Raw genomic sequence first — 57,032 nt, forward strand, 5'->3', positions numbered from 1 at the left:
GCGAGATCGATGGGCACGAGCTTGTGTTCCCTCCCGAACTTCCGCCATCGGCCGCGAAGTTGATCGAAAACGTGGAGAATTTCGGGCCCGTGCTGGGACACTAAAGTGAATCAACTCAGGTTCATCGTCTTGGCGAACCGCTTACCCGTCGACCGCTGCGAAGACCGTGGTCGACGTCGCATGGAGGGGTGATCATCGCCAGACATTCTTCCAAGAGGGCGCAGTCCTTCCTCCACCCGAGGATCGCGCCGACGTGTTCGCGCGCTATGGCAACGGCGACATCGCCGCAGCACGCTACGACCACGGCGACGGTATGGCAGGTCTGGTCGGCCCGCACCCCGAGGCCGACCAGACCTGGCTGGACAAGGCGGGAATTGCCGATCCGGACGGAGACGATTGGAATTACGCCGTCCCCTTCGTCGCAGCACTATTGGATTGACTTCGATACGAGAGCGAAAATCGAGTGTGCGGCGCGTGATCTCTGAATCGGACGGTCGGCGGTCGACGTCAGCGCCGCCATCGCCTCACCAGCCCGCGCCGAGGTGGCACACACCCGACCGCCCGTGTAAGACTACGTAGGCGATTGCTCATTCAATGATCGCTCGATCAGCGAATGAGCACACCGACTACGACAGCCTCCCCCTACAGGAGCGCGGAGGAACCGAAGGAGCTGCCCCCATGACAGAAAATCCTGGGATCATAGGTCATTGGGACATCGATCCCTCACATTCTCGACTGGGATTCTCCACACGCCACGCCATGGTCTCGCGTGTGCGCGGAGCGTTCAATGATGTGTCCGGATCGGCCGACATCGCCGACGATCTTGCCGACTCGACCGCCGAGGTCATCATCCAGACCGCGAGCATCGACACCCGCAGCGAGGGTCGCGACGAGCACCTGCGTTCGGCAGACTTCTTCGATGTGGAGACCTACCCGGAGATCCGTTTCGTGTCCTCCGCCATCGATGAGGTCGACGAAGACTCCTACATCGTCACTGGTGAACTGACGATCCGCGACATGACGAAGACCGTCTCCGTTCCGCTCGAGCTCATCGGCATCGAGACCGACCCCTTCGGCAACCTGCGCGCCGGCCTCGAGGGCTCGCGTCGCATCGACCGCAAGGATTGGGGCGTGACCTGGAATACGAAGCTCGATTCCGGTGGCGTGCTCGTCAGCGACAAGATCACGCTCGAGTTCGAGCTCTCCCTGATCAAGAACCTCGCCGAGGCGGCCCCCGCCGATTCGTCCGAGACCACCACAGAGGCACCGAAGCCCGTTACCGAGGCGACCCCGGTTCCCCGGGCCGACACGTCGGCCCCGCAGGCTACCGCACCGGCTCCCGAGGCTCCGGAATCGGTGACCCCGACACCGGCAGTCGAAGAAACGGCCCCTCCCACGCCGAAGGCCCCGGAGGGGGCAGCATCTGTGGCCCCGAACGCCGAACCTGCCGCCGAAGAGTTCTCTCCCCCGCGACCGGTCAAGCCCGCCGAAATTCCCACTGACAAGCCGGCAGAGAAGGCGCCAGAGGCTAAGCAGTCGGATGCTCAGTCGTCCGGCGGTGGCCTCGGCAAGCTCTTCGGCCTCCGCTGACCGCCGGCGAAGATGCGGTTAGCAGTGAACACCACTCGCTCTGACCGCTTCGGACGAGGCCTCCCAACGTTTCGCCGGAGACTACGTGGACCCGGGGCACACCGTCGTGAGATGGCCGCTCCGGGCCTCGCCATGTCGGACTGTGGTCAGCATGGCGAGGGTTTCACCGCGCGGATAGAGTCTCCTCATGACATTCCGCAGAAACCCTTCGGTTATTGATGCCATCGCCGATGCCTACTTCGACGAACTGTGCGTCCGCTCCCCGTCGATCTCTCTGTTCCTAGGAACCGAGAACCCTCACGGCTTCGACGACTACTCCCCCGAGGGACTGAAAGCCGCCAACGACTTACGCTCTCGCACCCTGGCCAAGGTCGATGCTGCGGAGGCCGACGGACTTTCGACGAACAGCCTGGATGTCACCGACCTTGTCACCATCGATGCGATGCGCGAACGTCTGGGCACCGCCACGGACCTCTTCGACGCCGGCCTGCAGCACACTGTCCTCAACGTCATCGAATCGCCCGTGCAGCAGATGCGGGACATCTTCGACCTGCTGCCCACCGACTCCGCGGCAGGATGGGAAACGATCTCAAAGACCATGGCCGCGCTGCCGCGCTCGATCGACGGCTACCGGGAATCACTTCGATATGCACGGGACCAGCTCGACCGGGTGCCCGCACGCCTCCAGATTGAGCGAGTTGCCGACCAGGCAGATGCGCTCGGTCAGGCAGACAGCCGCTTCACCACGATTGCCAACGAGGCCAGCAGCTCCACCGGCGAGACCCTCGCCCGCGAACTGACCTCTCACGCCCAATCCGCCAGAGCGGCCTTCAGCAGCCTCGCCCATTTCCTCCGCACCGAACTGGCCGGCTCCGCTCCGGAGAACGAAGCCTGCGGCCGCGACGACTATGCCCTGTTCTCACGTGAGTTCCTCGGCGCCGAGGTCGATCTGGAAGAGACGTACGATTGGGCCCTCGAAGAACTGGCCGCCATCGATGCCGAACAGAAGCAGACCGCGGCCCGCATCGACCCGAACGTCGAACTCTTCGAGCTCATGGCCCGACTCGACAGCGATCCGCAGCGCGCTCTCCACGGCACGCAGGCTCTGCAGGAGTGGATGCAGACGGTCGCCGACGAAGCGATCACAGAACTCGGCAAGACCCACTTCGACATTCCGGAAACGCTGCGGACAATCGAGTGCATGATTGCTCCCTCGGCCACCGGAGCGGTCTACTATTCTCAGCCCAGCGAGGACTTCACCCGTCCGGGCCGGATGTGGTGGTCGGTGCCCGACGGCGTCACCGAATTTGCCACGTGGCAGGAGAAGACCACGGTTTACCACGAAGGCGTTCCGGGCCATCATCTGCAGATGGGGCAGGCGTCCTATCTCGCCGATTCGCTGAACAAGTGGCGGCGGCACGTCTGCTGGGTCTCCGGCCACGGTGAGGGCTGGGCCCTCTACGCCGAACGGCTCATGGCCGAACTCGGATTCCTCGACGAACCCGGCGACTATCTGGGCATGCTCGACTCCCAGCGGCTGCGCACCTCACGGGTGGTCGTCGACATCGGCTTCCACCTCGGCCTCAAAGCCCCGGCCCACCTCGGCGGTGGTGTCTGGGACCGCGCAAAGGCGTGGGAATTCCTCACACAGAACGTTGCCATGGACCGGACCTTCCTTGCCTTCGAGCTCGACCGATACCTCGGTTGGCCCGGGCAGGCTCCGAGTTACAAGATCGGCCAGCGATTGTGGGAGGACATCAGAGACGAATCCCGCGCTGCTGCGGGCACGGGGTTCGACCTCAGAGATTTCCACAGTCGCGCACTGAACCTCGGGTCGATCGGACTCGATCCGCTGCGCAGGGCGCTGCTGCGCTGAGTCCGGTTCACTTCCGGGAGGGGGTGTGTCTCACCAGCGCCCCCTCCCGGCAGGCCTTGCGACCTTATTTGGTCTCCCACTCCCAGAAGTTCCAGAACATCGACGGGTCAAGCGTCGTCGTCGATACATTCGAGACTTTGTCCCCATGGATCGTCAGAGACGGGTGCTGGAAGAGCGGCAGCCCGAAGGCATCATCGACGAGCTGCTGCTCGACGTCCCCGGCCAAAGAAGCCTGCTTATCCGGGTCGATGGTCACCAGCATCTCATCGAGCGTCTTCGTCAGATCCTTGTTGTCGTACCCGCTGTAGTTGTTCAGCGCGCCCTTGCGGTAGTACGAGTCCGACTCCGTCACCGCCGTCGTGGAAAGTGCCCACCCGAACAGCGAGGCATCGTAGGTTCCATCGCCGAGGCGGGTCCCCCAGTTGACGTCACCGGCGTCTTCGACCTTGAAACCGGCCTTCTCTGCTGATTCCTTGATCAGCGCGAACAGTTGGGAACGTCTGGCATTCGTGTTGTCGTAGAGGAAGCGCACGCTCGGCCCCTGGGCACCGGCTTCGTCCAGCAGCTTCTTCGCTCCATCGATGTCGACCTCGTCGTAGTCCGAGATTCCGGACTCGGCGACGATGTCGTCGTACAGCGGCGAATCAGGAGCCTGGTTGAACGAATCCCGTACCTCGGCCTCTTCGTTGAGAGGCTTGATGAGGCGGTCGATGATCTCCTGGCGTGGCAGTGTTTTGAGGAATGCCTGACGAACCTTGAGCGCGGCGTCTTCGTCGCCACCATAGCTGGCCGGGTCGAAGGGACCGTTGTTGTCGAATGTGAGGTCGACGTGCTCGAACGTGGCGTCCTCGCCCGGCAGGATCGACACATCTTCGAGTTTCTCCGCGGCGGAGAGGACATCGGCCGTCGACTGCGGCTGGGTCAGGTCGACCTCGCCATTTTCGATCGCCTGAACCATGGCCATCGGGTCACCGTTGTAGCGGATCGTCACAGTATCGACCTTGGGTTCGACCGATCCGGTGTAGTCCTCGTCGCGGGACAACGTCAGGTACTGCCCCTCTTCGAAGTCGGTGATCTCATAGGGTCCGTTGTGGACGAGAAGGTCTTTGTTCTCCGGCATCGAGGTGAAGTCGAAGCCGGTGTTCCAGAAGTTCGAGATCTTCGACAGAGCGTTCTTGTCGTTGGATTCGATCGCATCGAGGATCGCTGCCTTGCCCTCTTGTGGGTCGGTGGTGCCCAACGCATTCTTGGCCACGATATGTGCGGGCACACCCGAACCGTAGGCTCCGAGTCCGAATTCGGTCTCCCAGTCGGCAAAGGGTTTCGAGTATGTGAACGTCAGGGATTTGCCGTCTTCGCTGATTTCAGGGAAGTCGTCGATCAGTGGAGCACCCACTGCCGAGGAGTCGAAGAAGACTGTGCCGTCGGGATTGTCCTTAAGGGTGCCGTCATCGTCACGGTTATCGTCGACTGTATTGAAGTGCTGAGATCGTGCCGCCCAGGTCAGAGCGAGGTCTGCTGCGTCGACCGGAGTCCCGTCCGACCAGTTTGCGTCCTCGCCGAATGTGTACCTGACCTTCAGCGGGTCGTCAGAGACCTTTTCCACTTCACCGAGGGCACCATCGTGCAGTTCGAGGTCATCGTCGTAGTACTTGAAATTGTCATTGCTCATATAGGCGACGATGGTGTTGGCCACGGCGTTGCCGTCCATCGTCATGTCGTTCATCGACCGGAACGCTTCGTTCCATCCGATGTTGAGCACCGCCCCCTTGCCGCCAGATGAGTCGCCGCCGCCAGGCGGCGTACATCCGGTCATGACGATCGCCGTAGCAGCGGCGAGACTTCCAGCGATGAAATGCTTCTTCACATTGTCCTCTGTTTCCTAGTGATCTTCTGTGGGTGGAGCAGATCTGCTGTGCCGCAGTCTTCGCGGCTGTCCTCACACGGCGGCGTTCGCACTCTGAAGCTGTCTCACTCCGGCCGGAGCGCTGACGCGCAGAAGGAGCGCGAATGCCTGGTCGACGAGGATCGCGAGCACGGCGACCCAGATGGCGCCGGCGATGACTCCCTCCATCCCGTAGGCGACCTGGTTGAGGATGACATCGCCTAGGCCTCCGCTGCCGGCGATCGTAGCGATGGTCGCCGAGCTCACCGTCAACACTGCGGATGTACGGATGCCCGCGATGATCATCGGCAGCCCCAAGGGCAGTTCGACCTTGAGGAGCACCTGTCCGGGTGACATGCCCATGCCGCGAGCGGCGCGAGTGAGGTCGCGGTCGATCGAGTCGACGGCCTGGAAGGCGTAGCTGAGGATCGGCGGAAAAGCGAGCAAGAATAGAGCGATCATCGCGTTGAGCATGCCGATGCCCACGAACCCGATGAGGATCGCGATGAGCGCGAGGCTGGGCAGCGCACGACCGATGTTTGTCACACTCACAGCGAGGAACTCGCCGCGGTGGGCATGGCCGAGCCAGACGCCAATGGGCACGCCGAGGACGATGGCCGCAAGCAGCGGGATGAGACTGATGACCAGATGGTCACCGGTCTTGGCCAGCAGCAACCCTACGTTGTCGATCATGAAGGGGAATGCCCCGAAGACGACGTCCATCAGCTCCTCGCTTTCGTCCATGGGGTGAGCCCTCTGCCCAGCAGCACGAGCAGACCATCGAGCGCGAATGCCAGCAGCACGGCAAGGGCTCCGGCTCCGACGAACTGCGTATTGAATGGTGACGACACTGCTTTGATGATCGGAGATCCCAGACCGTCATCGACGACGAAGGCAGCGATCGTGGCGATGCTCACCGTGAGTACGGTGGCGATGCGCACCCCGGAGATGATCGATGGCAATGCCAGGGGCAGCTCAACCTTGAGCAGCAGTTGATTGCGGTCGAGCCCCATGCCCGTCGCGGCCCGGCGCACGTCATCGGGGACTCCGGAGAGTCCGACGAGGACTGCCTGGAAGATGATGACGAGGGTGAAGCATACGAGCGCGATCTCGACTGTCAACAGGCTCAACCCGGTGAAGGGCACGAGCAGTTGGAACAGAGCCAGTGGCGGCAGGGTGTAGAGGAAAGTCGCGGTCATGCCGATCGGTCCGGCCAACCATTTCTTTCGGTAGGCCAACAGTCCGGCGAAGAATGCGATGACGAAACCGATCGATACGGCGATGGCAACCATGACGATATGACTGAGCAGCGGGGGCCAGAAGACGGTCGACCATTGGCTGATGAACCAGTCGGTGCAGAATGCTCCGTTGTTGATCACACAGTCAGAGGCCTGCCCGTAGTCGGGGATGACGGGGTCGCCGGCGGGGGCGAAGCCGCTCATGTTCTCACGCCTTCCCGGCCCTCTCCGGCAGCGGGCGGTGCGATGAGATCGTGCAGGCTCACCTCGCCGAGGCGGCTGCCGGCGGAATGGACGATGGCTCCGTCCGCTCGAGCGGCGGAGACGACGGACAGCGCTTCGCGCAGGGTCATCGTGGCCTCGACGTCGGGCCACTGCGTTGTCTCGGCCCCACTACCTGCTCGGTCGCCGCTGCCGAAAACGATCTCGCCGACGGTCGTCAGCGCCAGGCGTTTGAGTCCGCGTTCGGCTCCGAGGAACTCGGCGACGAAGTCATCGGCCGGGCTCGACAGCACTTCGGCGGGCGCGCCGAACTGAGCGAGCTTGCCGCCGGGTTTGAGGATTGCGATCCGGTCGGCCATTTTGATCGCCTCATCGATGTCATGGGTGACGAACAGCGTCGTCTTGCCCACCGCACGGTGGATGGCGAGGAATTCGTCTTGGACGGCGACTCTGGTGATCGGGTCAAGCGCACCGAAGGGTTCGTCCATGAGCATCACCGGCGGGTCGGCGGCGAGCGCCCGGGCGATACCCACACGTTGCTGCTGCCCGCCGGAAAGTTGAGCCGGGTAGCGCGGCAGCCATGTCTCGACTGGGCTGAGCCCGACTAGTTCCAGCAGTTCGGCCGTACGGGCGCGGATCCGTTTCTTCTCCCAACCCAGAATTGCAGGGACGGTGGCGATGTTGTCAGCGACCGTGTAATGGGGGAAGAGACCCGACTGCTGGATCGCGTAGCCGATGGTCCGCCGCAGTTCGATGGCCGACTGGTCGGTGATCGAGTGATCGCCGATGCGGATGTCGCCGCTGGTGAGGTCGACGAGCCGGTTGACCAGCTGCAGGGCTGTGGTCTTTCCTCCGCCGGAAGGCCCGACGAGGCAGACGAGTTCGCCGGCCTCGACCTCGAGGTCGAAGGCGTCGAGGGCGGGCGCAGCCGCACCTGGGTAGGTCTTCGTGGCTCGATCGAAGGTGATCGAAGTGCCTGTGGAGTGCTGGGTCATTTCACATTAATCCGTTCTCGTCGAGGAACATCGTCGCCACCTGTGCCGGATCGAGACGGTTAATGGCGGAGGCCTCGTTCATCGCTTGGATCGCTTCTAGGGTGAGCAGTGACTGCAGTTCGTCGAGGAACCCAGAGGCATCGTCATCGAGCTCGGCGAAAGTATCGTCCCGGACGAGAGGGACTACGTTCTGAAATCCGAAGATCTTCTTATCGTCATCGAGGACGACCAGATCGCTGCGCAGAAGCTGCGGGTCGGTCGTGAATACGTCCGCGGCGTCGATCTCCCCTCGCTCGATGGCTTGGTAGTTGAGCCCGATGCTCAGCGTTTTGAGCTTCATGTTCTCCAGATCGTAGGTGTCTACGATGCCTTCGTAACCTTGGCCACCAGTGACATTGTCGGGGTAGGTCGAGTAGGTGAAGTCCCCTATCCCTTTGAGATCGGATACCGTCTTCAGATCGTGCTGATCGGCGAAGTCTCGGCGCACAGCGACCGTGTTCTTGTTCTCGAACGGTGTCGCTTGGAGCATCGTCACCTGGTTGTCGTCTGCCCACGTCTGTGCGAGATCGTACGTCTGTTCGGCGGAGTCCATGAGCTTTTCCTCCCCCATGAAGCTGACGACCATGACTCCGGTGTACTCGGGGTAGAGGTCGATCTGGCCTGAGAGCAGGGCGGTACTGATGATGTCGCTGGAGCCGACGTTCGTCTTGAGATCCACGGTGTATCCGAGGTTCCTCAGCCCCTGAGCGTAGAGCTCACCCATGATCCAGCTCTCGGCGAATCCCTTCGACCCGACGGTGATCGACCTCGTGCTCTTCTTCGCCTCCGGCTGGTCATTGAGCTGGCTGCTGGTGCATGCGCTCAGTGACGCGCCAGTCGCCCCGAGCGCGCCCAGCCCCAATAGCCCCCTGCCGAGCCCGGAGAGCGCCTGTCGTCTGTTGAGATGTACTTGTTGTCCGAATATGTCCATCCCGCCTCAGTTCAGATGGCGAGGAATGCTCGCCGAAGTGGCTCGAGAGTGGAACGGTTTTCCGTCAAGATAGGCGACGAGCTCGTTGGTGACGAGGAAGTTCTCGTCGTCACCGCGCATCGTCGATCGAGTTCGCAGTTCGACGTCCCAACCCGAGTCGGCAGAAGCGGTCGCGGCGGCCCGCGCGTGATTCGCTCCGACTTCCAGAGCCGGGCGTCGGTAGATGATCGTCCTATCACACGTCGCCACCGGAGACAGTGGGTCGTTCTCACTGCGTGAGTAGGAGTCGCGTTCATTGGTGTAGTAGAAGAGTCCGTCGCTGAGGTCGGTCTGCCAATCCTCGGTCACAGTCGTCACCGTGGCGCTGCGCTCAACGAGGTCGCAGCTGAGCTCACGTGTCATCGGTGCGCCGTCGGACTCGATAACCGACACCGGAGGAGTCGGCGCAGTGCCCAGCTGTGCGGTCACCTCGGCGGAGACGCGGGCGTCGCCTTCCTCAGAGGCCACAGTCCGGATAGGCAGTGTCAGCTCGGGGGTCGAGTCCACTGTAATGAATGTGGTCTCCGGCGAGGGCCATAGGTTGGGCCAGAAGCTCGCGGAGATGCTCAAGCGCAACCGATGCCCGGGAGCGAACCGGTGCGCCGTGGCCAGCAGCGGGAATTCGACGTCGACGGGAGTGCCCGGCGTAAGTGCCTCGGGGTGTTCATGGCTCGAATGATGGGTGAGGTTGAACAGTCCGATCGTGACGAGCCGGGAGCTGCCGTCAGGTGCGACATCGGATAGTCGTGCTGCGATGGCTCCACGGTCGCGGTCGGAGGTGAGCGTTGCCCCCACGGTGGGCGTGCCGACGATCTCCAGCCCGTTCTCGAGCTCCCAGTCGCAGGTGTAGGACCGGGCATCGTCGGCGGCCTGGTCTCCCGCCATCCCGGCGGCTTCGCCGAACTGCAGCCAGCTTCCTCCCTGGAAGCCCAGCAGCGCAGTGGAGTCGAGCGGGGCCCGGTCGGAGATGTGCGCCTCATCGGCGGGCATCACCGTATCCGTGATCTGCGGGGTCGGCCAGGTCGCCTCGGCGATCCATCGACCCGGACGGTGTTCACGGTCCGAGTAGATGGGGGTGCTCTCGGGAACGTAGGCGCGCAACTGCGGCTGTTCGTCAACACCATTGTCGATCCCGCTCATCCACTTGTCCCACCACCGGACTGCTTCAGATATGAAGTCGATGCCGGGGCCGGGAGCAGCCTGGTGGGGATAGTTGTGAGCCCAGGGGCCGAGCAGCGCATGGACCGTCGGGGAATCGGGGTCGGTGCTCCTGCGCCGATTCGCGTTGTCCATGAGGCGGAAGAGGGTGGTCCGGTATTCGTCGAGCAATCCGCCGACTGCCAGCACCGGAACCTCGATGGTGTCCGGTGTCTCGCACACCGAAGCGTGTTTCCAGTAGTCATCACGCCGCTGGTGTCCGAGCCAATCCTCGATGTTCACCGGGGCTTCGTCGATGCGTCTCTTCCAATCGTCTTTCCACCCTTCGCCCATGATCGCGGGGTCCTGCGGACGGGCGTTATAGGCCCACATCGTCGAGGCCCAGGAAAGCATCTGGTCACCGACGATGGTTCCGCCGTTGTAGTGGACGTCGTCGGCATAGCGGTCATCGGTGGAGCAGATGGTGATGACGGCGGCGAGTTCCGGTGGCTGAAGTGCGGCAAGCTGCAGACCGTTGAATCCGCCCCACGACTTGCCGATGACACCGACTTTGCCGTTGCACCAGTCCTGCGCCGCGATCCACTTAAGTACCTGCAGTCCGTCGTCGAGTTCTGTCGCCGAGTACTCATCGGTCATGACACCGGTCGAATCACCACAGCCGCGCAGATCGACACGGACGCTGGCGTAACCGGCGCGGGCGAACTCGGGGTGGATCGTGTCATCGCGACCGGCGGTCATGTCGTTCTTGCGGTAGGGAATGTACTCAAGAACAGCGGGAACAGCTTCGTCACCGAGGTCTTCCGGCAACCAGACTCGAGCCGCGAGTTCGACCCCATCACTCAGCGCGATGCGTGTGTGTTTGATGATTCGAACCGGTCGAGGATCTTCGCGGTAACGATCGGCCGGGGCGAGCGATTCGGTGTGGGTGTCGTCGGGGAGTGCAGAGTTCTCAGTATTCGATGACATGGCATGGCAGTCTACGGACACTCCTGCACAGCCGTTCAGTTCGCTCAAAGGCTGAGATATGGCTGACAATATTTTCCCTGGCCAGCACCCTGAGGCGACACCTTCTTCGAACTGGCCCACAGCTCCTGGTGGGCGACGTCATCTTGCCCGCCGTCCGTAAGCACGGCGGCCGAGCGCTGAGCGGGAGTCCCTGCTCAGCGCCCAGCCCCTGTTGTGCCTGGAATCTTGCCGCCGCTGCGACACCCGTCCTCCGTGAACCGAGGGTGCTGCTCTGATCAGATTCGGGCCCGATCGGCGATTGCTCCATCGACGAACACCGTATATTCCAATGGCTTGTCGATGAGGTGACCGTCGGCGATGCCCTGCTGCCAGCGCGCATAGGATTCAGCGTTGATCCGAGCCGTCTCCCACATCCCCCAGCCGCGCAGCTCATCGACGTGCGCAACGAGATCGGCCGGATTCGCTTTCGAGAACGTCCTTTCGAGGAAATCAGAGATCTCGGAGGCCTCGTGCGCCTTGAGCCATTGGGTGGCCCGATCGAGTGCACGCACAAAACCAACCTTGGCGTCGGTCGAGGGGCCGTTCGTCGGGTCACTGTAGTAGACGCTCCACGGCACCGGGCCACCGGACTCCGCGAGACAAGTGACGATATGACCGACACCCTGCCTCCTCAGTCGAGTCGCCGTGACCGGATCAATGAGAAGATAGTCCCCCATTCCTCCGCTGAACAGCTCTGCAAGCATCGCGCCCGAGAGGTCCTGGACGAAATTCACCGCATCGACATCGACGCCGGCTTCAGTCATGACGAGTTTGAGGAAGATCCCCGGGCTGGAACCGTTGCTGCCAGGCATCAGGACGGTCGCCCCTTCAGTCTTCGAATAATCGAATTCCCCGTCGGGCGTATGCGCCATGAGCACGAGCGGACAACGGGCCGACACCTGAGCGAAGGGTTCGTAGACGTGTCCGCGGTCACGGTACATCGACGGCACCCAGATACCGCCCAACGCCGCCTGCGAATCACCGTTGTTGATTTCGTCGAGGACGAGCGTCCAGGGATTCGGGACGATCGCGTCGACGTTCAGACCTTCCTCTTCAAAGTATCCGAGTTCGACCCCGAGGTACTCGGGCAGGTAGTTGACGCTGTGGCCGGTGGCGGCAATGCGAAATTTCTCCATGGGTGTTGTTCCTTATCTATTCTTTGTGATGTGGTGGACGTTAGTTGTCATCGACGGCCGATCTCCGCCTCCTCGTTGAGTTCTTCCAGACTCAGCCCCGCCGTCTCCGGTCCGAACCGTGAGGCCAGCAGGGCGAGGAGATAGAGCGAACCGACGGTGGCGAAAATCGCTGAGAGTCCCCAAGCGTCGAAGATGAACCCCGCGATCGGTGTCATGATGACGGCTCCGAGTCCGCCGATAGATTTGACTACACCGGTGCCGAACCCTCGAATCCGAGTGGGGAACAGTTCGGGGAGCCAGGCCCAGACTGTGGTGTTGAGCATGAGGATGAAGAACTGGAACAGCGCTCCCAGGCCCAGCACCGTTGGGGTTGTCGTGGCGAAGAGGCCGAAAGCAATAGCTGAGCAGGCGGCACCGATTGTGCTCACTGCGATCACGGATCGCCGCTTGAACCTTGAACCGATGACTGCGGCAAAGAGCGCCCCGAGGAGGCTGCCGGCCTGCATCACTGCCGTGTATCCCACACCGGCGACGATGCTGAAACCTTGCGAGACGAGGATCGTCGGCATGAGTGTGAGGATCGAAATCTGGCCAGCCGTGAGCATGAAATAGGTGGTGGACACCGCGATCGAGCGGCGACGTAGCCGAGCGGAGAAGATCTCCGAGATTCGGACCTTCTCCGGGGTCAATCCAATGGCGCCCGACGTCTCGATGAAGCGCTTCACCGGGATGGTTCTGGTGCGCGGGACGAGTCGTCCGTTTTCCAGAATCGTGAGGGTCCGGTTGCACTCGTCGATGCGGCCCTTCGCAAGCAGGTACCTCGGAGTTTCGGGCAGATAGCGCCGGAATACGACGATGAGCACGACGGGCAGGACGAGAAATCCGAATAGCCATCTCCAGGTGTTCTCCGAGGATCCGAGCAGAGGGGCCAGACTTCCGAAGATGAGCATCCCGTAGAGCGGGGCGAGGAAGTTGCCGATTCCGCCTCCGGCGACATTGAGGGTGGAGACTGCAGCGGCGCGGAACCGAGTCGGGCTGAACTCGGCAAGCATCGTGATTGCCGTGGACAGCTCCCCGCCGAGCCCGAGTCCGACGATCGTGCGGAAAATGAGCAGGAGACCGAAATTCGGTGCAAGGGCGCAGAGCAGAGCTCCGCAGGCATAGACGAGCAGGTTGATGGCGAGGACGTTTCTGCGTCCGAACCGGTCGGCCAGGGCCCCGGAGACGATTCCGCCGATCGTCATTGCGAAGAAGGTCGCTGAGTTGAGGAGTCCGATCTGTCCGGCTCCGATGCCCCAACTCTCCTGCAGCGCAGGGCCGACGAGCCCGACCGCGTTCTGTTCGATGACGTCGAAGAAGACGCCGAACACGATGAGGAGAAGGATGAGTCTGTGTGAGCGAGTGAACCCCATGGTGTCGATGGTGGCTGCGAGCTTGCGGCTGGCGCGAAGCCCCTCGGGGTCGGCCTGTTCCGGCTGTGAGGAGGTGAACGTCATTGTTGCTCTCCGATCTGCAGTTAGTGAAGGAGGAGTTTGAGCTTCCCGGGTGTGCTGGTGCGGAGTTTTGTGGTGTCCGCACGGCGGGCTGGGCTCGACGGGCGAGCTTCAGCCGGTGATACGGAAGGTCTTGAGTTGCGTGTGACAGCTGAGGTTCTCGAATCCGTCATCGGTGACGAGATAGCAGTCGCCGATGTTCGCACCGGACCTGAGCGGAACTGGGGCTGGCGGATTGACGCACCTGAGACGGTGTCGCTGGCGCTCGAAGCCGACGGCCTCGAGTCAATAAAAGAGGGGTTCGGCAGGCGGCGATATCGTCCATTAATCCCCAGTTGCAGGGCATCACCGCCCCAGTGAGATGCGTGTAGCAACCCGCAAGGTAAGTGGCGAAAGCCGCTTGGCGGAATTCGGTCGCCTGCACGCCGGCGCGATGGGCGCGGCACGTGCTCCCCCAGGCGGGATCGGCCCAAAGCAACTTGGTGAAGTCCCTAGTTGGTTGGTTTTGGCGAGCCCCTCGAGTTGAGCATCACTCAGACGCTCGAAGTCGCCAGCCCATCAAGGCGCGGCGGATCTCTGCTCTTGCAAATCAGACTGCGGACAAGCATCTTCGGTCATCCTCTGTTAGTGTTCCAGCGCCCTCAGATTACCAATTATTATTGGTATTGCCAAGTTTAATTGGCTCCAGAATGGAGAGATGACCGACAAGCCCGCGAGCAGCCCAGAATGGGCAGAGTTCGCGCGGCAGCTCGGAATCAATCTGCGCAGAGCAAGGGCCGCGAGAGAACTCACTCAAGATGAGACCGCTGCGATTGCTGGCATTTCGCTTTACGCGTATCAGCAATACGAGCGGGGCCGCACGATGAGCGGCCAGGGGTCCGCAACCAATCCTCGACTCGCGACCATTCTGGCCATCAGCCAGTCGCTCGGGACGAACCTGCAGGAGCTGCTCCCAGAGCCTCCGGATCTCACCGTTCGCTAAACCCGTAGACAGCACTCCGGCCGCATTCGCCGTACCGCCACAGTCGGATCAGGCAACCTGGCGAACTTGAGGCTACATAACCGATCGGCGAGGGCGAACCATGGTGGTTGAAGGATTCAACATTTGCTAAGAACAGGCCAGAAGAGCCACGGATAGTAAACACCGAAGGAGTCTCTTCAAGGCAACCGGTACACGAGCCGATCTCACTCGCGGCTACTATTGGTCCCATTGCCGTGTGACCAGACAGAGGAAGTAGGACTGCCATGGCCAAGCTGACGAAGATGGTATCGGCCATCGGTTCCCTCAAGGACCTCAACTCCGCCCGCGCCGAGTTCGATGACACCTCGAAGACCATTCCCGCCGAGGCGGCTTTCCCACCCGCGGACGTCCGTCCAGCTGCAGACGAGTCCCGCACCCTCATGCTTCGGGTGACGAACCCCGGGAACCTCGCCGAGGCAGCCCCACAGTCACCGAGCCAAGGTGACACGTTCGCGGTCATCCACGTTCCCGCCGCCGGCGAATTCGCTGCCGTGCTCGTGTTCAATCCGTCAACGCAGGTCGAGTCGGGTCAGACGTTCGGCACCATCACTGACGAGGGTGGTTGGCCGGTCGTCGTGGCCATGGCCGAGGAGTTCCTCGGCATCCGCATTGATCACATCGCACAGCTGGAATCAGACGCGCTGGGTCGAGTCATCGACGAACTCGGCGGTCTGCAGGTTTACAGCCGCGTTGCATTCGGTGCGGACGGCACCGACTTCGTCGAGGGGACGAACAATCTCGACGGCGCGACATCGTCGATCTTCACTGCGGCGGATCCGGTCGATGACGCCGGTCAGACGCGTACCCGCAATCAGCGTGCGGTCGTGCGTGCGCTCGTCCAGGGGCTGAAGTCAGGCGGACTGGTCAAAGACCCGAACAAGGGCGCGGCCGTGCTCGGACATTTCGCCTCAGGGATTCAGCACAACGCCGAGCTGACCACGAGTGAGCTCGTCAAGATCGCCAACGGCCTCCGCACCCTGCAGACAGACGACATCGCGGTGGTCACTGTGCCCACGAAGTCGCGTCGCGAGGAAGACGGCACAGTCATCATCGACTTCGACCCCGAGGCGGTGCCTGCTCTCAAGCACACATTGACTAGCAACGACCTCGCAGACTTCTTCCGCTACCTCGTCTCTTTGGGGTACTAGAAGGTCGCGTCGATCTATCCGCGCAGCGACTCCCCTGGAATAGCCGCCGCACTGGTCGTCGCGTAACCCAGGTCGAGAGCTCCTCGCCGCTCCCAGTATTCCGTTGCAGATTCCAGGATTGTAATGAAGCGGCGAGAGGCTCTGGACCATGACTCGGTGGTTACCGTACGCAGAAACCGGATTCCCAGAATTACGCGGCCGCCTCGCCGAAGGCCCTTCGTCTATACTCAGTTCGTGCCCCACCGTATAACTATCACCGATTCACTTCTGTCCAGGTTCTACGAGAACAACATATTGTTCCGGTGGAACTCGCCGCCGCCAAAGGACGGATCGTATGGGTGGCTCAAGGCCGAAGCCACTATCAGCCTTCCGGGCGAGATCGTTCTCGAAGAAGGAGTCGGTCTCTACCGCGGACCATACAAAGGTCTGGTTGGCGGCGTTCGCTCCTCGGGATTCGTATCCATTGGGTCCTTTTCATATTCATATTCCGCGCTCCCCGATGGCGTTCGGCTTGGTAGGTATTGTTCGATCTCTTCAGGCCTTCGATTCTTGGATTCAACACATCCTCTAGAGACTGTCACGACCTCGGCGCTGCTTTTTCGTCCGCGCAATAATCTGTTCCAGAAGCATCAAACTGAAGCAATCCATGAGTTTGCAAGTAAATTCAAGCATCAGCCACAGACCATGCCTGTGATAGGACACGACGTTTGGATCGGGGCCGATGTCACACTGTCGCCAAATGTGGAAATAGGAACCGGCGCCGTTGTCGCCGCGGGTTCCGTTGTCACCAAGAATGTTGAACCCTACATGATCGTTGGCGGTAATCCGGCGAAACCGATCAAGCGGCGCTTTGGTGATGCCCTGGCTCATAGTTTGCTACGTTCCGAATGGTGGGAATTCGACCCCTTTGATGTCTTCCGCCACGACCCGACAGGAGTCGAAGACCTCGTGCGGCGCATCTCGAACAATGAACTGGCGAAGTACATCCCGCGCGTCGTGAAACTCAATGCCGAGTTGGAAGCAGACGGATAGTCATCCTCGCGGCGCTGAGGCAGACCAAGTCGATGACTTGACCCGAGCACCGCAGTCGCGTCGACATTCGGGTTTGCTCGAGTCAGAGCCCCCCCGAGGATTCCTCCGGCCACGCCCGTCAACGGCGACGCTCCTGATAAACTCCGTACGGACCAGGGCTTTGGCAACTACCCTGTCATTCCGCGCTTGAGCAGGTTATGACATGAGCGTCGAGAATGGCCGAGCAGACGCACACCTCTTGACCACTCGGGGTCGAGGCAGAGGCGAGGCCACAGAGAGAAAGGTGAATGGGTGCAGATCGATGCGACACCTTTAGGCACTCAGAACGATGGGCTCAGGCATCGACGTTGGGTCAGCCCGACCACCGGCGTTACAGTGCACTACGAAGCTCGACCACCGAAGCACGACTGCGACTCCATCATCGTGATATTCAGCTCGATTCGTGGGAAGAACTCGTGGCTGGATTTTGACGGCATCGACGGTCACGCTTTGAAGACCAACCGAGCTCGGCTGCTCTTCATTTATGACGATTTCTCGGATGAGTATACTTACTACGCCATGAAATCCGGCACGGAGAGCGTCCAGGTGGCAACTGAGGAATTCTTACGCGAGTATCTGGAGATTCATAACTATAATACTGAACGCGCAATATTCGCTGGTCTCTCCAAAGGCGCAACCGCTGCACTGCTTATCGGAACTCGCTTCCCCGGATCTCCGATCGTCGCTCTTGCACCCCAGATAGCGCTTGGACAATATCTCAATGGACGTACCGATCTGATCTTCGAAAACATGATCGGCCCTCGAACCCAGACCAACATGGACGAACTTGACCGACTCGTCCCGAACGCCATCAGTCAGGACGTAGACCGAAGCCGGCCACTATACATATTGACCTCACCAAATGATTCAAATTGCTATGAACGAGCTAACTCGATCTTATCCAATTACAAAAATGCCAATCTAATTGTGACCCCGTCAAAGCGCGCAGTCGAGCATGCGACGACTCTTCATTACCTCCTGCCAACATTCCTCCCTCTACTTGGCCTTCTGTCGAGCGGCCTCTACCCCAATATTGGTCCATCGATTGACGAACTGCGCCAGGAACAAGAAAGGAAGACACCGGCATGACCGTTATTTCGTTGACTTTCGTGCGCGGAGGAAGCGACGTACTCGAGTCTTCGGTTCGCAACAACCTCGAGTACGTCGACGGGGCGTACTATGTCCTCGGCCAGGGCGCGAATGAAGCGGACCGAGTGCTTCGCCAGATCGCGCTCGAAGGCCTCCCGGTTTCCCTCGTGGATCACTCCGAGGAAAGTAACCTTCGCACCTCATTCGACACTGCAGTCAGATCGATCGAAGAGCGATGGGGTGGGACTGCGACCGTCATCATTCTCGAGACAGACGACTTCCTGACGGCTCCCTTGCCTGCGCTCAACACGGAGCCGCCCGAGGAGGGTGTGTTCTCGTTGCCCCGACATATCGCCTATGCCCCCACATCGGCGTCCGATGACTGGGCCCCGGCCACGACTACATCGATTCGCAAGGAGGCCGCGCCTTCGTCGTTTGCTCTTGGATTCCACTTGCACAGGCCCCCGGGGCGGATTCCGCTCGTCGATGACAGATTTACCGGACGGCCCACGTTCTGCGGCACAGCAAGATCAAGTATCGATGGCTGCGCAATCATTCGAATTCCGGTACGCAACGCAGAGCAGTTCCTTGTAGACATCACGGTAGCTTGGCTTGGCGTGGAAGCACGGTCCGGGGTCAAATCGGCCGTCCCCTCGACTGCAGGGACTTGGCTCTCGAACGCAAGAGAACTTGTGATCGCCAACGGTGCGGGGCTTACCGACGAGCGGCTGTGGTCTTGGCAAGAAGAGCAGCTGGCTCCAACCGTCATTGAGGCGCTGAGAACACCGACGACATCCGCGTCCTCGCACCGCAACGCAATCCTCGCGGCCGCGCCCCGATTGCTAACCGATGCAGTGACTGCGCTCGACGACGCGCGGACAGCCCGGGATGACACCCGGTGGGCACTGCACCGGGAACGGTTAATGAGACTGCACGATACGCTCTGCACTCTACTTGAGGACCAAACCTGGCATAAGACCTGGGTGTGGAAGGATCAGGCCGCGGTCTTGGAGCTCTTTTGGGGCGAGTTACCGGTAGCATTCGACGTTTTCATCACGAGCGATGAGATAAGTATTCAGCTCGTCAGTCGGAAGAAGTCTCCTATACCCGATATAGCAAAGTATTTGAGCAACTTCGGATTCAACGAAGTTAAGCTGCCAGGAAAGCCTGGCCGTTATGTTCTCAGTGCCATCCCGATACACAGTTCGACCGTCACCCTGCAACACGTAAGGCAGGTCGCAGACATTATTCGCCCGCTTGCGTCCGGAATGAGTAAATGACGACTCCAATTGGTTGCCTCGACGACAATCACTCTCCTGGGATTGTCGCAACAATGCTGCCCTCTTTGGGTTTCGTCGGTGGTACATGGGCTGATTCATTGACGATTCCACTCTCGCATGGCCTACGCGCGGCCCGGGTGACCAACATTCGTCCAGAACCGGACTATGTGAATTTCCGACTACTGGTTCCCATGCTTGACGGCCAACCACTGACCATCGACCCGAAGATGGTGTCTCCGCGTGAGAGTTGCCATCGCGCAGACCACCGCACCCCTCCGTATTTTCTTCAGCCTTCCGGACCGGGTGTGCACACAGGCAAGGATACCGGTGCATGGTGGGAGGCATCTCTCTCTGAACCAGTGTTTCCTGACTCACTGCGCTATCTCAATCGACGGGACAAGTGGGGAGTTCGATCGCAACAGATTCGGGTCGATGTGCAAGAGGCCGACGGCGATTGGACAGAAGTATACAACTCAGCCTCCGTAGCTTACCGCCAACAAACTGTAGAACGCCTTGCTGCGATAGGAGGTCCGGACTTCCCGGTCTGGACCCCGCAGCATGATGAAGACGCTGTTCGCTGGCACGACGACGCGGTCCATGCCATTCGGGCGGCGCTCGACTACGAGCCCAATCAGATGTCGCCGGCAGATTGGCTGTCTGTAGCGGCCCTAATACCCACCCGCGCTCATAGTGGCAGAACAGAATCGCCTCTCGGCGGAAATGAGTGGAGGGTGCTGGCACACGGACTGCTCAATCAGGTGCGTCGCGATCCTCGTGCGAGATCCGGAATCGCATCGTTTGGTGGAGTGCTCAACACCCGGAGTTCATTGAGGAGGCTCAGCGAAGAGATCAAAACCATCAGCGAACGAAATGACAGCAAGATCCATACTATCTCACGCCATGGCGTGACTCCCCTGGGTGTCCTTCATTCGCAAAGGAGCGAATTCCTGGCCGCGGTCAAAGACATGCTCGGAGACCTGAACGCTGCAGGATCGCGGGGGATGCTCGCCTACGGCACCCTCCTTGGTGCCGTCCGTGAGGGCCGGTTCATCGAGCACGACGACGACGTGGACCTCTTCTACACGGTCGTCGTATCCGAGTCTGAGTCCAAAGACGACGCGATCAACAGGATCCTGAATACACTCGAACTTCGAGGGTGGCGTATTTCGAAGATCCCCAAGTACATGAACGTACACGTCTCCCGGCCCGGTTCCCCAATTTCCCTCGACCTGTTTCCACTCGACCTCAGTGGGTCCACCGTGCAAGTCCATATGGAATCGATGCATATTCGCCAACTACCCAGCGCCTGGTTCGACCAGAGCACCGAGCGCACGATCCACGGACTCGCGCTTCCTGTACCCGCGCACAGTGAAGAGTTCTTGGAGGAGCGCTACGGCTCTTCATGGCGGATACCCGACCCGTTTCACGACTGGGGCTGGACGCTCGTGAACTGACCCACCGACGGTCTCCAGCTAGGACTAGGGCGTGTCTCCTTAATGTAGGCAGCGACCGTTGAAACACTGGCCGCATGTCGACTCGCAGAATGATCACAGACGACCTGTGGGAGACGATCGCCCACCTCTTCCCGCCACGAGCCGGACGCCGCGGCCGCCAATGGGCCGACCACAGACTCATCCGCGAAGACATCTGCTGGCGCTATCGCACCGGCAGCCCCTGGAGTGACCTACCTGAAGAGTTCTGACCCTGGCAGACCGTGTGGAAACGACACTTCCGCTACGCCACCGACGGCACCTACGACGCGATCCTGCGAGCGGTTGCCCAGGCCGGACTGATCCCCGAAGGCGCTGCGGAATCGATCGAGGAGTTCCTCGCCGCCGACTCCACGATCGTGCGTGCCCACCAACATGCCGCCGGTGCCCGCACGGACTCAACTGGCGCCCAAGCCACGGGCCACACAGGGGGGGGGGAAGGTTTGACCTACAAAGTTCCACCGATCGAGCCCGCTGATCACACCCTTGGACGGGAATCTCGACGCAGATCCATGCTCTGACAAACGTTCGGATGAACATCTTCGATCTCGTCCTCACCCCAGGAGAGGCCGGTGATAATCCGGTCATCATCCCGCTTCTGGATCAGTATCGTGCCGATCATCCCAGCCGACAAAGCGTACTCGCATCCGTCGACCCGCAGTCAACTGCGGGCCAGACGGATACGCCATACGATTCCCAAACACGACGATCAAGTTGCGCGGAGACAGACGAAAGAATCTTCCGGTGGCAGGCCACCGAAGTTCGATGCCCAGAAATACAAAGACCGCAATGTCGTCGAGCGTGGATTCTCACGATTGAAGCAGTAGCGAGGCATTGCCACACGCTTCGACAAGCATGCTCGATCATTCGCTGGAGGCGTTCAGGTGGCAGCAACGAACTTGACGCTCAGAACCATTTAAGAGACACGCCCTAGGCACCCAGAGCAATCTCAACGAACTTCTCGATCGCGTTGCTACGGAATCCCGATGCGTCGAAACTGCCGCTAGCTGTACACGGATCACCGAGGATCCGAGAAATATCGCGCGCGAGGCCCTCCGGACGATGGTCGATGATGAGGCCGTAGCCACTTTCGAGCAGTTCTGCTGTGCCCGGAGTGAACGCCGCAGCGATGGGGACTCCTAGAGTCATCGCCTCGAGAACGACGATGGGCTGGCCTTCATGCACAGACGGTAGCACGAAGAGATCGGCTCGCTTCAGCGCCGGATACGGGTTTGACCGCTGTCCGGCGAAGTATATCGAATCCGCAATCTCGAGCTCATCAACGTGAGCCAGAAGATCGGCCTCCAGCAGACCCGTTCCAATGATTGTCAGCCGAGCATTGGGCCAGTTCTCGACGATCTTGGGCCACGCGTCAACCAATGCCCTGAAGTTCTTCTCGGGCGACAATCGCCCGATCGACACAACATGGACGTGGCCCTCGTCCAACCATTCACCAAGATCGGAATCAATGTCGTGTTCTGCCAAACTCTCGATCCTCTCGGCATCAAGGACATTCGGCACGGGCTCGTACGCAGTCTCGGAACCGAAACCGGCCGATAGTAGCTTCTCTCGATTCTCCTCCGATAGCGCCTGCGAAACGGGCACTATCGTGTCGAAGCCATCATACCGACTGAACAGTTCCGCAAGCTCCGGATACTTGGTACGCCACTCGTTGACAAGCTGATTGTGCTGCCAGATCAGGTGTCTAGTCCGTTCATCGCCCACATTCGCAACGAAGTCAGCCCAAAGAGTCGCGTATCCATCGAACTCGATAGCGGTCGCAGGTTCGGCGAAGCCGAGAACTCGATAAGACTCACGCCTCCATGCGCGAGTCCTCAATTCCTTCAACGCATCGCTGTCGCCCAAGTCATGGGAGCTGAGTCGGTTGACCGCCCACTGTTCCTCTGGCGTGGCGGTGATGTTTCCGATACGAAAAGCCAAATTTACATACTCCGGAAGCCTCTCCAAGATGTGTTGCCGGCCTTCCTCGCGCCTCATGACATGTCCCTCGACGACCAGGACAATATCCACCTCCGAACCTTCCAAGGCATAGAAGAGCGCGAGCAGCGCGCTTGCAATTCCATTCGGGATGAGACTGGCATGAAACACCAGGAGCGGCCGTTCCTTTCGCTCGCACGCGATTGGCTGAAGCATGAAATCGATCGTTCGACGTGCCGCCGATCCGTCCTCCATCGGCACGAACCTTGCCAATGCCTCTACATCCTCCGGAGTCCTCTCACCACCATCAATGGCGATCAGCGACATCAATTCTTCACGACTCGTGCAGACCCGGCCTGGAAATTCCTCGAGCGACAAATACAAACCTCGGCGGTCGGCATACTCTTCATAATCGGGCGCATAAAAGATAATTGGACGCCCCGTCGTAAGAAAGTCGAACGCAATGGAAGAGTAATCGGTCACGAGCATATCCACGGCAGCCAACAGGTCATTCGTGTCAATGTCACCCGGCACCACCTCGACCGGCAGTTCCACTTCCGTGAGAAGTTTCTCCGTCAGCCTGTGCGCCCGGAAGAGTATCCGATAACCGGGCACGGAGGCCATAGCTGCGAGATCACCGACCAAACGCTCAATATCGAACTCGTGACTATCCACACCGCCACGCCAGGTCGGCGCATACAAGACGACCTTCTCCTCGTCGGGAAGCCCCATGCGCCCGCGGATTTCCAGTCGTACCGTGTCACCGGACGAGACCAGCCTGTCCAGCCGGGGCGACCCTGTGATCCGCCGTGCAGCGGTGGCATAACGGTCAATGCGGTGATCGCTGAAAAGCGCCCAGTCCGTCAGTTCATTCGGCGACGAGACATGGGTCGCCTGCACAAAGTTTCTGGCAAGATTCTCGTATTCAAGAAGCCCTTGTTTCATTGACTTCCCAAGGGCCTTCAAAGGGGTTCCATGCCATGTGTTGAGATATACCTGATCTGCCCTGCGAACGAAATATGGGGCAAAAGAAACATTGTTGATAAGATATTTCGATGTCGCAAGATACTTTAAGTACAGATCGGAATGCATTTCGACGAGAATAACATCATCCCTGCCGGACACCTCGTCGGGTATTCTAGCTTCGGATGAGTGAGCCCAGACATATGTGGAGCCCGCAAATCTTCGGTCGCAAGCCATCTCCCGGAAGAGAGCTAAGGGATGGCATCCGATCGAAGCCCCATGATTACTTTCGAGAAATATGTAGCTGTCCTCGAGCGCTAGAGTCTCCTGGAACTCGGCGAACATGCTCCGACGCCTTGTCTCGGCCCCCTTGAGATACTTCTTGAGGTCAAGTCCGTCTGGAAACCGGACATCGCGCGTGGCCTCCAACGCGTCGAGTGCGGTCTCGACTGACCCCTGGTCGACAAGCAAGTCGACATACTCGGCGACCTGGGCGCGGGACATGTGCTGCCGTCGCCGATCCAGTTCCCGAAGAGCGACGAGCGTCGCTGACGACTCGCCATACGACTTCGCTCTTGTATAAGACTCCTGCCACGTCCCTATGTTCGTCGGCCGGCTCGACCGCCGGTCACTATCAAGCTGCGCGGCATACTCTGAATCCAAGCCACGGAGAAACTCCTTCGCGCTATCCTCCGCAGTGGACGGCTCCCCGGCGATTCCTTGTTCGACCACATCGGATTCCAGCCGGACGCCGAGCGAGAATTTGAGGGCTCGCAAAGCTTCATCCGTCCTGCCCGCCTTACGCGCGGTGACGCCCAGACGGTAATACCAGTGGGTTCTGTCGGGAGAAAGTTGGATCGCGCTGGCATAGGGGCCAATCGCACGATCGTTCTCACCAAGACGTTCGAGCACCACACCAAGACGATAATGACAGTAGGCATTACTTCCATCGGCGACCAGTGACCTCAAGAACCAATCTCTGGCTTCGGACCATAGGTATTGGCGATCGTAGGCGTGCCCGATCTCAAAGGCCAGCCGAGCCTGCTGGAGCCCATCGTGGCAATCCTTGAGCTTCCACTCGTACAGCGCTATGGCCTCGGACCAATATCCACGGTCCCGGAAGAACGCACCCGGACCAAGAACTTTAGCCGCCCCTCCATCCGAAGCGGCCAGATCTTGCAGCAGTCCGGCTGCCCTGGACGTCCGACCGATGGCTTGATAACAACGCGCCATATCGATCTTGTGATCGCGACCGAGTGGGGACAAGGAGTCGGAGGCGAGGAAATGTTCAATCGCCTCGGTGTGCTTGCCCATGCGCGCGGCAAGCACCGCGCGATCGCAAAGCCATTTCGGGTTGTCCAAGTGGTACCGACTGCCCGAACGAAGCGTGTCAAGACGCTTCCATAAAGGTGCGGTGGCTTCAGCCGAATACACGGCGGAATAAGCGTCCGCAACGCGATGTCCACCCCGGATGGCGACATGGTATTGCGCCACGGCGTCCTCGAAGTCGCCCAACTCATTAAGACATCGTCCACGACGAAAGGCAATATTTCCGGCGTCTGGCGCCAAATGTTGGGCAGCCTGGTAGGTGGCATCGGCAGCAACCCAATCTTTGGCGCGTTCAAGGGCGAATCCAAGTTTGTAAAGCGCCGAGGAATTTGTTGGATCTGAGCCCACGCCCCGCGTATAAGCTTCGATGGCACGATCGACCTCACCCCTGCGCAGTGCCAAATCACCATAACGAAGAGCTGTTTCGACATCGGTCTCGGTCGAGGTCGAGGCCAACCACGCGCGTTCGAGATTCGAATCGGCGAACGACGCTCGTCCACCACGCACACCAACCTTGTGCAGCACCATATAGGCACGAACTCGCATAGAGTTGATGACTTCGCTGGTTGCCTTCGGTTGACGCGCTTTCATATCTTTCCTTCATCCGTTCCGGCGGCAGAGGCCATTTCTCTTTGATCTCCTGTCAGGCAGTCGATAAGGGGGCTCAGGTCGGGAGGGCAGCCTCTCGCGACTTGCTTCGCTCCCGCCGAAGCGATCGCATCGACCAATTCGGCATCTGAGTAGGTGAGCTGGGAGTATTCGTTCGCCCAGTGGTCATACATACCTCGTTCTCGCGCATATGCCCTCGCCTCGGTCATATGGTGAATGACCGGTTTCCCCGTGACAGCGAAGTCGAACGCGATAGAGGAGAAGTCTGTCACCAGCACATCCGCAAGGAGGAAAATATCTTCCACATGGGGCCAGCGGCTGACATCGACCACATGGTCCGCGGAGCACGTTTCACTGTCCGTCATATGGTGGGCGCGAACAAGAACCGTCGTGTTCGTTCGGATTGCCAAGCGCCCGGGTTCAAGACAGCCACCCCACGCGGTCCTCGACCCATTTCGGTGCATTTCTCTCCAGGTGGGTGCGTAGAGTACGACCTTTCGGCCGGCGGGAATCCCCAGCTCTTTCCTCAACGAGCGCGATCGGTCTTCGGAGCAGTCGGCAAAAAGGCGAATGTTCCTTGGGTACTGCCCAAGGGCAATTCGCCCCTGATACCCGAGACCCGACCGTAGGTTCTTGACCGCCGAGGCAGACTGGGCAAGCAACAGATCCCACTGCGGTACTTCCGTTTTCATGATACGGCGGTAGCTCAGCGAGACCTTCCGCCGAGGAATGTCCCACAGAAGTCTCTTGATCGGGGTGCCGTGCCATGTCTGCAGGTAAAACTGCCCCGGGCGTTTACGCACATAATAAGGAAAGTTGTTGTTGTTCACCCAGCTCTGCGATGTGGCTAGCGCCCTGTGCCAGACGCCTGTCCCTTCCACGACCGGAATACTGCCCGGCGGTACCTCAACCGTACGATCACGCACAGACCAATACAGGGGGGTTCTTAAATCTCGCTCCAGGACAGCATCAAAGATAGCCCTTGGGTTGTCATTACAACTCTTACCATTGAACGACTCAAACAGGATTCCTTCCCGGATTGGACCCCAATCTCTTTCTCTGAGAGCGAAGCGTCCAAACTTGGTTCTCTCCTTCGGCGACCAGGGTGGAGAAGCTGTGATAGCGACGGAGCCGGAGGCTCTCCCCTCAAGTCGTAAAGTGTTCCATTCAGTAAACACATCGACAGGACGTATCGCGAGCTTTCCTGCGACCCTTGCCCACGACTTGGAAGTGTCGGGGCTGGAGTCAAAGCGAACATGGTAACCGCCCGACAGTGCGGCAACGGTGCCACCTTCGGCCCCGGTCGTCGTCAGGTCATACACAGCGGTAAAGCTACCATCGGCGTGGAATGCAGACTCAGCAGGCTCGATCGTCTGCTCTGATGATTTGAGTACGACCTTGAGTTTTTCCGGCGGGTCTATCCGCCCGATGATCAGCAATCGGTCCCTGTCATTTGTCGCACCAGTGACAGTCACTCGCCGGAAACGCTGCGCTAGTCTCACCTTGCCAGCAGAGTTTGCGGCCAGACGCACACATGAAGTGCCTGGCAAGAGATAGTCCACTGCGGAATGGTAGACATCGACGTCATGGTCGTCTCTTGTCATCGCCGTTAGTTTCCACTGCCGTTCGCCCTTGGATCGAAATTGCTCAGGGAGCTCAGGCAAAGTGGCTGTGAAGATCGAAGGGCCTTGTGGCTTCAGTTGGATGTCATGTTTCGCAGCGCGCATGGTCAAGCTACGGACATTCGCAGAATCGTCGACAGTGACTGTCACGTCCCGCCCGCGGAAATCGACGTTCTTCACTACGACTGGATCAGTCGGCATGGCAACGGGGCGAATCGATAGTTCGCTTCGGTCATCAGCGACGACTGTCATACGTCCCGAATCGCGAATCGGGCTCGGGGCAATCATCCCCACGACTGCTGTGGACACAGCGGGCACCTGAAGATGGTTCCCCTCAATTTCGAACGAACCGATCAGGTCAATACCTCTTGGCGATACGTCTCCCAGACCGGAAACATCAATGGCAACCGTGAACCCACCGGCTTCGTACGTCCGCCAAGGATCACCGACGTCCAAGTCCACTCGATTGTCATTACGAGTCTCTACAGCACAGTCCAGAACAGTCGCCCCATCCATGACGCCCTGCATGCGGAATGTGGTCCGTCCCGGATCGACTCCAGGAATGTATGCGCACCCCTGGAGCTCGATCTGCTGTTCACTGATCCAACGTGCGTTTCGCACGATGACGACGGGTTTGAAGTCGACCGACTGTGCTTTCAGTAGCCTCTGCGGCACGTCGGTCTTCAGCCGAGATAGATACGTCGGCGCGACCATCCAGGTGCCGTCGGCCAGTTCGAGCGGCACGGCTCGGGTCTCTTCCATCCTCGTTCCGAGGACTTCTTCGATATCGTCCAGATCCCCGGACGCCACAATCCACATGTACAGACGTTCCTGTGCAGGCATTAGCTTCCAGGCGCCTTTCGGCATCGACTTTCGAAGAACCCTGGCCGCGTCGCAGAGTGTCTTTCGGAACCGTTTGTTAGCCGTATCGAGGTACTCGGCGTGCATGGCAAGGTCAGTGCCCATCCAGATCGCATATGCTTGCTCGACAACGTGACCCGATGAGTGGTGCAGGGTCTCTCTGAGCACCTCAATGACTTCGAGCTTCGACTGCAGATCACTCAGTTCGGCCTTGCGTTTAGAACGAGTGTCTCGGCCATCGGCCAGTCTCCACGCATACACGTCGTTCGTGAGCACGTCGATTGCCGCGGCGCCGACCAGCGCCCTATAGACAGGCTCTTGGTCTTCGTAGTTGGAGAACCCCCACATTTCCCCCACATGACGGTTCCAGAAGTCGTGCCTGTAAACCTTGTTCCACAGGACAGGCTCTTCCAGCAGTTCCGGCATATCGTCCAACCGCACTGCCAGCCGCTGGCGAGCATGTACTCGTGCGGTCAGCTTCGGCCTTGACCGGCCGGCCGAGCCAACACGAACATACGCTCCAGTGGCAATGTCAGAGCCGGTCCGTTCAAGCGAATCAACCAGCGTCGCATACGCGTTTGCCAGCACCTCGTCATCCGCGTCCGCGAAGGTGATGTACTTGCCACGGGCTTCATCGACTCCACGATTGCGTGCACGTGCTGGGCCTTCGTTAGGTCCAGTAAGGACCGTTACCGGCTGAGCACCGTGAGAATGTTGTTTGGCTTTTTCAACGGTTTCATCGGTCGAACCGTCGTCGACGACGATGACTTCCAAAGACACACCGCTCTGACTGAGGATGCTCTTCAAGCATCGGTCGATGAAGTCACTCGCATTGAATGCGGGAACGATCACGGTCAGCGTCGGAGTGTCCGTGCCATCTTCAATGGGTGGCCCAACGGTCGATGTTCTGGTCGAATTGAGTTCCGATTCGCGCTTACGTCGGAACTCTTTGAATCCTTCGACTCCGCCATGCCGCAGATGCCACAGTGCTTTTCGCCACTGCTGTCCGCTCACATGGCCTCACCACCGTTCTTCATCACCTGCTGCCGGATGCTGTCGACGATCGACTGATAATCGGCATGCCGGTAGTGGAACGGTTGAGGTCCCCACTTATGGTCGCGATCGATTCGGACCTCGCGGCTTTCTCTCACCACTGACGACGCTGACAGCGATCGCGCCTCTTTACGATACCGGATGTAGTCACTATTGGCTGAAAGAGCGCGGTCAGCGTACTCTTCTGCCTCAGTCGGTTTGATGTTGCGCATACTCTGCCAGGCATCGGCGAGTCCGCGGCCTCGGGACAATTCCCTACCTGCTTCGCGTGAACCTCTCTGGAGCCGACGCCACTGCCGCCCTGCCTTGGCGAATCCGTCGTTCTGCGGGTGCTGGGCTCCGTCGACAGCTCCTGCCCATTCGATATCGAGCAGGATCGTCTTCTCCCACAGTCCTGCCGTTTTGAGCCTGCGAATGAGTGTCGCGAATCCACTAATCCAGCTTGAGAAGTGCTCGTCAGTGCCGAACTCGACGAGCCGTGCACCGCTGCGGCGCGCTGCGCGAGCAGCTCCACAGGATTCGATTTCAAGTGAGTTCGTCATTGTCGTACCGTCGGGAAAACGCCAGAATCCCCTTCGTTCATCGACCAGGTCGAGAAGAACGACGTCGAGGTCCTCAGTGTTCTTGGCGATCCGTTCGAGCCCGGTGCCTTTGAGGTCGCTGGTGACCATTCGCTTCTGGAAAGCGGAGGTCAGATCGCTGAGATCGATTCCAGCTGTCCCGTGCGGAGACTCTAAGCTTGTCACCGAGTGCCTGGCCACGTAGGCGACGACTTCGGCTTCGGGCATGAATTCTGCTGTATCCCGGCTCACGCAGGAGCCGAATATTGCAATTTTCATCGGTTCGAATCCTGGTGAACAACATGAGAGTCATCTTCCTGCCGCAGGCGCTGCCGCTCCTCGTAGCGTTCATCTGCGATCTGGCGCGCGCGGGAGGCCAGTCTGCGGCCGGTGAAGTCATCTGCGGCGGCAACGGACGAGGCACGGTCATTCGGGTTCGCTGCCCGCAGAACAACGCGTTTCTTACTGGGGTTCAGTCGCAGAGGCGGGGCATCGGTGATTCGTGGGGCGCTCACCGCCTGAGAAGCCGGTTTGGGCAGAGCCGGGAACTTGGCCTTCGGCATTTCGGCGTCGAAGGACTTTGGCCAGACCTGCTCCTCGGCAGCGGCCAACATCGGAGTCGGCGTCTCTTCGACTTCGTCGACCGTGTCCTGTCGCTTCACATGACGTGCCGGAGCGGCCTTCGTCTTGGACGGGCGCGCTGCGTGCCGCGGGATGGGATTCTTGATGAGCTCGGGCTCGAGGATGTTGATCTCCTCTTTGACCGCGTTGCTCACAACATCGGCCAGGAGCTTGTCCGCGATGTCTTCCTTGCCCTTTGCAACATTCCATGCCCACCAGCGGTATTTCTCTGCGACAGCCTCGGCAGGGCCGTTCATGAGGATCTCGCCTCGGTGCATCCAGACTGCACGAGTGCACAGCTCCTGAATCACTTTTGCGGCATGGTTGACGAGCAGAACCGTTCCTGCTTCGGCAAGGAGCTCGTCCATTGCACGTTCGCTGCGCTCAGCGAACGTCGCGTCGCCGGTCGACAGGGCCTCGTCGATGAGCAGGATCTTCGGTCGCGCGGCCAAAGCGATGGCAAATCGGAGTCTGGCGCCCATACCGGAAGAGTATGTTCCCATCGGTCGGTGGATCGCCGACCCCAACGCCGAAAGCTCAACGACATAGTCGAAGGCTTCTGCCGCCTCTTCGGGAGACAGGCCCATCGCCAGACATCCGAGGCGTACGTTCTCACTTCCCGACAGTGCGGGCTGCAAGGCAGCGCTGACACCGAGCAGAAGCGGTTGATAACGGACGAGGATGCGGCCACGGTCCGGTTGCTCGACCCCGGCGACATTGCGCAGGAAGGTGGACTTTCCGGAACCGTTGGCTCCGACGATTCCCACCATCTCTCCTTCGCGGGCAACGAAATTGACCCCACGCAGCGCTCGCACGGTGGTCTGACCTTGCCGTCCGACGATCTTGTTCGTCAGGCGTCGGACACCAGTTGCCCTGCTGCCGGGATCGTTGGTGTTGACGGTGTACCGGACCTGAACGTTCTCCGCGATGATATTGGGTTCCTGGACCTCAGAGTCGGCCATAGTTCTCCTCCCCTCTCCAGAAGAACAGGAATCCGACGATGAGGAGGCCGAACGCCCAGACTGTGCCGACGATCCACATCTTCGGATCTGTATCCACTCCGTAGAGCAGTGAGTTGCGCACCAGCGTCAGGTAGGCATGCATCGGGTTGTACTGCATAGCTGCCAAGAGTGCCGGGTGATTGTCCAGTCGGTCTTCGATGGAGAAGAACACTCCCGATCCGTAGAGCCAGAATCGGCTGACAATCGACATGAAATTCGTGAGATCTGGGATCTTGTGACCGAGACGCGCAAGGAAGCAGGCGAGACCGACATTGAAGATCGTCTGCAGGATCACAACAGGGATCACCAGAACGATTCTCCACGTGATCTCTTCCAGCGGCGGGGCGATAGCGAGAACGATCACCATGACCAGCAGGGTCGGCATGAAGTCAAGGAAATTGCGGACCACGGTGGAGATCGGTAGCGCTGCACGTGGGAATTGGAAGCCCTTGATCATGGACGCACCGGAACGGATCGCTCCGGTTCCGCCGGTCATGCACTTACCTGTGTAACCGAAGAAGAAGACGCCGACGACAAGGAACCCGAGGAAGTTGTGAATACCTCGCGAGGTCCCCAGGATGTAACCGAAGATGAACCAGAATGCGAGCACCGAAAGCAGTGGATTGAGGAACAGCCACCCGTAGCCGAGTATGTTCTTCCTCGTCGAGCTCGACATCTTGGCTCGGGACTCGGCGATGATGAAGTGGCGGCGGTTCCACAGCGCGGCGAGGTAGCTGCTCAGGCTCGTCCGTCGTCCGACTGGCACGAGGCCTTCGCTCGACACGGACGGGATCGAGCTCAGCCCGAGGGGGTTCTTCGTCTCACTCATCGCACATCACTCCCCACGAGTTGAGAATAGACCTGCCCATATCGTCGTCCGATTTCCTTCCACCTGCGAGTTGCAAGAACGTGTGCTCGTCCATTGTCTCCGAATCTTGCCCGCGCAGTGTCATCGGCGGCGAGTTCGGACAGCAGTTCCGCGAGCTTCTGCGGGTTCTCCGGCGGTGTCGCCAAGCCTGCGCTGTCCGGAACCAATTCACGCAGTGCCGGCAGGTCGGAGATGACGACGGGTCGTCCAAGACCCATCGCTTCGATCGGTTTGATCGGAGTGACCAGACGACAGACTGGTTCATCTTTGCGCGGCACGACGATCACATCGAGCGCGAGTTGGTATTCAATTGCCTGGGCTTGGGAGACCCGTCCGGTGAAGACTGCGTTCTCCCCCAGAACCGCGGCGCGTTCCCGCAGTACCGGCAGGGCGACACCGTCGCCGGCGATGAGGAGACGCAGGTCCGTGCCCTGGCTCCGGGCGAGGATGACGGCATCGACGAGGTCGTCGAGTCCTTCGTATCCGACGATCGACGCTGCCGTGCCGACCCAGACCCCGTCTTCGGGCAGGCCGAGGCTCCTTCTCACCGCGGCCGGAGTGCGGGTGGCATCGGCATCGATGACTGCTTCGGAGACCGAATTCGGGATGAGGGTGATGGTTTCTGCCGGCACTCCCCCGGCGATCAGGTGCTCACGCATCGTCTCGCCCAAGGTGATGACGGCATCGGCCGCCGACGCCACTTCAATCTCCTTGGCCCGCATGAGTGCGAAGCGTTGGCTGTCTCGACGCGCGGAGCGCTCTTCCGGGCTGCTTCCTGCTGCCGCCCACGTCTCTTCCAAGACTCCGCGGACTTCGTAGACCCATGGCAGGCCCGCTGCCTTCGCGGCCGCACCAGTGGCCAAGCCGTTGACGTAGTGCGTTGTCGTGTGGAGGATCTCAGCACCACGTTCGCGGGCTTCAGCAGCGATGTGATTCGCCTGCTCGCTCAGCCGCTCGGATGGCGTGGGTCGTGGCCTCAGAGGCACGTCACGGATGTATTCGACTCCGTCGACGACTTCGACCGGTGCCTGGCTCAGTCGTCCGATGGTCACGGGATACGACGGGCGTGTGATCGCGGCCGTTTGATGGCCAGCGTCCCGCAGAGTGGTGAGGATGGCATGTGACCGGTACGCATATCCGGAGCGGGTATGCGGCAAGGAGTTCGTCAGCACATGCAGCGCCGTCGGATGCTGAGTTCGGTCAAGGTCGGCATTGCCGCGTACACGACGAGCTGTGACATGGCTCGACACCTCCGGCCACCATTGAGGCTGCAGAGACTGTCGCTCATCGAGCAGTCGTGTCCGGCGTGCGCCGTCTGGCAGGACTGCGATGGCTTCGTCGATGTGTCCCTTGGTCCACTCGATACGTGAGCTCAGTGCCTGGGCACCGGGAACGGCAGCCGCGATCGATTCGGCTTCGTCAAGGAGTCCCAAATTGAGAGCGATCTCGCCGAGCAGTCGGGAAGGCGAGGGGGATCCGGCGACCAATGACTTCGCTGTCGTCTCTTCTCCGAGCAGCCACGCGGATGCCGCCCGAGTGGCGTCGCCTGGCATACGTCCGAGTGCTTGTCCGACGAAGCGCGAGGCAGGGCCCGGCAGTCGACGTGCCAACTGCATACCGAAGAACACCCGGTCGTCGTTGATATGACCAGCCGTGGTCAGAACAACGTTCGTCAGCTGTCGTGCGAGGAAGCGCAAGTTCACGAAACCACCCGCTCAAGGAGCCGTTCGTATGTGCGGCCCATTGCGGCCGCCGAAGCATTCCGAACCACCCAGTCGCGTGGGTTCAGACCTGAGGGCGGATTCGATCCGAATTCCTCACCGGATTCGACTCGTTCTCGCATCCTCTTCATTGCCGCGGCTACGGAAGCGACCTCACCGGGAACCGCAACTTCTCCTGCCGCGGTATGGGTGATGATGTCCGCGGCCTCACCGGCAACGACTCCGAGGACAGGAATTCGACGGGCCATCAGCGAATAGAGCTTCGACGGCACAGTGCACGCATAGGAGTCGAGCGAGCTGAGGCTGACGAGCCCGGCATCTGCCCACTCCCAATGGGCCGCGAGTTCGGCACCTGCGATCTGTGGATGGAATTCCACCGGCACACCGTACGCGGAAGCGACGGTCTTGAGTTCGACAGCATCGACGCCATCGCCCACGATTCGCAGTCGCACGCCCTCGGTGCGAGCCAACGCACGAATCGAGGTGCTGAGATCCTGAGATCGCCCGACCGTGCCCACGTACAGCAAGTTGAGTCCACGGCGATCGCCTTCAGCCCTGCCGATGACTTCGCCGCCGGCAGTGCCCGTCTCATCTGCCGTGGGGACGAGGGGAATCGCTCCCGTTGCAGTCAGCCCGGACGCACCTTCCAACTCCGCCGGCGAGACTCCGCTGCGGACGACCTCGGCGGTCACCCCACGCTGTTCCAAACGACGTTTGAAACCCTCCGTGGTGACGACGACGACCGCTGCACGCCGTTGAGCACGAGTGAGCAGGTCCGGCAGCAGTCGATGTTCGAGACGCTGCGTCAGCGACCCGGGAAGAAGCTTCCCAACGGCTCCCGTCACCAGGTTCATCTCCGAAATGAGGTCGGGCCAGGCATCGCGAACTTCAGCGATGTGCGGAACCCGCAGCAGTCGCGACAGAGTGTCGCCGGCCAGCAGAAACGGCAGTGCCGGAGTCGTGGAGACGATGACATCGGGGCGCATTCTGCCCCGCAGCCGATCGATGACCGCTGACATCGCGCCTGTCGCTGACACCGTCTGGTCGAGCAGCTGACGAGCCATCGACGAGCCGCTGTGCAGGTACGGCACGCGGAGGATCCGCTCACCGTCGATTCCGGTGTCCCAGGTACCGCCGAGGCGAACGTCGACTCGACGGCGCCCCCGCCCGACATTGGAGCCAAAGAATCCGTTCCGGTCGGAATACGGGTAGTGCGGGTGTGGTGCCACCGTGATGACGTCGTGTCCGATTGCACGCAGGTGATCGACGAGGATGCGCCACCGTCGCTGCGGTGCGCCGACCTCGGGGTAGTAGTAATGACTGAGCAGCACGATTCTCATGCGGTGACCGCCTCCGTCCGGGCTCGACGGTTCAGCCACATGGGCAGAAGCGCGTAGAGGGCGAGCAACCCGACCCAGAACACATGGGCCGGGTACGTCGTCGCCGTATTTCCGCTGATGAGGGTCGGGATGGCCATAATGCAGGCAAGGACGCTCAGCGCGGCATGGAAAAGCGCAACGGAGCTATGCGGCCACCCTGCCTGCTGAATCCGCTGGTAGATGTGTTCCCGGTGAGGCAAGAGAATGTTCTCTCCGCGGAAGAGTCGCATAACCAGAGTGAGTCCGACGTCGAAGAAGACGAAGATCATCGGGGCGATGATGACGACGATCGGTACTCCCTGTACGAACAGCCATACCGCTAGAGCAAAGACGGCCGCTCCGATTCCGTAGCTGCCCGTGTCGCCGAGGAACGCCTTGGCACGACCGAGGTTGAACGGGAGGAATCCCACAGCAGCACCGGCCAGCGCCAGAGCCAGCAGAGCGATATCGTTCTCGCCCACCCAGGAGCCGACGAAGGCGAACCATCCAGCCGTGACGATGGTCCATTCGGTGACATAGCCATTGAGTCCGTCGACGAAGTTCACGGCGTTGACCGTGGTCACTCCGATGACGGCGAAGGCGATCACATGGGCGATTCCCTGAGTGGAGAACATTGCGATGATCGCGCTGAACAGCAGAGCCAGGATGACCTGTCCGATCAGTCGCCCGGCAGGGCGCAGGGAGTCGAGGTCGTCGCTCATCCCGATGGCCGAATAGCACCAGGTCAGCACCAGGAAACCGATCGGCAGGAGGACGCCGCCGAGGCCGAAGACCCCGTCTTCGCTGATGCTCCAGACCATGGCGAGAATCGTGGCCACGGTGATGCCGCAGCCGATGGCGATCCCCCCGCCGCGGACAGTCGACAGCGTATGTGAAGAGCGATGAGAGGGGACATCGACGACCCCCGCTCGACGCAGCAAGGGGAAGGCGATGAGGGCGCTGAGAGCCGTGACCACCGCGGCCACAACCAGGATCACCAGCGACTGCAGAGCCATCAGCGGCCGACTCCGGTGTCATGTGATTCCACGTCCGGTTCGGCGATTCCTGAGGCGGTCGAGACCGGGCCGATGACATCCGTCGCGTCATCGGCGACCGGTGTCGCTTCGGAATCGAGGAGCCGCGTCAGGTGGCCTTCCAGGGCCGACCGGTGGGTGAAGACCCGCGCGTCTCGAGATTCGGCGACCAGGGCACCGAGCTTCTCCAGATCGATCGGATTAATCGGGACCTGAGTGATCAGCGGGTGATTGGGTCTGCTGTCGACTTCACCCGGCGAAAGCAGCGCTTCAGTGAGCTTCTCCCCCGGGCGAAGACCGGTGTACACGATCTGCGCATCGCTGCGGCCCGACAGTGCGATCACGCGCTTGGCGAGGTCAGCGATGCGGATCGGTTCGCCCATGTCGAGGACCAAGGTCTCTCCGGGGCCGCCGATCGCCGCCGCCTGCAGAACGAGCTCACATGCCTCATCGGCAGTCATGAAGTACCGAGTGACCTCGGGGTCGGTGACAGTGACGGGATCGCCGGCCGCCACCTGAGCCACAAAGGTTTCGAGCACGGACCCTCGGGAACCGAGCACATTGCCGAATCGCACAGACATATAACGCCGCCCGGTTGCTCCTGCCACAGAGGCGATCGCCCGCTCGATGGAGAACTTCGTCCGCCCCAGCACCGAGGTCGCCCCGGCGGCCTTGTCGGTGGAGATGTGGACGAAGGAATCGACGTCGTGAGCCACCGCCGCGTTGAGCAGGTCGAGGCTGGCACCGACGTTCGTGCGCACTGCCTGCTCAGGGAAGCGCTCGAGGAAAGTCAGATGCTTGAGAGCAGCGGCATGGAAGATGATGTCCGGCTTCGCCTCGGCGACGAGGGCATCGATGAAAGCTGGATCTCGCAGGTCTCCGAGGACGAGGTCGTCACTGGTCAGAAGGGCTGAACCTTCGAGGCCGAGCTCGGTTGCGTGCAGGCCGGATTCGTCCCGGTCGGTCATGATGAGTCGGGCCGGGTCGAACCGGGCGACCTGGCGGCACAGCTGTGAGCCGATTGAGCCGCCCGCCCCGGTGACGAGGACGACCTTGCCTGTGATCGCCGAGGCGATGTCGTCGATATTCGTCGAGATCGGTTTGCGTCCGATGAGGTCTTCGAGGCTGACATCGCGGAAGCTTCGGTGACGCAGGTCGGCGACGTCATGGGCGTCCGGTTCGGGACGGGCCAGCGCGGAGTCTGAAAGCTTCGGCATGATCTTGATCTCGACCGGCCGGGACTCGAGATTCGATGCGATGCGGGAAAGATCTTCGGGAGGCAGGTCAGAGATTGCAATGATGACTGCTCCGGCGCCGGTGCGATCGACATGGGCGGCGATGTCGGCGATCGGTCCGAGCACGCGAATTCCATTGTAGCGCAGATGCCGTTTGGCAGGGTCATCGTCGAGGATGCCGACAGCGACGAATTCGTTGTGCGAGTCCTGAGCGATCATGTCGAGGGCGAGCATGCCCTGGTCCCCCGCGCCGACGACGATCGTGGGCCGAGAAGCGCCGGACGTGGTGAGGCTGCGTTGCCTCATATTGCGACGAATCCAGTTCTCGAGGCTCTTGACCACCACCATGAGCGCTCCCGCCGTGATGGGGACGCTGGTCGGGATGAGCAGTTGACTGGCGAGCGCGAATTCGGCCACCCACATGATGCCGACGCCCAAAGCAACTGTTCCCACGATGGCAGCGAACTGATCGGTTGAGCCGCGTCGGTAGCGTCCGCGGTAGATCGCCAGGGGCCCGCCGACGAGGAAGACGACCAAAGCGATTGCCGAACAGACGAACATGCCCGGTGCATTGACGAGATGAGTGTGGAAGTCGTACCGCACAAGTGTCATCGCCACGACGAGGAACGCGAAGACGAGACCATCGATGAGTGACAGCGCCATGGCTCTGCCGTGCCGCCTCATTGGGGTCCGTGAGGGAATGGGTCCTGAGCTGCTTCCCACTGTCCTCATTTCATCCTGGTTTCCCCGTCCGACTTCGCGAAGCCGCTTGCAACTTTCCGATTGTACTATTGGCGTTAACAGGTTTCACACATAAATGACGTTGTGAACTTTGAGCGTCGACAGCCGTCGCCTGACTTCGATTCACTTCCCCGTCACGCACCCTGGCTACCGCCGAGAGGATCCGATCCGTGCCACAAACTCCACTTCGCACGCTGAGAACTGCTGTGTGGCATCTGCGCAACGGCGGAATCAGCCAAGTCGCGAAGTGGCGGCGTCGCCGTTCGTTGGCCCAAGGAGCCGCAGAAGCCTCCGCCGAGGTCGCTACAGGCAGTCTGTCCGCGGAGGTCCTCGGGGAGCTGTTTCCTCCTCTGCCGGTGCAGCATCGCCTTCCGGTCTTCGAACGGTTGTCGGTTGGGGTCGTGCTCGACGAGTTCTCGACCGAGAGCTTCGGCTTTGAGTGGTCGCTCCGCCCGCTGTCGCCGACACAGTGGTTAACCGAGCTCGACGGTCTCGACTTCGTCTTCGTCGAGTCCGCCTGGAGTGGCAATGACGGTCAGTGGAAGTTCAAGCTCACGAGCCCGTCGGGTCCGAGCACAGAGATCGCCGAACTGCTCGGCGAGTGCCGCCGCCGAGGCATTCCGACCGTCTTCTGGAACAAAGAGGATCCCCCGCACTTCGAGGACTTCCTGCCCCTGGCACAGAAGTTCGACGTCGTCTTCACCAGCGATGTCAGACTGATCCCCGAGTACCGCTCCAGACTCGGTCACGACAGGGTCGCCGCCCTGCCGTTCGCCGCACAGCCGGCGGTCCACAATCCCTCACGTCCTGCGCGGAATGCCGCCGCCAGGGACATTGCCTTTGCGGGCATGTACTTCGCCCACAAGTATCCGGAGCGCAGGGAGCAGATGGACCTGCTGCTCGGTGCCGCTGACGCCGTATCGCCGAGGATGCAGTACGGGCTGGAGATCTTCTCCCGTTTCCTCGGCAACGATGAGCGGTATCAGTTCCCAGGCAACCTGGCCGGGCGTGTGGTCGGGTCGCTTCCGTACCGCAATCTGCTCACGGCATACAAACATTTCAAGGTCTTCCTCAACGTCAACTCCGTCACCGACTCTCCGAGCATGTGTGCGCGCAGGATCTTCGAGATCAGTGCCGCCGGCACCCCCGTCGTCACCACCCCGAGTGCGGCGACTCGAGAATTCTTCCCCACCACCGAGGTCCCCCAACCCGAAACCCAGGAAGAAGCAGAGTGGACTCTGCGTGCCTACGTGCGCAGTCCTGAGCTGAGAGACCGCACCGTCCATCTTGCCCAACGACGCATCTGGGCGGAGCACACCTACACTCACCGAGCGATGACGGTGATGGATTCGCTCGGCCTGGACTATGCGCAGCCATTCCCCACGTCCGTCTCGGCTGTGGTGTCGACGAATCGGCCGGACCACCTCGGCGAGGTTCTGCGGACCCATGCCGCGCAGCTGCACACGGATAAGGAGCTCGTGCTGGTGGCCCACGGCTTCGCGGCACCTGCCGATCTGCGTGCCCGCGCCGCACAAGCAGGGGTTGAGCATCTGCAGATCGTCGAGGTCGACTCTGCGCAGCCGTTGGGCGTCTGCCTCAATCGCGGAGTTCAGGCTGCCTCCGGCGACGTCATCGCGAAGATGGACGACGACGATGTCTACGGAGCGCACTACCTGGGCGATCAGCTCGCGGCACTGCGCTATTCGAATGCCGATCTCGTCGGCAAGCAGGCACACTATCTGCATATCCGGGGCCGTGACATCGTCATCTGCCGTTTCCCCGAACGCGAGCACCGGTTCACCGACCTCGTCATGGGCCCGACCCTGATGACGCATCGGTCGACGCTGCTGGACAACCCGTTCGCCGAACGCACCCTTGGTGAGGACACTGAGCTCCAGCAGAGACTCGTCGGCTCCGGAGCCCGGATCTACTCGGCAGACAGGTTCAACTTCGTCCAGGTCCGTGGCGACCATGCCCACACGTGGAGCGTCGACGACAGTCACCTGTTGGCCAACGGGAATATCCACGCCTTCGGCTACGCTCCGGGCCACTACTGCTTCTGAGGTTCCGGTCCTCGGCTCTCGCCCGAACACTCGCTCGGCCGTATTGAGCGGCCCGCGGAATTCTTCGTATGCCCCAGGTGAACTGTTGGTGAAATGGGCGGTTTCGGTCTGCTCCGGTCAGTAGCGTGGCGGTCATGCTGTGAAGATTTCGCAGTGGGACGCCACCGCTTCCGGTGGCCAGAAGTTCCATTGCGGACGTTGGACAACTGGAGCCCATTTGAAGACCACCACGACCGGAACCGAGGACCTCGACTCCGTCCGCGAGAACGTCTCTCGTGTCATTGATGAGACTTCGTCCCTCAATGCCGAACTCGCCAAGGAACTCATCAGCGCCTACGACCGGGAGTCGAAGCTGCTGGGAGGCATCAACAAGCGCGAGAAGGAGATCGAGCGGCTGAAGAACGAAGTCGCGAAACGGGATGCGAAGCTCGCCTCGGTCAATGAACGACTCGAACGACTGCTGGGCTCCAAAGCCATGCAGGTTCAGCGCGCCTACTGGCGCCTGCGCCGTCCGCAGCGCGGCACCTCCCAGCAGAAGGGTGGTCAGCAATGAAGGACGCCGATATCAAGAAGCGGCAGGCCGCTCTCGACACCCGCATCAAGGAACTGAAGGCAACCCGCACGCGCCAGAAGTCGCTCGGCGTGCACACGCAGTCGGACTATTTCATCGACGGACTGCTCGGACGGCACCCCTACATCGACCTGGCCGAATCGCGTGAGGAGTACATTGAGCGCCACCGGTCCTTCGCAGCCCCGGTCGAAAGCAAGATCTCAGCCCTCATCAAAGAGTCTCAGCAACTGCCGACAACCTCCGGCCAGCATTGGGATACTCGCCGGAAGCTGCGCATCGGGATCATCGCCGACCGGTTCCTCTTCGACTCGCTCAAGGACGCGGCTCATGTGGTGCCGATCAATCCTGAGACCTACGAGCAGGACATGGCGGATATCGACCTGCTGCTCATCACCTCGGCCTGGCGCGGGCTCGCTGACGAATGGTTCAATGTCGCCCTGTCCGGTTCCCCTGCACGTCAGATCCTCGAGTCGAAGGTCGTTCCCTTCGCCCGCGCGAACGAGATCCCGATCGCCTTCTATTCGAAGGAGGATCCACCGAACTACGAACAGTTCGCTCCCCTGGCGAAATTCGCCGACCACGTGTTCACCAGCGCCGTCGAATGCGTACCTCGCTACCGTGAGTACCTCCACCACGAAGTGCCCGTGACTGTTCTGCCCTTCGCGGTGAACTTCGTCCATCATCATCCGCTCGGCAGCATGCGCCATTCCGGTCGCGAGTTCGTCTTCGCCGGCTCCTGGTTCGAGCACAAGTATCCGGAGCGAAAATCATCCGCCCAGCGGATCTTCGACGGACTGCTGTCGGCCGGAGCGGATCTCACGATCGTCGACCGCAACCTCGAACTCGACACCGAGAAGTTCGCGAAGGCCGAACGCTATCTCTTCCCTGAACGGTATCTGCCGCATCTGCACCGGCCCATCGATCACGAGACTTTGTTCGATCTGCAGCGGCTTCTGCCCGTGGGCATCAATCTCAACTCCGTTGTGAACTCCCAGTCGATGTACGCCAACCGGATCATCGAGCTGCAGGCGATGGGAACGTTCATCGTCTCGAACTACAACGCGGGCGTGAACTCCCTCTATCCGCAGGTGTGCATGCCTGACTCCGCTCTCGACATGGAGCAGACGTACCGGGCGCTGACACAGCACAGCATCCGAGAAGCTCAAGTGGCGGGAATCCGCGCCGCTTTCACTGCCAACACCGCGTTCGACCGTATCGACACGATCGCCGAGGAGATGGGACTGGACTCCGGTTCTCCCGATCACACGGTCTACGTCACCGGACTGACGGAATCGGATTTCGACACCTTCCGCCTGGCCCAGTCGTATGCGGGTCCGGTGGAGGTTCTTCCACACGACTCCGACCGGGTCGCCGGCGCTGACGGCGACGTCGTCATCGACCTGACCGGGGATTCCGATTTCGGTCCTCACCTCGTGCAGGACGCGGTGAATGCATTCCGCTTCACCGACGTCGACGAGGTCCGGATTCTGCCGATCGATACGACCGAGCCTCTCTACGAATTTGTCGATCCGGTCGACTCCGACCAGCGCATCACCGTCACGTGGTTCCCGGCCGGAAGCCGCCTCGGTGACGGTGTCGGACCTGAGCGCAGGACGCTGGCGATCGCCTCGGATCTCGCTGTCGAGCGGGTCGAGACGATCGAGGTCACGGCAGAACCCGAAATCAGCGTGATCGTTCCCGTCTACAACAACGGTCCGCATCTGAAGTTCAAATGCTTCGAATCCCTGCGCCGGTCATCGATCTTCGACCGCTGCGAGGTCCTCCTCGTCGACGACGGTTCCACCGACATCGAAACGCCGGCGGTCCTCGACGAACTCGACCGCGCCTATCCCAATGTTCGAGTCCACCGCTTCCCTGCCGGCGGGTCGGGCAGCGCTTCGCGTCCACGCAACAAGGGGCTCGAACTCACCCGCACTCCGTACGTGACGTATCTCGATCCGGACAATGAGCAGACGAACGACGGTTTTGCGCTGCTGCTCGAGATGGTCGAAGAGCACGGATACGACTTCGCCATCGGCAATATGATGCGGTTCAAGCACAACCGGATCATGGTCAAGAACGCGGGCATTCTGCGTCCGGTCGTCGGCGAGGAGGGTGTCCTCGAGGACGATGCGCTCTCTAGAGTGAAGTTCCAGCCGATGAGCATCCAGGCACTCGTGGCCGACGCTCAGTGGCTGAAAAGCCTCGGCATCTATCAGCCGATCGGCGCCGTGGGACAGGACTCCTACTTCTTTCAGCAGATGCTCTTCCACGCCCGCCGGATCGGGCTGACGTCGACTCCGATCCACACCTACTATGCGGCGGTGACGAACTCGACGGTCAATGCCATCGGCCCGCGCTTCTACGAGAAGTATCTGCCCTTGGAGGAGGACCGGTCTGCGTGGCTGCGCGAGGTCGGTCTGCTCGAGGACTACAACGCCAAACGGCTCGAACCCTTCGTCAAAGGATGGTTCGTCCAGAAGCTCGCGTTCGCCGCCGACGAGGATATCGATGAGTGCAAGAGCCTCATCCGTCGACTCACGCGGTTCTACGGCAAGACATCGTGGAAGGACGCCGAGCTCGCCGAACTCCATGCCGTCACACATGTCTGAGGTCGCACTCAGCGAAGAGCCCCCATTCGAGCGACTGGGCACGTTGCTGCCCGGAGACCGCATCGAACGACGCCCCGGTCTCTTCCAACGCTTCGATTTCCACGCCGGAACGGTGACGGTTCCCGCGCTCCTGTGGTCGAGGGACGAGCCGACGGGCCGGCTCGTCATCGCCTTCAACGGAGCAGTCCGGAGGACTCCGGGGAAGGATCCGCAGGAGATCTTCCAACGGCGGACCTGGGTCGACGACTTCGACGCCGATGTCCTCTTCATCTCCGATCCGACGCTGCGCACGGACAATCAGATCAGCATCGGATGGGGGCAAGGAGCTCCCGGCCGCTTTGCGCTGCCCGCAATGGCCCAGACGGCCCGTTTCGTCGCAGAGTGTCTCGAGGTTCCGTCGGCTGCTCGCCTGTATTTCGGGACCAGCGCGGGAGGCTTCCAGGCTCTCCAAGCAGCCGCCCGCGACGAAGGCAGCCGTGCCCTGGTGAACAACCCGCAGATCGACTGGACGAAGTACATCCCGGTCTACGTCACCACGATCGCCCGCCAGTCCTATGAGGGTGCGACTCCGGAGGACACTTCGGAGAACTTCCCGGACAGAACATCGACCGCTCACGCCTTCGCCGAGTTCGGGCATATCCCCCGAACTCGCTGCCTGCTCAATGCCGCCAGCGAGAACGATGCCCTCGCGCAGCTGCCCGCGCTTGTCGACGCTCTGCCCGCTCAGTCCGGTGAACGATCCTGTTTTGATGTATCGCTGTATTCCGACGTCCGCGGCGGTCACAATCCACTGTCCAAAGCCGCCACCGCCGCGGCCGTCAACGCTATCGTCAGCGAGGCCGCGGATGAGTGAACGCATCGAGGTCGACACCCGTGAAACAGCACTTGAACCTGTGTTGGAGTCCGTTCCTGCTGTCGACTCGGCGAGTGAGAGCAGCCGAACCGTCCGCGTTCCCGCTGAGAATCCGATTGTCGACGGCATCGCAGCTGCCGCTCGACTGCTGTCCGAGCATTCCGATGACCTGGAGACGGCCGCGCGGAAGATCAGCTCCGTGCTCAACGGTCTGACGTCTTCGGCAACGGTCTGCCGGATTCTCTTCCACACTGCGGTGGCCGAAGGTTCATCGCTGCGATCGCGGTTCGTGGCTGACCTGTTGGCCAGCAACGGCCGTGCCCAGCTGGCACGTCTGCTGGCCGATCAAGCGGTCGCGACAGGGGCGAAGCCCTGGCAGAGGAGACGGTTGGAGTCCCTCATGCAGGATGCTCCGAACAGCAACTTCGGTGAGGGCGACCGCCGATCATTCGATCTGACCATCGCTGCTGACGGGACGACCACGCTCGAGTCAACAGGGTCGGATGTGCAGCCAGCGGCTCAACACGAGCTGCGTGCCGTCACCCGCTCTCTCGATGCGAATGCAGACTGGCTCGCCGAACTTGTGTGCGCCCTCGATGACACCCCCGTCGGCATTCAGCACGACGTCGTCTGCATCCGGATTGCGCCGACTGAGTTCGCTCGCCAAGCGCTGACACCGGTGCTGGAGACCCTCGCGATCCTGCCCGTCGTACCGATCCTCGTCGCCGAGTCTGTCGCGGCAGCACTGTCGACCTCTGACTCGGTGGGTCGGCCTCTCCTCGATCGGGCTCGCGTCATTCTGCTCACACCGAACCGATCAGGACAGCAGACGATCATCTCGATCCGCGGCTCCGAACTGCTCGACGCCGGACCGAGCTCGGACCTCGTCCTACCGACGGATGTCGATATCCAAGCGCTGGGAGCCGCCCTCGGGCTGACGACCATCGTCGAGTCACCTGTGCTGGCCAAACACGTACGCACGGTCGTCGACTCTCTTCGGATCGAATCATCCCGACTGCTGCCCCTGTCCTCTGCGACCAGAGCGTTCGCCCGGCAGCTGCGGTTCCGGGGAACGCGACGGCAGAACGCTCCGGTTCGCAATATTCTGACCGGACACCTTCTGGCCACCGGCTTCTTTGCTGAGGCCATGGCTCTCGCCGATACCGTGCCGCCCTCCGACCGCGGGAAGGTCTACCGCGCGCGACGCATCCGTGCTCTCTTCGGAACCGGACGCTTCGACGAGGTCGCCGACACTGCCGAGTCCGCGATCGCATCCGCCGCGGACCGGCCTCTCATCAGCGAGTCCGCAGCCGCCTCGGCGATGCTGCGCGAGCTCGAATCCGTGTCCGAGAACACCTCGGTGCCGTTCGAGCCCGTACCCGGGAGGATCCTCACCATCCTCCACGCGAGCGCACCGGACCAGAGCGGCGGCTACGCGGTTCGCGCACACAGCGTCCTCAAGACCATCGCTGCCAACAACTTCGAGGTCATCGCTCTCACCCGTCCGGGCTTTCCCGAGGCCGCGAACTCGTTGGGGCCGGGGGCGACCGCCGAGGTGATCCACGATGGGATCCGTTACCTGCGCTTGGGCAGCGATTCCGCCCGCTCCGACGGTGAGTTCGCGTACATGCGCGAGGCCATCGAGCATTTCGCTGAGGTGATCCGCCGTGAACGACCGTCGGCCGTCCATCTGCGTTCGACCTATGTCTCGGCTCTGCCGGGGCTCATCGCGGCCAAACGCTTCGGCCTGCCCGTCGTCTACGAGGTCTCGGGCATGTGGGAACTCGTTTACGAGGCCGCGAACACCGCCCGGATGGAGGGCCGTCGTGCACGCACCGTGGTGCTGGAGAACGCAGTGTTGGAGCATTGCGACGAAGTCCTCACCATCACCGAGGCGATGCGCGACATCATCAGCGACAGAGTGCACACTCGACGCCCGATCGGCATCATGCCCAATGCCGTCGATACGGCCGAGTTCGCGTCTGCGGAGAAGAACCCGCAGGTGCTCTCGAGATTCGGTTGGAGCGCCGACGACCCGGTCATCGGATACATCGGCACGTTCGTCGGCTACGAGGGTCTCGACATCCTCGTTCGTGCCATCGCTCTGGTCCGCAGCCGCGGAGTCCAGGTGCGCGCGCTGCTCGTCGGAGACGGCGCAGAGTCGACCCGGATTCGGTCGCTGGCAGCCGATCTCGGCCTCGACGAATCGACTATCGCCTTCACCGGGCGCGTCCCTCATGACGAGGTCGCCGACCTCTATTCGGTCATCGATGTCTGCGCCTATCCGCGCCTGCTCACCCCAGCGACCCGTGCAGTCTCGCCGCTCAAACCCTTCGAAGCGATGGCGGCGAAGAAGTCCGTCATCGTCTCCGACGTCCCGGCTCTCGCGGAGATCGCCGGATACGGCGGGCGCGGTCTCGTTGTGCCCAGCGGTGACGTCGAGGCTCTCGCCGAGGCGATCAGCGCAGTCATCGAGGATCCTTCCGCGACGCTGTCACGGGTGGAGGCCGCGGCCGCATGGACGGAATCGGAGCGCAGCTGGTCGGCGGTCGGTGCGGTCATGGGATCGGCGCTCGATAGGCTGACGTCATGACACGGACGATGCTGTTCTACGGGCATGTCGCCTCGAACTGGGGCGACCTCGCCATCAATGCCGGTGCCCTCGAACTGATGCGCCGGGCCGAGGTCGACATCGAAGGCTCGACGGCTGTCCTCCTCGCTCCTTCGGACCAGTTCCGCAGGCAGGCGGGCTTCACCCTCAAGGGCACGAAGCAGCTGATCGTTCCCTCTGACGGCCGTGCACGCGGTGGCCGTGACGAGGTCGAACTGCTCATCGACTATGTCGCTCATCCGCACCAGTTCGCCGAAGATGTCGGTATGGCCGATGTCGACCTCGTCGTCCTCAACGCCGGCGAGCATCTCTTCGAGTCGGCGACCGGAGAGAACCTCATCGACCTCGTGTGGAGGATCCTCCCGGCACTTGCCGCGCAGTCGCTGAAGAAACCAGTCGTCCTGCTGCCGTCGACCGTCGGCCCGTTCCGCACATCGTTCGGGACCGCGCTCGAGGAGTTCCTCCACCAGGGCGTCGACGCCGCAGCTTACCGTGATCTCGAGTCCCGGAGACTCGAGTCGCCCGACCTCGGTCAGGAGCTTCCGGTCCTCCTGGATCCCGGCTTCTTCGTGCCGGGTCTTCGGGCTCAAGAGGATGAGAATCGCGACGAGGATGTCCTCGGCATCGTCCTGCGGCCCGAGGACATGGGAATCCGTCCGGGGCCCCGTCGTTCGGCATTTGTGCAGAACAAACTCCGAGAATCGCAGTTCCGCAGCTCTCAGGCGTTCCAACTCTTCACCTCGGTGGCCGAAGCCCATCTGGCCGACGGAGGGCGGGTGAAGGTCATCGTTCAGACCCGAGCCGACCGGGAAATCTCCACGGCGGTCGCCGACCATCTTATCGAGATCGCCGGTTCGGACAGGGTCGAACTCATCGATCCGGCCGGATTCCGGTCGTTCGTCGACGAGCTCGGCCGCCTCGGCGCATTGGTGACATCTCGCTTCCATTCGGTCATCCTCGCCTCGTCTCAGGCGGTGCCGACCGTGGGCGTGTATTCGGAGACGCACGGGCACAAGATGCCCGGGCTGTTCGAGCTGCTCAAATTTCCTGACTGCGCCGTGCGTCTGGATGACCGCAGCATTTCGGCAGTGCGCGACGAAGTCGACGCGGCGCTGTCCACGGTCCGCGGCTCCATCGACGAGATTCACAATCGGATCCGGGCGAACAGAACCCTAGTCCGTCGCTGGTTCGCCGAGGCGATCGCCTCGCAGGAGACGACGATATTCGACACGTCTGCACTGAGGATCGAGGCGTTGGCGCTGCTCTATCGGGCAGGGCTCGAACGCGCGCAGAAGGAATCGCTGTCCCAAGTGCTGCAGGCAGTGCACGATCTGCGCGACGCCGACAGCCGCTCAGATGGCAATGCACCCGGCGCAGAGCTGCGCTGAGAACGACCCGAGGAGTTGAAGAGATGATCGAGCGCACCATCCCCGAGGAGGGACATCACCACGTCGAATCGGTGGCGGCGTTCACCGGGCCCCAGCCGGGTGCCTCGACGACGTACACGATCATGCTCGATGACGTCCCCATCGATCTGCGTTATGACGATCGCGGGTTCGACACCACCGTCGTCTTCTTCCATGCCGCGATCACGAAAGCGGTGCGTCGATATCCGGTGTTCTCCGGGGCCACGTTCTCCGAAGACGTCGCTGCGAATCGTCTGTTCATCAGCGACCCTTCTCTCTACGTCGATTCCCGAATCAAGCTCGGCTGGTACGCCGGCAGCAGTCGGCAGCCGAAGCTGCAGGACGCATTGACTGAGATCATCTCCAGATTCGACAGTCCGGATCGTCGGCTCGTACTCTTCGGTGCTTCCGGTGGAGGATTCGCCTCTCTCTATTACTCCACGCACTTTTCCGGGTCGATCGCTGTTCCGGTCAACCCGCAGACGACGATCCGCAACTATGTGCCGGTCATCGTCAACCGGTACCTCAACTATGCGTGGGACGGACTGCCCGTCGGCGAGCTGCCGGTGTGCACCGATGTCATCGAGCTCTACCGTCGTCCTGTGACCCATTCGGTGCTCTATGTGCAGAACTCCGGCGACAGCGATCACATGGAGCACCACTATGCGCCGTTCTTCGATGTGCTGCCGGAAGGTCACAAAGTGGAGTCCCACCTCGTCGATGCCGGTGAAGGCCATGTTCCGCCGAAGCGTGCACTGTTGGGCAAGATCCTCAAGGACGTCGTCGGCAGCTGAGAACCCTCAGGTGATAGTGAGGCGGAACGGAAGCGTATTGGCCGCGGTGTCTCCGGAGAACTGACGCAGTTCGACCGACCATTTCGACGCTCGGAAGTTCTGGCGAATCGACCAGCTGCCGTCCTCGGCGCATTCTGCCGATCCCATGTGCTTGAAGTCGTTTTTGCCCTTCAACCAGAGTTCGATGCGGCTTCCGGGTGTGCCGACTCCGATGAGGTCGGTGGCGCCGGCTTTCCGGGCTTTGCCGGGCAGGGGCGAACGCAGGTAGAAGAACGGTTCGCTCTGTCCGAAGATGTCGGAGTTGATGCGGATGCACTTCTGCTTGAGCTTGCGCGTCCGACGGTGCAGATCGAGCAGAGCGTACTGCTGCGGCTGGGTGCGACGCCACGTCAGACCCATCGTCTCCGGGGTTGCTTCGTGTTCGACGACGCTGGCTCGGAACGCTTCGAGGTCGATGCCGAACGGGTTGAGATCCGCTTGGGTGAGCGGGCGCATGGAGTCGCCGATTTGGGCGATCCGCGAGTCGTAGTCCCCTTCGCCCTGCCGATGGTAGAGGTAGAGCCAGTCATCGGTGTCGGTCTCGACTCGGTGGGCCAGTCCCCCGCGCTGAACCGCGGTAGTCAGCCATTTCCGGTGGGAGGAGAGCATGAGGTCACCGACGTCGGCCGCTGAGCCGAAGAAGGTCGAGTTCGGGACGTGACTGGGGTAGATCAGCTCGCCTCGGTTGCCGCGCGGTGCGTCGATGCCGACGCCTTTCGCGGTTGTGGCCACCTGCGCCCCGGCCACATCCGGTTCGAAGGCCTCGAGGTGGGCGTCGTGCAATCGGGCCGAGATCGCATCATCGTCATCAAGCAGCTGGGCGTGGAGGGGACGCTTCGGGTGCGTCTCCGCCTTGAGCGCCGCGCGCACGGCGTCGCCGAGGCGGGAGTGATCCGGGACGAAGTGGAAGCGAACCGTGTCGGTGAGTCCGTGATCATCGATGACGTCGTGGACATCGCCGAGGATGTCCGGCGGCAGGTCCGAGTCGAGCAGGATGGCCCACACCAGGTCTCGTTCGCCCATCGCGGCCACGCTGGCGGCGGTGATGCTGCTGAAAAGTCCGAGGCGGGTTCGCCACCAGACGGGGTCGAAGATGCCCACACCCATGCGGGTCACCAGCACGGTGTGCGTTTGAACTGCCACGATCGTCGCCGTCAGTCAGCGAAGGCGACGTCTGGGGCGAATTCCGCTATGCGGTCGCCGACGCCGAGCAGCGATTCGATGGCTGCGACCGACCGGGCGGCGGCTCGTCCGTCACCGTAGGGGTTGACGGCTTTGGCCATGGCTTCGTAGGCGAGCGCGTCGTCGAAGAGTCGGGAGACTTCGGTGACGATCACAGTGGTGTCGGTGCCGACGAGTTTGACCGAACCGGCGGTGACCGCCTCGGGACGTTCGGTGTTCTCACGCATGACGAGGACGGGCTTGCCGAGGCTGGGGGCTTCTTCCTGGATACCGCCGGAGTCGGTGAGGACGACGTCCGAGACGGCCATGACCGTGGTGAATTCGCCGTAGGACAGCGGTTCGGTGACGAGCACGTTGTCGAACTTCTCGACTCTGGGCAGAACGGCTTCGCGCACGAGCGGGTTGCGGTGGGCCGGTAGCAGGATGAACAGTTCTGGTCGGGCAGCGGCGAGCTGGGCCAGCGCGTCTCCGATGTCCTCCATGGACGAGCCGAGGTTCTCCCGACGGTGGGTCGTCACGAGCAGTTTCGGGCGGTCGGAGGCGACATAGTCGGCGACGACCGGGTCGGCCGGGGCCACGTTCATGTCGACGGCGAGGTGGAGGGCGTCGATGACGGTGTTTCCGGTGACGACGACGTCGGCCGGATTGAAGCTCTCGGCGAGCAGATTGTCACGTGACCGTACGGTCGGGGCCAGGTGGAGTGCGGAGATCTGGCTGGTCAGCTTCCGGTTGGCTTCCTCAGGGAAGGGGCTGAGCAGGTTCCCCGAGCGCAGTCCGGCCTCGAGGTGGATGACCGGGATGCCACGGTTGAAGGCGGCGATGGAGGCACCCATGACCGTGGTCGTATCGCCTTGGACGAGCACGGCGTCAGGTGCCTCGTCTTCCAATACGGAGTCAAGTTCCCCGATGACACGGGAGGCGATCCCGTTGAGAGTCTGCCCCTGGGACATGATGTTGAGGTCCACGTCCGGGACGATTCCGAACAGATCGTTGACCTGGTCGAGCATCTCACGATGCTGGGCGGTGACGACGGTGCGGGAGCGCAGGGTCGCACTCGATTCGATCGCCCGGATGAGAGGGGCCACCTTGATGGCTTCCGGCCTGGTGCCGAAGACGGTGAGGACAGTGGGGGTCACGCACGAACTCCTGGTCGGGAGAACCACGGGGGCCGCCTCGGCGAGGCAGGGTTCTCGCTTCAATGCCGATGTGGGTAATGGTATGCAGTTCTGCAGAACTTGGACATACCGACTCCATTCATCTCATCATGACGAACCCACCTTCGCTGACCGAATCAGAAGACCTTCACAGCGCATTCACTCAAAGTTGATGATGAAGTCACGTCAGCGGTCATTTCATGAGTCATTGTGGTCAGGTTGCCTCGAGAAGCTCTCGGGTAACATCAGTAGTCGTTCATCTCGAGTTTGGAGCATCGCACACATGCCGCCCACCGCCACCTCTCAACGCCCTTCCGTCGCCGTCATCGGCCTCGGTTATATCGGTCTTCCGACCGCAGCTGTTCTGGCCAGTTCGGGCGCAGAGGTCGTCGGTGTCGACATCAACGCCGATGCTGTAGCCACGATCAACGCCGGCAAAGTTCCTTTTGTGGAGCCGGATATGGCGACAACGGTGGCCGGTGTCGTCTCTCAGGGTTACCTGCGAGCCACGACCGAGACTCCGCACGCGGACAATTACATCGTCGCCGTGCCGACGCCGTTCAAGGACGGGCACGAACCGGACCTGTCTTACATCGAGACTGCGGGTAAGCAGATTGCACCCCTGCTCGAGGGCAATGAGCTCATCATTCTCGAATCGACTTCGCCTCCCGGAGCAACGGAGTTCCTGGCCGAGACGATCATCAAGGAACGCCCGGATCTCACGCTCAAACCCGGCAGTGCACAGACTGTCTATTTCGCGCACTGCCCTGAGCGGGTGCTGCCCGGCCGGATCATGATCGAGCTGCGGACGAATGATCGCATCGTCGGCACCCTCAACGGCAATGCCGGTGAACGTGCCCGCGATCTCTATGAGCTGTTCTGCGAGGGCGAGTTCCTCATGACCGATGCTCGTACCGCGGAGATGGCTAAGCTGACCGAGAACGCTTACCGCGACGTCAACATCGCCTTCGCCAACGAGCTGTCGGTGATCTCCGACGGACTCGACATCAACGTCTGGGAGCTCATCAAGCTCGCGAACCACCACCCTCGCGTCAACATCCTGCAGCCCGGCCCCGGTGTCGGCGGCCACTGCATCGCTGTCGACCCGTGGTTCATTGTCTCCACCGCTCCCGAGCAGTCGTCACTGATCCGCACCGCGCGTGAAGTCAACGACTCGAAGCCCGGGTATGTGCTCGACAAGCTCCTCCCCCAGGCTCGTCGCATCCAAGATGTGCAGATCGCGGCACTTGGTCTGGCGTTCAAGCCGAACATCGACGACCTGCGCGAGAGCCCGGCCCGGCAGATCGTCGGCCAGCTCGCCGATGCGCTCCCCGACGCGAACATCATGGCGGTCGAGCCGAATATCGACAACCTGCCTTCGGAACTTGAGGAACGCGAGAACGTCACGCTCACTGAGGTGAACGAAGCCATTCGCGCTGCCGATATCGTGCTGCTGCTCGTCGACCACAATGAGTTCACCCGCATCGACCGGACCCTGCTCACGCAGAAGATCGTCCACGATACGCGTGGGGTGTGGGACTGAGCCTAAACCCACCTACGCGCCGACTGCGCCGCTGAGAATTTCTCAGCGGCGCAGTTGCGTTCTGCGTTCTTGTCGAATCTCGGACAGGGCTTCCGCGCTCTCTGCGTCGCTGACGTCCTGGTATTCGTAGGAGCTGTCTGCAATGTAGTCCGATCGCTCGATATGAAGTTGGTCCCGGTAAGCCACAACATCAGCCAATCGCAGTTTCCTCCGAACCGAACCGGGGACATTGGCTTCGAGTTCGCCTGCATCGATGAGTTTGACGACAGTTGGTCGACTCAGCCCCAGCAGATCAGCTGCCTGCTGGGTGGTGATCTCCTGATCGCGGCGGAGAAGGCTGACCGATTGCCCTTGGCGTAGCCCCTCCGCAGCACGCTTCAACACATCGAACAGCTCATCCGTCAGCTCCACTCGGTCGGTGCCATCAGCTGTGGTCAGGAAATAGCGGGCCGAAGGCCCTTCTTCGCGTCGCTGCTTATGCGCAATGAAATCAACAACAGCTGCCAGCTTGCCGGCCTCGGCGCTGCCCTCTGCAGGCGCTGAGACAGCATCCGATTGGACCATGTTCCCTCCCGTCCCCAACCAAGCACCAACATCATATTTACGAAAGTTGCGAAACACAATGGCATGTGGTCGGAAGGTCGCCGCACACGCCACACGATCCGACGGAAGAGTGAAGACGTCAATTCGGCAGAGCACCAAAGCGTAAGGTGGACTCAACGTCTCCCCCGCGGAATGAGTGTGCCTCGTTTCAGCTGGTGGAGACCGCTATCGATGCCGCCCACCGCTGTGCTGAGGAGAAGAATTGACCGCCGAACCGATCTGGCTTCCCGACCCTGACCAGACCCCGCGACCGCAGATCGCCGACTTCATCGACTTCGCGAATCAGCGCACCGGCCAAAGCTTGGCCTCCTATGACGATCTGTGGAACTGGTCGGTGAACGACCTCGACGGGTTCTGGGGCGCGGTCTGGGACTTCTTCGACGTCATCGCCGATGAGTCCTACACCGAAGTGCTCGCCGACCGATCCATGCCTGGCGCCACCTGGTTCCGCGGCACTCGGCTGAACTACGCCGAACACGCTCTGCGAGTCGGCCTTGATGACGAACCAGCCATTATTACGATCAAAGAATCCGGCGAACATCTTGAGACCACCTGGCGCGAGCTGCGTCGCCAAGTTGGATCCGTCGCCGCCTGGCTGCGTGAGCAAGGAGTCGAACAAGGCGACCGCGTCGTCGGCTACCTCCCGAACACCCACCACACCCTCATCGCGTTCCTCGCGACCGCTTCCGTCGGCGCCATCTGGTCTGCCTGCGCTCAGGACTATGCGGCCGAAGGTGCCGCGACGAAACTCGGCCAACTCGAACCGAAGATTCTCTTCGCCGCCGACGGCTACCTGTGGAACGGCCAGGCCTTCGACCGCCGCGACCAGGTCGCTAGCCTGGCCAACCGGATGCCGAGCCTGCAGGCCGTAGTCGGGGTGGGCAACCTCGGCGAGGAATTCATCGACGAACATGGTCAGATCACGAACCTCATTGCCTGGGACGATATCGCCTCCGGGAATGCCGAACCCGAGTTCGCGCGCGTCGATTTCGATACCCCGCTATGGGTGCTGTACTCCTCGGGCACGACGGGGATTCCCAAGGGGATCGTGCACAGCCACGGCGGGGTCGTCATCGATCACCTGCGCCTGCTGGGTCTCCACCTCGACATCCGGCCGGGTGACCGGTTCTTCTGGTACACGAACACGAACTGGATGATGTGGAACCTCGTCGCCTCGGCGTTGGTGGGCGGTGCGACCACGGTGTGCTTCGACGGCAGTCCCCTCTATCCGGGGCCAGGCCGGCTGTGGGAGATCGCCGCGGACACGAAGGCCAATGTGCTCGGGGTCAGTCCCGGGATCTTCCTAGCCGGGATGAAGGCTGGGATCGAACCCGGCAAGGAGTTCGACCTCTCCGCGCTGCGGACGATCGGCGCCACCGGCGCCCCGGTGCCCTCCCACTGCTTCCCATGGGTCCGCGATGCCGTCGGCGAGCGCGTGCAACTGGCCTCGACGAGCGGCGGCACGGACGTCGTCAGCGGATTCGCCGGATCCGCCCCGAACTGTCCGATCTGGGCCGGTGAACTCTCACGGCCTGTCCTCGGTGTGGCGTTGGAGTCCTGGGACGATAACGGTCAGCCGCTTGTCGACGAAGTCGGCGAGATGGTCATCACTGCACCGATGCCATCGATGCCGGTGAAGTTCTGGAACGATCCCGACGGTGAACGCTACCGCGACACGTACTTCTCGATGTTCCCCGGAGTCTGGCGCCACGGCGACTGGATCACCATCACCGACCACGGCAGCGTCATCATCTCCGGCCGCTCGGACGCCACCCTCAACCGGCAGGGCGTGCGCCTGGGCAGCGCCGACATCTACGACGTCGTCGACGGCATCCCCGAGGTGGCCGAATCCCTGGTCATCGGCGCCGAGCAGCCCGACGGCGGGTACTGGATGCCACTGTTCGTCGTGTTGGCTGAGGGGGTTTCGTTGGATTCAGGGTTGCGGTCGCGGATTGTTTCGGAGCTGCGGTCCAAGGCGTCGCCGCGGCACGTGCCCGATGACATCATCGCGGTCCCTGCCATTCCGCACACGAAGACGGGGAAGAAGCTCGAAGTCCCGGTGAAACGGCTCATCCAAGGGCATTCGTTGGAGAAGGTGGCGAATCCGGATGCGGTGGATTCGTTCGAGGCGCTGGAGTACTTTGTGCGGTTTGCGGAAGGGGCCGGCGGGGCTGGGTGAGCCTAGCAGCTGAGCCTGCGCACTATCCCGCGCTGAACCAACCCAACCCCGTACGCCACTGTCGTGGATGTACGGGGTAGGGCCGCCTCGAGGGAGGTACGGCGAAATCTAAACGTGCACATCCAATAACCGCGATCCCTGAAGTTCGCGTCAGTAGTGCGAGTTAGGCTCCTCACATGAATGCCGCGGATACGCCACAGGAGCCATATTCCTCTGCTCGCGACCTCCCAACGTTCCGGGAGATGGAGCAGAACATTAGAGGAATGCAGGAGCTGATCAATGTTGCTCCGGTCGTCAAGCAAGCTGAGCTCAAAAGAGACTTGAAGGACCTCAGTGCCGAGAGCAATCGCATCGCGCTACTCGTTGACGCGTTCTACGAAAAGCTTGGAAGCCGGAACTGGATCTTCTCCAGCGATCTAAGCCTGGAAACTGTTGAATCGATCGTTGAGAAGGATGACACGGACGACGTAGAAAAGGCGCTGATTACCTACTATCGTTCAGACGACCATGTGAAGTTTTGGTTGAAGCGTCTGGCGAGATTCGAAGCAATGAAGCCGCGTCTGCCACTGCTTCGGTCGGCGTTTGAGGATTACAAGTGCGGAAGACACTACAGTGTTGTATTGGTGCTTATCGCCGTAATGGACGGCTTTGTGAACGACCTCGATAAGCAGACTCGCAAGGGCCTGCACGCGAGAAGCGTGGAGGAGATGTTCGCTTGGAACAGTATCGTCGGACACCACATGGGTCTGACCAATGCGCATAAGACTTTCACCAAATCGTGTAAGAAGACAGTGACTAAAGAGGTCCGCGACCTGTATAGGCACGGCATTATGCATGGCATGGTCACGAACTTCGACAACTCCTTCGCTTCCACTAAAGCGTGGAACCATCTCTTCGCAATTGGCGACTGGGCGGATGCGAAACTCAAAGAAGCCGAGCAGGCGAGCGCACCACCTGAACCGTCAATAGAAGAGGTAGTTCAGCAATACCGCCAAATGCAGGAAGCCAAAGCAAGACGCGACCAGTTCGAGCCGTACGAATGCACCCCGGCCACCTCCGTTTGCGATGTACTTCGAGCGGCGGAAGACTACTTCCTACGCTGGGATAGGAAACAGTGGGGGCTACTCAGCCCACACTTCATGCAACCCTCTAATAGTCACTTGTCAGATGGCAACAATGCGTTGGATGCAAAGAGATTGTAC

The 57,032-nt window shown here is 61.2% G+C and carries 39 protein-coding genes and 1 pseudogene; 20 read left to right on the forward strand and 20 right to left on the reverse strand.

What is annotated here, in order from left to right; genetic code table 11:
• Positions 1–253 precede the first annotated feature (253 nt).
• The 3 genes from HK108_RS16915 (at position 254) to HK108_RS16925 (ending at position 3,466) form a co-directional block, all read left to right on the forward strand.
• Positions 254–439 (forward strand): hypothetical protein, encoded by a 186-nt coding sequence (locus tag HK108_RS16915; RefSeq protein ID WP_181272367.1) that lies wholly within the window; start codon positions 254–256, stop codon positions 437–439.
• A 239-nt stretch (positions 440–678) separates the two neighbouring features.
• A complete protein-coding gene (locus HK108_RS19160) occupies positions 679–1,590 on the forward strand; it encodes a YceI family protein (protein WP_181272368.1) in 912 nt (303 codons plus the stop codon).
• A gap of 187 nt (positions 1,591–1,777) precedes the next feature.
• Positions 1,778–3,466, forward strand: coding sequence for a DUF885 domain-containing protein (locus tag HK108_RS16925; protein ID WP_181272369.1), 1,689 nt, complete (start codon positions 1,778–1,780; stop codon positions 3,464–3,466).
• A gap of 64 nt (positions 3,467–3,530) precedes the next feature.
• Here the strand turns inward: HK108_RS16925 and HK108_RS16930 are convergent, their stop codons facing one another.
• From HK108_RS16930 to HK108_RS16965, 8 genes are all read right to left on the reverse strand, one after another.
• On the reverse strand, positions 3,531–5,333 hold the full coding sequence (locus tag HK108_RS16930) for an ABC transporter family substrate-binding protein (RefSeq protein ID WP_181272370.1): 1,803 nt from the start codon (positions 5,331–5,333) through the stop codon (positions 3,531–3,533).
• A 72-nt stretch (positions 5,334–5,405) separates the two neighbouring features.
• Entirely contained in the window at positions 5,406–6,095 is a 690-nt protein-coding gene (locus HK108_RS16935; RefSeq protein WP_219922521.1) for an ABC transporter permease, read from the reverse strand.
• A complete protein-coding gene (locus HK108_RS16940) occupies positions 6,074–6,793 on the reverse strand; it encodes an ABC transporter permease (RefSeq protein WP_181272371.1) in 720 nt (239 codons plus the stop codon). Before HK108_RS16940 ends, HK108_RS16935 begins: the two co-directional genes overlap by 22 nt.
• Positions 6,790–7,806, reverse strand: coding sequence for an ABC transporter ATP-binding protein (locus HK108_RS16945; RefSeq protein WP_181272372.1), 1,017 nt, complete (start codon positions 7,804–7,806; stop codon positions 6,790–6,792). The genes HK108_RS16940 and HK108_RS16945 overlap by 4 nt, the downstream gene beginning before the upstream one ends.
• 1 nt (position 7,807) lies before the next feature.
• On the reverse strand, positions 7,808–8,776 hold the full coding sequence (locus HK108_RS16950) for an ABC transporter substrate-binding protein (RefSeq protein WP_181272373.1): 969 nt from the start codon (positions 8,774–8,776) through the stop codon (positions 7,808–7,810).
• A gap of 6 nt (positions 8,777–8,782) precedes the next feature.
• On the reverse strand, positions 8,783–10,939 hold the full coding sequence (locus HK108_RS16955) for a CocE/NonD family hydrolase (RefSeq protein WP_181272374.1): 2,157 nt from the start codon (positions 10,937–10,939) through the stop codon (positions 8,783–8,785).
• 275 nt (positions 10,940–11,214) lie between these two features.
• Positions 11,215–12,114, reverse strand: coding sequence for an ABC transporter substrate-binding protein (locus HK108_RS16960; RefSeq protein ID WP_181272375.1), 900 nt, complete (start codon positions 12,112–12,114; stop codon positions 11,215–11,217).
• 47 nt (positions 12,115–12,161) lie between these two features.
• Positions 12,162–13,610 (reverse strand): MFS transporter, encoded by a 1,449-nt coding sequence (locus tag HK108_RS16965; RefSeq protein ID WP_181272376.1) that lies wholly within the window; start codon positions 13,608–13,610, stop codon positions 12,162–12,164.
• A gap of 694 nt (positions 13,611–14,304) precedes the next feature.
• Here HK108_RS16965 and HK108_RS16970 point away from each other — a divergent pair.
• From HK108_RS16970 to HK108_RS17000, 7 genes and pseudogenes are all read left to right on the forward strand, one after another.
• Entirely contained in the window at positions 14,305–14,589 is a 285-nt protein-coding gene (locus HK108_RS16970; RefSeq protein ID WP_181272377.1) for a helix-turn-helix domain-containing protein, read from the forward strand.
• A 263-nt stretch (positions 14,590–14,852) separates the two neighbouring features.
• On the forward strand, positions 14,853–15,776 hold the full coding sequence (locus HK108_RS16975) for an LCP family protein (RefSeq protein ID WP_181272378.1): 924 nt from the start codon (positions 14,853–14,855) through the stop codon (positions 15,774–15,776).
• A 549-nt stretch (positions 15,777–16,325) separates the two neighbouring features.
• Positions 16,326–16,808, forward strand: coding sequence for a CatB-related O-acetyltransferase (locus HK108_RS16980; RefSeq protein WP_181272379.1), 483 nt, complete (start codon positions 16,326–16,328; stop codon positions 16,806–16,808).
• 291 nt (positions 16,809–17,099) lie between these two features.
• The gene (locus HK108_RS16985) at positions 17,100–17,936 is read left to right on the forward strand and encodes a hypothetical protein (protein ID WP_181272380.1); all 837 of its coding nucleotides are present in this window, start codon (positions 17,100–17,102) and stop codon (positions 17,934–17,936) included.
• Positions 17,933–19,216: a hypothetical protein gene (locus tag HK108_RS16990; RefSeq protein WP_181272381.1), complete on the forward strand. Its 1,284-nt coding sequence runs from the start codon at positions 17,933–17,935 to the stop codon at positions 19,214–19,216. The genes HK108_RS16985 and HK108_RS16990 overlap by 4 nt, the downstream gene beginning before the upstream one ends.
• Entirely contained in the window at positions 19,213–20,670 is a 1,458-nt protein-coding gene (locus HK108_RS16995; RefSeq protein WP_181272382.1) for a LicD family protein, read from the forward strand. Before HK108_RS16990 ends, HK108_RS16995 begins: the two co-directional genes overlap by 4 nt.
• A gap of 74 nt (positions 20,671–20,744) precedes the next feature.
• Positions 20,745–21,626 (forward strand): annotated as a pseudogene (locus tag HK108_RS17000) (transposase).
• A gap of 10 nt (positions 21,627–21,636) precedes the next feature.
• Here the strand turns inward: HK108_RS17000 and HK108_RS17005 are convergent.
• Genes HK108_RS17005 through HK108_RS17045 form a run of 9 tightly spaced genes read right to left on the reverse strand, consistent with a single transcriptional unit; the run spans position 21,637 to position 38,142 of the window.
• Positions 21,637–25,527 carry a CDP-glycerol glycerophosphotransferase family protein gene (locus HK108_RS17005; protein ID WP_181272383.1) on the reverse strand — a complete coding sequence of 1,297 codons (3,891 nt, stop codon included), beginning with the start codon at positions 25,525–25,527 and terminating at the stop codon, positions 21,637–21,639.
• Positions 25,524–29,042, reverse strand: a complete 3,519-nt coding sequence (locus tag HK108_RS17010; RefSeq protein WP_181272384.1) for a bifunctional glycosyltransferase/CDP-glycerol:glycerophosphate glycerophosphotransferase — start codon at positions 29,040–29,042, stop codon at positions 25,524–25,526. Before HK108_RS17010 ends, HK108_RS17005 begins: the two co-directional genes overlap by 4 nt.
• Entirely contained in the window at positions 29,039–29,920 is an 882-nt protein-coding gene (locus tag HK108_RS17015; protein WP_258233399.1) for a DUF6270 domain-containing protein, read from the reverse strand. Before HK108_RS17015 ends, HK108_RS17010 begins: the two co-directional genes overlap by 4 nt.
• On the reverse strand, positions 29,917–31,224 hold the full coding sequence (locus HK108_RS17020; RefSeq protein ID WP_181272386.1) for an ABC transporter ATP-binding protein: 1,308 nt from the start codon (positions 31,222–31,224) through the stop codon (positions 29,917–29,919). Before HK108_RS17020 ends, HK108_RS17015 begins: the two co-directional genes overlap by 4 nt.
• Complete coding sequence (locus HK108_RS17025) at positions 31,211–32,092, reverse strand: ABC transporter permease (RefSeq protein ID WP_062239295.1); 882 nt, start codon at positions 32,090–32,092, stop codon at positions 31,211–31,213. Before HK108_RS17025 ends, HK108_RS17020 begins: the two co-directional genes overlap by 14 nt.
• Complete coding sequence (locus HK108_RS17030) at positions 32,089–33,834, reverse strand: glycosyltransferase family 4 protein (RefSeq protein WP_181272387.1); 1,746 nt, start codon at positions 33,832–33,834, stop codon at positions 32,089–32,091. Before HK108_RS17030 ends, HK108_RS17025 begins: the two co-directional genes overlap by 4 nt.
• Complete coding sequence (locus HK108_RS17035; RefSeq protein WP_181272388.1) at positions 33,831–35,192, reverse strand: glycosyltransferase family 4 protein; 1,362 nt, start codon at positions 35,190–35,192, stop codon at positions 33,831–33,833. Before HK108_RS17035 ends, HK108_RS17030 begins: the two co-directional genes overlap by 4 nt.
• Complete coding sequence (locus tag HK108_RS17040; RefSeq protein ID WP_181272389.1) at positions 35,189–36,226, reverse strand: MraY family glycosyltransferase; 1,038 nt, start codon at positions 36,224–36,226, stop codon at positions 35,189–35,191. The genes HK108_RS17035 and HK108_RS17040 overlap by 4 nt, the downstream gene beginning before the upstream one ends.
• Positions 36,226–38,142, reverse strand: a complete 1,917-nt coding sequence (locus HK108_RS17045; protein ID WP_181272390.1) for a nucleoside-diphosphate sugar epimerase/dehydratase — start codon at positions 38,140–38,142, stop codon at positions 36,226–36,228. The genes HK108_RS17040 and HK108_RS17045 overlap by 1 nt, the downstream gene beginning before the upstream one ends.
• Before the next feature lie 248 nt (positions 38,143–38,390).
• Here HK108_RS17045 and HK108_RS17050 point away from each other — a divergent pair, with 248 nt between their 5' ends.
• The 7 genes from HK108_RS17050 (at position 38,391) to HK108_RS17080 (ending at position 49,130) form a co-directional block, all read left to right on the forward strand.
• A complete protein-coding gene (locus tag HK108_RS17050) occupies positions 38,391–40,283 on the forward strand; it encodes a glycosyltransferase family protein (RefSeq protein WP_229664237.1) in 1,893 nt (630 codons plus the stop codon).
• Positions 40,284–40,500: 217 nt separating this feature from the next.
• The gene (locus tag HK108_RS17055) at positions 40,501–40,836 is read left to right on the forward strand and encodes a hypothetical protein (RefSeq protein ID WP_181272391.1); all 336 of its coding nucleotides are present in this window, start codon (positions 40,501–40,503) and stop codon (positions 40,834–40,836) included.
• Complete coding sequence (locus HK108_RS17060; RefSeq protein ID WP_181272392.1) at positions 40,833–43,466, forward strand: glycosyltransferase; 2,634 nt, start codon at positions 40,833–40,835, stop codon at positions 43,464–43,466. The genes HK108_RS17055 and HK108_RS17060 overlap by 4 nt, the downstream gene beginning before the upstream one ends.
• Positions 43,459–44,319 carry a hypothetical protein gene (locus HK108_RS17065; protein WP_181272393.1) on the forward strand — a complete coding sequence of 287 codons (861 nt, stop codon included), beginning with the start codon at positions 43,459–43,461 and terminating at the stop codon, positions 44,317–44,319. Before HK108_RS17060 ends, HK108_RS17065 begins: the two co-directional genes overlap by 8 nt.
• Positions 44,312–46,912 (forward strand): glycosyltransferase, encoded by a 2,601-nt coding sequence (locus HK108_RS17070; RefSeq protein ID WP_181272394.1) that lies wholly within the window; start codon positions 44,312–44,314, stop codon positions 46,910–46,912. Before HK108_RS17065 ends, HK108_RS17070 begins: the two co-directional genes overlap by 8 nt.
• Positions 46,909–48,318: a polysaccharide pyruvyl transferase family protein gene (locus HK108_RS17075; RefSeq protein WP_181272395.1), complete on the forward strand. Its 1,410-nt coding sequence runs from the start codon at positions 46,909–46,911 to the stop codon at positions 48,316–48,318. The genes HK108_RS17070 and HK108_RS17075 overlap by 4 nt, the downstream gene beginning before the upstream one ends.
• Before the next feature lie 23 nt (positions 48,319–48,341).
• Positions 48,342–49,130, forward strand: coding sequence for a hypothetical protein (locus tag HK108_RS17080; protein ID WP_181272396.1), 789 nt, complete (start codon positions 48,342–48,344; stop codon positions 49,128–49,130).
• A 6-nt stretch (positions 49,131–49,136) separates the two neighbouring features.
• On the opposite strand, the gene HK108_RS17085 is transcribed toward HK108_RS17080, so the two are convergent.
• Together HK108_RS17085 and wecB are read right to left on the reverse strand one after the other, a co-directional pair.
• Positions 49,137–50,312: a glycosyltransferase gene (locus tag HK108_RS17085; protein ID WP_181272397.1), complete on the reverse strand. Its 1,176-nt coding sequence runs from the start codon at positions 50,310–50,312 to the stop codon at positions 49,137–49,139.
• Between the two features lie 11 nt (positions 50,313–50,323).
• Entirely contained in the window at positions 50,324–51,487 is a 1,164-nt protein-coding gene (gene wecB / locus HK108_RS17090; RefSeq protein WP_181272398.1) for a non-hydrolyzing UDP-N-acetylglucosamine 2-epimerase, read from the reverse strand.
• 301 nt (positions 51,488–51,788) lie between these two features.
• Between wecB and wecC the strand changes: the two genes are divergently transcribed.
• Positions 51,789–53,048 carry a UDP-N-acetyl-D-mannosamine dehydrogenase gene (gene wecC / locus HK108_RS17095; protein ID WP_181272399.1) on the forward strand — a complete coding sequence of 420 codons (1,260 nt, stop codon included), beginning with the start codon at positions 51,789–51,791 and terminating at the stop codon, positions 53,046–53,048.
• 42 nt (positions 53,049–53,090) lie between these two features.
• Here the strand turns inward: wecC and HK108_RS17100 are convergent, their stop codons facing one another.
• Positions 53,091–53,612: an excisionase family DNA-binding protein gene (locus tag HK108_RS17100; protein ID WP_181272400.1), complete on the reverse strand. Its 522-nt coding sequence runs from the start codon at positions 53,610–53,612 to the stop codon at positions 53,091–53,093.
• Positions 53,613–53,853: 241 nt separating this feature from the next.
• Between HK108_RS17100 and HK108_RS17105 the strand changes: the two genes are divergently transcribed.
• Positions 53,854–55,830 (forward strand): acetoacetate--CoA ligase, encoded by a 1,977-nt coding sequence (locus HK108_RS17105; protein WP_181272401.1) that lies wholly within the window; start codon positions 53,854–53,856, stop codon positions 55,828–55,830.
• 176 nt (positions 55,831–56,006) lie between these two features.
• On the forward strand, positions 56,007–57,032 hold a 1,026-nt coding region (locus HK108_RS17110; protein ID WP_181272402.1), incomplete at its 3' end, for a hypothetical protein.

Source organism: Brevibacterium sediminis, from assembly GCF_013623905.1.
Lineage (GTDB): Bacteria > Actinomycetota > Actinomycetes > Actinomycetales > Brevibacteriaceae > Brevibacterium > Brevibacterium sediminis.

Bases quoted from the DNA above. Each gene is read 5' to 3' on its own strand.
- HK108_RS16970 (WP_181272377.1), top strand. From the start codon at position 14,305: ATGACCGACAAGCCCGCGAGCAGCCCAGAATGGGCAGAGTTCGCGCGG.
- HK108_RS17020 (WP_181272386.1), bottom strand. From the start codon at position 31,224: ATGGCCGACTCTGAGGTCCAGGAACCCAATATCATCGCGGAGAACGTT.
- HK108_RS16995 (WP_181272382.1), top strand. From the start codon at position 19,213: ATGACGACTCCAATTGGTTGCCTCGACGACAATCACTCTCCTGGGATT.
- HK108_RS16965 (WP_181272376.1), bottom strand. From the start codon at position 13,610: ATGACGTTCACCTCCTCACAGCCGGAACAGGCCGACCCCGAGGGGCTT.
- HK108_RS17080 (WP_181272396.1), top strand. From the start codon at position 48,342: ATGATCGAGCGCACCATCCCCGAGGAGGGACATCACCACGTCGAATCG.
- HK108_RS16955 (WP_181272374.1), bottom strand. From the start codon at position 10,939: ATGTCATCGAATACTGAGAACTCTGCACTCCCCGACGACACCCACACC.
- HK108_RS17005 (WP_181272383.1), bottom strand. From the start codon at position 25,527: ATGAAAGCGCGTCAACCGAAGGCAACCAGCGAAGTCATCAACTCTATG.
- HK108_RS16945 (WP_181272372.1), bottom strand. From the start codon at position 7,806: ATGACCCAGCACTCCACAGGCACTTCGATCACCTTCGATCGAGCCACG.
- HK108_RS17040 (WP_181272389.1), bottom strand. From the start codon at position 36,226: ATGGCTCTGCAGTCGCTGGTGATCCTGGTTGTGGCCGCGGTGGTCACG.
- wecC (WP_181272399.1), top strand. From the start codon at position 51,789: ATGCCGCCCACCGCCACCTCTCAACGCCCTTCCGTCGCCGTCATCGGC.
- HK108_RS17035 (WP_181272388.1), bottom strand. From the start codon at position 35,192: ATGAGAATCGTGCTGCTCAGTCATTACTACTACCCCGAGGTCGGCGCA.
- HK108_RS16975 (WP_181272378.1), top strand. From the start codon at position 14,853: ATGGCCAAGCTGACGAAGATGGTATCGGCCATCGGTTCCCTCAAGGAC.
- HK108_RS16925 (WP_181272369.1), top strand. From the start codon at position 1,778: ATGACATTCCGCAGAAACCCTTCGGTTATTGATGCCATCGCCGATGCC.
- HK108_RS17045 (WP_181272390.1), bottom strand. From the start codon at position 38,142: ATGGCGCTGTCACTCATCGATGGTCTCGTCTTCGCGTTCCTCGTCGTG.
- HK108_RS17065 (WP_181272393.1), top strand. From the start codon at position 43,459: ATGTCTGAGGTCGCACTCAGCGAAGAGCCCCCATTCGAGCGACTGGGC.
- HK108_RS16950 (WP_181272373.1), bottom strand. From the start codon at position 8,776: ATGGACATATTCGGACAACAAGTACATCTCAACAGACGACAGGCGCTC.
- HK108_RS17015 (WP_258233399.1), bottom strand. From the start codon at position 29,920: ATGAAAATTGCAATATTCGGCTCCTGCGTGAGCCGGGATACAGCAGAA.
- HK108_RS17070 (WP_181272394.1), top strand. From the start codon at position 44,312: ATGAGTGAACGCATCGAGGTCGACACCCGTGAAACAGCACTTGAACCT.
- HK108_RS16960 (WP_181272375.1), bottom strand. From the start codon at position 12,114: ATGGAGAAATTTCGCATTGCCGCCACCGGCCACAGCGTCAACTACCTG.
- HK108_RS17075 (WP_181272395.1), top strand. From the start codon at position 46,909: ATGACACGGACGATGCTGTTCTACGGGCATGTCGCCTCGAACTGGGGC.
- HK108_RS17100 (WP_181272400.1), bottom strand. From the start codon at position 53,612: ATGGTCCAATCGGATGCTGTCTCAGCGCCTGCAGAGGGCAGCGCCGAG.
- HK108_RS19160 (WP_181272368.1), top strand. From the start codon at position 679: ATGACAGAAAATCCTGGGATCATAGGTCATTGGGACATCGATCCCTCA.
- HK108_RS16990 (WP_181272381.1), top strand. From the start codon at position 17,933: ATGACCGTTATTTCGTTGACTTTCGTGCGCGGAGGAAGCGACGTACTC.
- HK108_RS16935 (WP_219922521.1), bottom strand. From the start codon at position 6,095: ATGGACGAAAGCGAGGAGCTGATGGACGTCGTCTTCGGGGCATTCCCC.
- HK108_RS17060 (WP_181272392.1), top strand. From the start codon at position 40,833: ATGAAGGACGCCGATATCAAGAAGCGGCAGGCCGCTCTCGACACCCGC.
- HK108_RS16940 (WP_181272371.1), bottom strand. From the start codon at position 6,793: ATGAGCGGCTTCGCCCCCGCCGGCGACCCCGTCATCCCCGACTACGGG.
- HK108_RS17025 (WP_062239295.1), bottom strand. From the start codon at position 32,092: ATGAGTGAGACGAAGAACCCCCTCGGGCTGAGCTCGATCCCGTCCGTG.